At 63.5% G+C, this 54,216-nt stretch carries 60 protein-coding genes and 1 pseudogene (1 of these 61 only partly in view); 22 read left to right on the top strand and 39 right to left on the bottom strand.

Annotation, left to right across the window (positions count from 1 at the left end; genetic code table 11):
* Positions 1 to 567 precede the first annotated feature (567 nt).
* On the top strand, positions 568 to 969 hold the full coding sequence (locus tag NHG85_RS08555) for a hypothetical protein (RefSeq protein WP_253331523.1): 402 nt from the start codon (positions 568 to 570) through the stop codon (positions 967 to 969).
* Between the two features lie 163 nt (positions 970 to 1,132).
* Here the strand turns inward: NHG85_RS08555 and NHG85_RS08560 are convergent, their stop codons facing one another.
* Positions 1,133 to 1,783, bottom strand: coding sequence for a hypothetical protein (locus NHG85_RS08560; protein ID WP_099278621.1), 651 nt, complete (start codon positions 1,781 to 1,783; stop codon positions 1,133 to 1,135).
* 309 nt (positions 1,784 to 2,092) lie between these two features.
* On the opposite strand from NHG85_RS08560, the gene NHG85_RS08565 reads away from it, so the two are divergent.
* The 3 genes from NHG85_RS08565 (at position 2,093) to NHG85_RS08575 (ending at position 3,957) form a co-directional block, all read left to right on the top strand.
* Positions 2,093 to 2,881 carry a phospholipase D-like domain-containing protein gene (locus tag NHG85_RS08565; protein WP_099278620.1) on the top strand — a complete coding sequence of 263 codons (789 nt, stop codon included), beginning with the start codon at positions 2,093 to 2,095 and terminating at the stop codon, positions 2,879 to 2,881.
* A 117-nt stretch (positions 2,882 to 2,998) separates the two neighbouring features.
* Positions 2,999 to 3,553: a hypothetical protein gene (locus NHG85_RS08570; RefSeq protein ID WP_099278619.1), complete on the top strand. Its 555-nt coding sequence runs from the start codon at positions 2,999 to 3,001 to the stop codon at positions 3,551 to 3,553.
* Positions 3,550 to 3,957 carry a hypothetical protein gene (locus NHG85_RS08575; protein WP_099278618.1) on the top strand — a complete coding sequence of 136 codons (408 nt, stop codon included), beginning with the start codon at positions 3,550 to 3,552 and terminating at the stop codon, positions 3,955 to 3,957. The genes NHG85_RS08570 and NHG85_RS08575 overlap by 4 nt, the downstream gene beginning before the upstream one ends.
* Positions 3,958 to 3,979: 22 nt before the next feature.
* Here the strand turns inward: NHG85_RS08575 and NHG85_RS08580 are convergent, their stop codons facing one another.
* Positions 3,980 to 4,333, bottom strand: coding sequence for a helix-turn-helix domain-containing protein (locus NHG85_RS08580; RefSeq protein WP_256500257.1), 354 nt, complete (start codon positions 4,331 to 4,333; stop codon positions 3,980 to 3,982).
* A 233-nt stretch (positions 4,334 to 4,566) separates the two neighbouring features.
* On the opposite strand from NHG85_RS08580, the gene NHG85_RS08585 reads away from it, so the two are divergent.
* The 4 genes from NHG85_RS08585 to NHG85_RS08600 all read left to right on the top strand — a co-directional run bounded on the left by NHG85_RS08585 (position 4,567) and on the right by NHG85_RS08600 (position 5,844).
* Entirely contained in the window at positions 4,567 to 4,812 is a 246-nt protein-coding gene (locus NHG85_RS08585; RefSeq protein WP_099278628.1) for a ribbon-helix-helix domain-containing protein, read from the top strand.
* Positions 4,809 to 5,144, top strand: coding sequence for a type II toxin-antitoxin system RelE/ParE family toxin (locus tag NHG85_RS08590; protein WP_099278616.1), 336 nt, complete (start codon positions 4,809 to 4,811; stop codon positions 5,142 to 5,144). The genes NHG85_RS08585 and NHG85_RS08590 overlap by 4 nt, the downstream gene beginning before the upstream one ends.
* Before the next feature lie 137 nt (positions 5,145 to 5,281).
* Positions 5,282 to 5,491, top strand: a complete 210-nt coding sequence (locus NHG85_RS08595; RefSeq protein ID WP_099278615.1) for a hypothetical protein — start codon at positions 5,282 to 5,284, stop codon at positions 5,489 to 5,491.
* Positions 5,491 to 5,844 carry a hypothetical protein gene (locus NHG85_RS08600; RefSeq protein ID WP_253331527.1) on the top strand — a complete coding sequence of 118 codons (354 nt, stop codon included), beginning with the start codon at positions 5,491 to 5,493 and terminating at the stop codon, positions 5,842 to 5,844. The genes NHG85_RS08595 and NHG85_RS08600 overlap by 1 nt, the downstream gene beginning before the upstream one ends.
* A 319-nt stretch (positions 5,845 to 6,163) precedes the next feature.
* Here the strand turns inward: NHG85_RS08600 and NHG85_RS08605 are convergent, their stop codons facing one another.
* Genes NHG85_RS08605 through NHG85_RS08620 form a run of 4 tightly spaced genes read right to left on the bottom strand, consistent with a single transcriptional unit; the run spans position 6,164 to position 11,613 of the window.
* A complete protein-coding gene (locus NHG85_RS08605) occupies positions 6,164 to 7,159 on the bottom strand; it encodes an ABC transporter ATP-binding protein (RefSeq protein ID WP_253331529.1) in 996 nt (331 codons plus the stop codon).
* Positions 7,156 to 9,042, bottom strand: a complete 1,887-nt coding sequence (locus NHG85_RS08610) for a dipeptide/oligopeptide/nickel ABC transporter permease/ATP-binding protein (protein WP_253331531.1) — start codon at positions 9,040 to 9,042, stop codon at positions 7,156 to 7,158. The genes NHG85_RS08605 and NHG85_RS08610 overlap by 4 nt, the downstream gene beginning before the upstream one ends.
* Positions 9,039 to 9,986: an ABC transporter permease gene (locus tag NHG85_RS08615; RefSeq protein WP_253331533.1), complete on the bottom strand. Its 948-nt coding sequence runs from the start codon at positions 9,984 to 9,986 to the stop codon at positions 9,039 to 9,041. Before NHG85_RS08615 ends, NHG85_RS08610 begins: the two co-directional genes overlap by 4 nt.
* Positions 9,987 to 10,041: 55 nt before the next feature.
* Complete coding sequence (locus tag NHG85_RS08620; RefSeq protein WP_253331535.1) at positions 10,042 to 11,613, bottom strand: ABC transporter substrate-binding protein; 1,572 nt, start codon at positions 11,611 to 11,613, stop codon at positions 10,042 to 10,044.
* 101 nt (positions 11,614 to 11,714) lie between these two features.
* Here NHG85_RS08620 and NHG85_RS08625 point away from each other — a divergent pair, with 101 nt between their 5' ends.
* Positions 11,715 to 12,404 (top strand): DUF1028 domain-containing protein, encoded by a 690-nt coding sequence (locus tag NHG85_RS08625; RefSeq protein WP_099278345.1) that lies wholly within the window; start codon positions 11,715 to 11,717, stop codon positions 12,402 to 12,404.
* Here the strand turns inward: NHG85_RS08625 and NHG85_RS08630 are convergent, their stop codons facing one another.
* On the bottom strand, positions 12,405 to 13,118 hold the full coding sequence (locus NHG85_RS08630; protein WP_099278373.1) for a FadR/GntR family transcriptional regulator: 714 nt from the start codon (positions 13,116 to 13,118) through the stop codon (positions 12,405 to 12,407).
* 122 nt (positions 13,119 to 13,240) lie between these two features.
* Here NHG85_RS08630 and NHG85_RS08635 point away from each other — a divergent pair, with 122 nt between their 5' ends.
* Positions 13,241 to 14,497, top strand: coding sequence for a M20 family metallo-hydrolase (locus NHG85_RS08635; protein ID WP_099278346.1), 1,257 nt, complete (start codon positions 13,241 to 13,243; stop codon positions 14,495 to 14,497).
* Positions 14,498 to 14,535: 38 nt separating this feature from the next.
* Here the strand turns inward: NHG85_RS08635 and NHG85_RS08640 are convergent, their stop codons facing one another.
* From NHG85_RS08640 to NHG85_RS08650, 3 genes are all read right to left on the bottom strand, one after another.
* Positions 14,536 to 15,045: a hypothetical protein gene (locus tag NHG85_RS08640; protein WP_099278347.1), complete on the bottom strand. Its 510-nt coding sequence runs from the start codon at positions 15,043 to 15,045 to the stop codon at positions 14,536 to 14,538.
* A 129-nt stretch (positions 15,046 to 15,174) separates the two neighbouring features.
* A complete protein-coding gene (locus NHG85_RS08645; protein ID WP_253331537.1) occupies positions 15,175 to 15,414 on the bottom strand; it encodes a type 1 periplasmic-binding domain-containing protein in 240 nt (79 codons plus the stop codon).
* 96 nt (positions 15,415 to 15,510) lie between these two features.
* Positions 15,511 to 16,800, bottom strand: coding sequence for a hypothetical protein (locus NHG85_RS08650; RefSeq protein WP_253331539.1), 1,290 nt, complete (start codon positions 16,798 to 16,800; stop codon positions 15,511 to 15,513).
* A 233-nt stretch (positions 16,801 to 17,033) separates the two neighbouring features.
* Between NHG85_RS08650 and NHG85_RS08655 the strand changes: the two genes are divergently transcribed.
* From NHG85_RS08655 to NHG85_RS08670, 4 genes are all read left to right on the top strand, one after another.
* Positions 17,034 to 17,423: an antitoxin Xre/MbcA/ParS toxin-binding domain-containing protein gene (locus NHG85_RS08655; RefSeq protein ID WP_253331541.1), complete on the top strand. Its 390-nt coding sequence runs from the start codon at positions 17,034 to 17,036 to the stop codon at positions 17,421 to 17,423.
* Between the two features lie 426 nt (positions 17,424 to 17,849).
* Positions 17,850 to 18,323, top strand: coding sequence for a helix-turn-helix transcriptional regulator (locus tag NHG85_RS08660; RefSeq protein WP_099278350.1), 474 nt, complete (start codon positions 17,850 to 17,852; stop codon positions 18,321 to 18,323).
* 202 nt (positions 18,324 to 18,525) lie between these two features.
* On the top strand, positions 18,526 to 20,361 hold the full coding sequence (locus tag NHG85_RS08665; RefSeq protein ID WP_099278351.1) for a site-specific integrase: 1,836 nt from the start codon (positions 18,526 to 18,528) through the stop codon (positions 20,359 to 20,361).
* Positions 20,354 to 22,081: a hypothetical protein gene (locus NHG85_RS08670; RefSeq protein WP_099278352.1), complete on the top strand. Its 1,728-nt coding sequence runs from the start codon at positions 20,354 to 20,356 to the stop codon at positions 22,079 to 22,081. The genes NHG85_RS08665 and NHG85_RS08670 overlap by 8 nt, the downstream gene beginning before the upstream one ends.
* Positions 22,082 to 22,378: 297 nt before the next feature.
* On the opposite strand, the gene NHG85_RS08675 is transcribed toward NHG85_RS08670, so the two are convergent.
* Together NHG85_RS08675 and NHG85_RS08680 are read right to left on the bottom strand one after the other, a co-directional pair.
* Positions 22,379 to 22,837 (bottom strand): hypothetical protein, encoded by a 459-nt coding sequence (locus tag NHG85_RS08675; protein WP_162620573.1) that lies wholly within the window; start codon positions 22,835 to 22,837, stop codon positions 22,379 to 22,381.
* 201 nt (positions 22,838 to 23,038) lie between these two features.
* Positions 23,039 to 24,046 (bottom strand): class I SAM-dependent methyltransferase, encoded by a 1,008-nt coding sequence (locus tag NHG85_RS08680; RefSeq protein ID WP_253331543.1) that lies wholly within the window; start codon positions 24,044 to 24,046, stop codon positions 23,039 to 23,041.
* A 279-nt stretch (positions 24,047 to 24,325) separates the two neighbouring features.
* Between NHG85_RS08680 and NHG85_RS08685 the strand changes: the two genes are divergently transcribed.
* From NHG85_RS08685 to NHG85_RS08710, 6 genes are all read left to right on the top strand, one after another.
* Entirely contained in the window at positions 24,326 to 24,886 is a 561-nt protein-coding gene (locus tag NHG85_RS08685) for a hypothetical protein (protein ID WP_253331545.1), read from the top strand.
* Positions 24,887 to 25,130: 244 nt separating this feature from the next.
* Positions 25,131 to 25,499, top strand: coding sequence for a hypothetical protein (locus NHG85_RS08690; RefSeq protein WP_099278356.1), 369 nt, complete (start codon positions 25,131 to 25,133; stop codon positions 25,497 to 25,499).
* Between the two features lie 28 nt (positions 25,500 to 25,527).
* Positions 25,528 to 25,917, top strand: coding sequence for a hypothetical protein (locus NHG85_RS08695; protein WP_162620575.1), 390 nt, complete (start codon positions 25,528 to 25,530; stop codon positions 25,915 to 25,917).
* 883 nt (positions 25,918 to 26,800) lie between these two features.
* Complete coding sequence (locus NHG85_RS08700; RefSeq protein ID WP_162620576.1) at positions 26,801 to 27,895, top strand: helix-turn-helix domain-containing protein; 1,095 nt, start codon at positions 26,801 to 26,803, stop codon at positions 27,893 to 27,895.
* Entirely contained in the window at positions 27,895 to 29,292 is a 1,398-nt protein-coding gene (locus NHG85_RS08705) for an AAA family ATPase (protein ID WP_216823315.1), read from the top strand. The genes NHG85_RS08700 and NHG85_RS08705 overlap by 1 nt, the downstream gene beginning before the upstream one ends.
* 14 nt (positions 29,293 to 29,306) lie before the next feature.
* Positions 29,307 to 30,314: a ParB N-terminal domain-containing protein gene (locus tag NHG85_RS08710; RefSeq protein WP_253331546.1), complete on the top strand. Its 1,008-nt coding sequence runs from the start codon at positions 29,307 to 29,309 to the stop codon at positions 30,312 to 30,314.
* A gap of 166 nt (positions 30,315 to 30,480) precedes the next feature.
* On the opposite strand, the gene NHG85_RS08715 is transcribed toward NHG85_RS08710, so the two are convergent.
* The 16 genes from NHG85_RS08715 to NHG85_RS08790 all read right to left on the bottom strand — a co-directional run bounded on the left by NHG85_RS08715 (position 30,481) and on the right by NHG85_RS08790 (position 42,973).
* The gene (locus NHG85_RS08715) at positions 30,481 to 30,756 is read right to left on the bottom strand and encodes a hypothetical protein (protein ID WP_253331548.1); all 276 of its coding nucleotides are present in this window, start codon (positions 30,754 to 30,756) and stop codon (positions 30,481 to 30,483) included.
* 281 nt (positions 30,757 to 31,037) lie between these two features.
* On the bottom strand, positions 31,038 to 32,057 hold the full coding sequence (locus tag NHG85_RS08720; RefSeq protein ID WP_253331550.1) for an IS110 family RNA-guided transposase: 1,020 nt from the start codon (positions 32,055 to 32,057) through the stop codon (positions 31,038 to 31,040).
* A gap of 190 nt (positions 32,058 to 32,247) precedes the next feature.
* Positions 32,248 to 32,454: a hypothetical protein gene (locus tag NHG85_RS08725; protein WP_099278363.1), complete on the bottom strand. Its 207-nt coding sequence runs from the start codon at positions 32,452 to 32,454 to the stop codon at positions 32,248 to 32,250.
* Positions 32,455 to 34,230: 1,776 nt separating this feature from the next.
* Positions 34,231 to 36,573, bottom strand: coding sequence for a heavy metal translocating P-type ATPase (locus NHG85_RS08735; protein ID WP_253331552.1), 2,343 nt, complete (start codon positions 36,571 to 36,573; stop codon positions 34,231 to 34,233).
* Between the two features lie 171 nt (positions 36,574 to 36,744).
* A complete protein-coding gene (locus tag NHG85_RS08740; protein ID WP_253331554.1) occupies positions 36,745 to 37,470 on the bottom strand; it encodes a cytochrome c biogenesis CcdA family protein in 726 nt (241 codons plus the stop codon).
* Positions 37,463 to 37,957, bottom strand: coding sequence for a hypothetical protein (locus tag NHG85_RS08745; protein ID WP_253331556.1), 495 nt, complete (start codon positions 37,955 to 37,957; stop codon positions 37,463 to 37,465). Before NHG85_RS08745 ends, NHG85_RS08740 begins: the two co-directional genes overlap by 8 nt.
* Positions 37,954 to 38,544, bottom strand: coding sequence for a thioredoxin domain-containing protein (locus tag NHG85_RS08750; protein WP_253331558.1), 591 nt, complete (start codon positions 38,542 to 38,544; stop codon positions 37,954 to 37,956). Before NHG85_RS08750 ends, NHG85_RS08745 begins: the two co-directional genes overlap by 4 nt.
* Positions 38,545 to 38,567: 23 nt before the next feature.
* Positions 38,568 to 39,209 carry an SCO family protein gene (locus tag NHG85_RS08755; protein WP_253331560.1) on the bottom strand — a complete coding sequence of 214 codons (642 nt, stop codon included), beginning with the start codon at positions 39,207 to 39,209 and terminating at the stop codon, positions 38,568 to 38,570.
* Positions 39,210 to 39,262: 53 nt separating this feature from the next.
* A complete protein-coding gene (locus NHG85_RS08760; RefSeq protein WP_253331562.1) occupies positions 39,263 to 39,574 on the bottom strand; it encodes a hypothetical protein in 312 nt (103 codons plus the stop codon).
* 23 nt (positions 39,575 to 39,597) lie between these two features.
* A complete protein-coding gene (locus NHG85_RS08765) occupies positions 39,598 to 39,873 on the bottom strand; it encodes a hypothetical protein (RefSeq protein ID WP_253331564.1) in 276 nt (91 codons plus the stop codon).
* Complete coding sequence (locus tag NHG85_RS08770; protein ID WP_370363002.1) at positions 39,870 to 40,397, bottom strand: DsbE family thiol:disulfide interchange protein; 528 nt, start codon at positions 40,395 to 40,397, stop codon at positions 39,870 to 39,872. Before NHG85_RS08770 ends, NHG85_RS08765 begins: the two co-directional genes overlap by 4 nt.
* Positions 40,398 to 40,444: 47 nt before the next feature.
* Entirely contained in the window at positions 40,445 to 40,951 is a 507-nt protein-coding gene (locus NHG85_RS08775; protein WP_253331567.1) for a c-type cytochrome, read from the bottom strand.
* A complete protein-coding gene (locus NHG85_RS19700; protein ID WP_256500261.1) occupies positions 40,948 to 41,076 on the bottom strand; it encodes a hypothetical protein in 129 nt (42 codons plus the stop codon). Before NHG85_RS19700 ends, NHG85_RS08775 begins: the two co-directional genes overlap by 4 nt.
* A gap of 16 nt (positions 41,077 to 41,092) precedes the next feature.
* A complete protein-coding gene (locus NHG85_RS08780) occupies positions 41,093 to 41,584 on the bottom strand; it encodes a DUF411 domain-containing protein (RefSeq protein WP_253331568.1) in 492 nt (163 codons plus the stop codon).
* A 1-nt stretch (position 41,585) separates the two neighbouring features.
* Positions 41,586 to 42,533: a beta propeller repeat protein gene (locus NHG85_RS08785; protein ID WP_253331569.1), complete on the bottom strand. Its 948-nt coding sequence runs from the start codon at positions 42,531 to 42,533 to the stop codon at positions 41,586 to 41,588.
* Positions 42,534 to 42,631: 98 nt separating this feature from the next.
* Positions 42,632 to 42,973: a hypothetical protein gene (locus tag NHG85_RS08790; RefSeq protein ID WP_253331570.1), complete on the bottom strand. Its 342-nt coding sequence runs from the start codon at positions 42,971 to 42,973 to the stop codon at positions 42,632 to 42,634.
* A 160-nt stretch (positions 42,974 to 43,133) separates the two neighbouring features.
* Between NHG85_RS08790 and NHG85_RS08795 the strand changes: the two genes are divergently transcribed.
* The gene (locus NHG85_RS08795; protein WP_253331571.1) at positions 43,134 to 43,568 is read left to right on the top strand and encodes a CBS domain-containing protein; all 435 of its coding nucleotides are present in this window, start codon (positions 43,134 to 43,136) and stop codon (positions 43,566 to 43,568) included.
* A gap of 266 nt (positions 43,569 to 43,834) precedes the next feature.
* Positions 43,835 to 46,387 carry an NAD-dependent epimerase/dehydratase family protein gene (locus NHG85_RS08800; RefSeq protein ID WP_253331572.1) on the top strand — a complete coding sequence of 851 codons (2,553 nt, stop codon included), beginning with the start codon at positions 43,835 to 43,837 and terminating at the stop codon, positions 46,385 to 46,387.
* Positions 46,388 to 46,605: 218 nt separating this feature from the next.
* Here NHG85_RS08800 and NHG85_RS08805 read toward each other — a convergent pair whose 3' ends face one another.
* The 11 genes and pseudogenes from NHG85_RS08805 to NHG85_RS08860 all read right to left on the bottom strand — a co-directional run.
* Complete coding sequence (locus NHG85_RS08805) at positions 46,606 to 47,616, bottom strand: sodium:calcium antiporter (RefSeq protein ID WP_256500263.1); 1,011 nt, start codon at positions 47,614 to 47,616, stop codon at positions 46,606 to 46,608.
* A pseudogene (locus NHG85_RS08810) lies at positions 47,613 to 47,891 on the bottom strand (hypothetical protein); the annotation flags it as partial. The pseudogene NHG85_RS08810 and the gene NHG85_RS08805, both read right to left, overlap by 4 nt.
* A 217-nt stretch (positions 47,892 to 48,108) precedes the next feature.
* Positions 48,109 to 48,426, bottom strand: a complete 318-nt coding sequence (locus NHG85_RS08815) for a penicillin acylase family protein (RefSeq protein WP_253331575.1) — start codon at positions 48,424 to 48,426, stop codon at positions 48,109 to 48,111.
* A 24-nt stretch (positions 48,427 to 48,450) separates the two neighbouring features.
* Positions 48,451 to 48,618: a hypothetical protein gene (locus NHG85_RS08820; RefSeq protein ID WP_253331577.1), complete on the bottom strand. Its 168-nt coding sequence runs from the start codon at positions 48,616 to 48,618 to the stop codon at positions 48,451 to 48,453.
* Positions 48,618 to 50,189, bottom strand: coding sequence for an apolipoprotein N-acyltransferase (gene lnt / locus NHG85_RS08825; RefSeq protein ID WP_253331578.1), 1,572 nt, complete (start codon positions 50,187 to 50,189; stop codon positions 48,618 to 48,620). Before lnt ends, NHG85_RS08820 begins: the two co-directional genes overlap by 1 nt.
* A complete protein-coding gene (gene lspA / locus NHG85_RS08830; RefSeq protein WP_432644201.1) occupies positions 50,186 to 50,659 on the bottom strand; it encodes a signal peptidase II in 474 nt (157 codons plus the stop codon). The genes lnt and lspA overlap by 4 nt, the downstream gene beginning before the upstream one ends.
* A gap of 4 nt (positions 50,660 to 50,663) precedes the next feature.
* The gene (locus tag NHG85_RS08835) at positions 50,664 to 51,446 is read right to left on the bottom strand and encodes a ZIP family metal transporter (protein ID WP_253331581.1); all 783 of its coding nucleotides are present in this window, start codon (positions 51,444 to 51,446) and stop codon (positions 50,664 to 50,666) included.
* 22 nt (positions 51,447 to 51,468) lie between these two features.
* Positions 51,469 to 51,927 carry a DUF411 domain-containing protein gene (locus tag NHG85_RS08840; RefSeq protein ID WP_099278720.1) on the bottom strand — a complete coding sequence of 153 codons (459 nt, stop codon included), beginning with the start codon at positions 51,925 to 51,927 and terminating at the stop codon, positions 51,469 to 51,471.
* A gap of 1,094 nt (positions 51,928 to 53,021) precedes the next feature.
* Positions 53,022 to 53,648: an SCO family protein gene (locus tag NHG85_RS08850; protein WP_253331582.1), complete on the bottom strand. Its 627-nt coding sequence runs from the start codon at positions 53,646 to 53,648 to the stop codon at positions 53,022 to 53,024.
* A complete protein-coding gene (locus NHG85_RS08855; RefSeq protein WP_253331583.1) occupies positions 53,648 to 54,115 on the bottom strand; it encodes a copper chaperone PCu(A)C in 468 nt (155 codons plus the stop codon). Before NHG85_RS08855 ends, NHG85_RS08850 begins: the two co-directional genes overlap by 1 nt.
* A gap of 28 nt (positions 54,116 to 54,143) precedes the next feature.
* A protein-coding gene (locus tag NHG85_RS08860; protein ID WP_253331584.1) for a DsbA family protein crosses the window boundary here: on the bottom strand, positions 54,144 to 54,216 show its end. Its footprint extends 587 nt past the window's final position; only the last 73 of its 660 coding nucleotides appear in the window; its start codon lies off the right edge, out of view; it ends in the stop codon at positions 54,144 to 54,146.

Consider the following 54,216-nt stretch of genomic DNA (forward strand, 5'->3'; position numbering starts at 1 on the left):
CCGCCTTGAGGCGCCCGATCGGTTTCCAGTCGCCTTCGAGAAAGCTCGCGGCACGGTGGATCCCGAAATCGACCTCGGACTTTGATACGGGCTGGGAAAACAGGATGGGCGTGAGCCCCAGGACGGCAGTGAGAAAGTCGATCAGGATAGCAACAAGGTGACCTGACTGCGGAGGGCCTGAACGTCCTCCTGTTCCTCCGCCCTCTCTCTGGAGGGAGGGGAAGACGGGAGAACCTTCACCGCTGAATTGCTTCGCAAAGTTCGACGGGGTTGTGCCGATGGGCCCGACGATCCCGCGGCAGTCCGGTCGGAATGCACGAAACGCGCTCGCGGCGATCTCCTGACTGAGCGCATGTGCGATTGCTTCGCCACTCGAGAAATGCCCCCAATTTCATGATGCACATTCATAGTCCGCTGTTTGTCTCGGGCCTGTCCTGATGAAGGCCCGAGACAAACAGCGGACTATGTTCTGCTTCTATCGGTTTGATCCGCTGAAGAGCCGCACGCGGTTGCAAGGCTGTCGACCTCGGGACCTTCGATCTTTTCCATAAGACAAGGACGTGACTGATGACGACATCCAACTCCCTCGAAGACCTCGCCTTTCATGCCATCCGCAGCGGTCGCGTCTTCGCGCGCCTCTGGCACGGCGCAGGGATCGAAGCCCACAGGGTTACACGCCCCTCCTGGACCGCCACGTTCAACCAGCTCGAGGAGGGTCAGTTGATCAAGGGGCCTGACCTCGACGGCGTGGCGGTCATGGGCGACGCGCTGCGTCGCGCGCTCAACATCGAACGCCCGGGCTATGGTGACCGCGCGATGCAGGAGGATACGCGGTATGATGACCTGGTGTGGGAGCCGCGCCTCAACGAACTGCGTCGCGTGGCAGAAGCCTACAAGCACTTTCGTGACTGTCAGGAACGCTATGCCGACCGCCTGACGGCCGAACGCGAGGCTGCTCGCGCGTTCTGACCCTACTCGGCCGGCCTCTCATCGGAAAGACCAGCGGCACCTGCGGCCGCCATCAGTGATGATCTCGTAGTCAGACATAAGCACCTGCTTAGGCGTATGCCTAAGCCTCCATGGTTATGCCTGAGCGCTTCCGCAAACGCGCGGGTGTATGACTTTTTTCCGGCTATGTCGGGAGGTTCCGGCTATCGCCCCCAAACCCTCCGAAAATGGCTTTTTTTGCCGGATCGACCGCGGCGGGGGTGTTTTCGGCCATGGTTGGATCGGCCGCGTCTGAGGTGCCCTCATCATCAACACTCGAACTCTCGACGCTCGTTGTTGTCGCCCAGCTGGGCGGCTTGGGGAGTTCGAGGCAGATCCTCTCCCGGACCCAGAGCCGGACCTCGAGCGCTCGGAAGTGGCGGGTGCGCGGTCCCATGTCGATTATCGGGAACGGCAGGGTCTCGCGACCCTCGCGCAGAACCTTCGACAATGTGTTGTGTTTCCGGCCCCGCTTTTCGGACATGGCGGCGAAGTCGATCAGCGGCATGCGGAACTCGGCCTCGAGGTCCTCGATCCCGCACAGGATCACCGAGCCTGAATACTTGGCCTTCAGGTCCTGCAGGTGCTGGGCCAGCTGGACGCCCTCGGTCGCGTGGATGGCGCGCCAGATATTGACCCACGGATAGAGCCTGCCTTCGGGCTCGAGGCCGAAGGCAGGCTCTATCCGTGGGGCATGCTTGGGATCGATCTGGAGATGCCAAGCCAGCTGCTCGGTGGTCAGCGGGGCGCCTCTGCGGAGCGCGGCATTGAGTTCATCGATATCCGCGGTGGTCATGGTCGTCTCCTGCGTGTGGACAGGAGATGAGTCCGGTGGTCCGGACCGAGAAAGATTCTGGTTCGATAGTCGGATATTCGGCCGGCAGGCGGATCGCGGACAGGCGCAGCACCTCTCAAATGATAGTTTAACATCTATCATTTAGAGCCGGTATAGTGCACAGAATACCGGCTATATACCGCTTGGCATGCTGCATCAGAAGACCGTCCTGTGCCGGATGGGATCAATCGACACAGAAGCCGGCACAGCTGCCTTGACCGAGCGGTATCGTCAAAAGATGATAGCTAATGACCTATCAAAGTAAGAGCTATGGCCCTGAGCAACGAAGCGGCATACGCGTATCGAGTGATGGTCCAGGCGGAGCAGGCTTGGGCAGCGGCGTTCCGCGACGCGGAGCTCTACGAGTTGGCCCCCCCGAGGAAGCACTACGGAGAGACGCTGCCTTGTCGTCGCCGTGTCATCCTGGCACGCAACTCCGAGATCCCGGACATGGGGGATATGCTGCAGGCGCGGGAGTATTACGCCGACGTTACGGGTGTCATCGAGGATGGCAAGCCGAGGACATCGGGCCGGGGATCGCGCGCCGTAAGTCCTGTGATGCGGTATGCGCCCGGTGCGCTTGGTCACCGGGCGCCATTGCTCCAGGATGACGATGTCATGTGCCATCCTGTCTCGGATATCGTCCATACGGAGACCGATGCATACCGCGGCGGGCCGATCACGGTCGACAAACTCCTCGACATGATCGGCGGCAAGGAGCCCAGGCAAACGATCGAGATCGACGGAAAAACCCATTGGCTGCACCGCGACGAGACTGGGCGTGCCGTTGGCCCGGAGGGCCTGATCTTCCGCGCTCGCAGTGGGGTCGCGCATCGCCTCCGGCTGCTGGATGCCTCTGGTTATCGGCGCCAGGTGCGCGTGGCGACGATCCTTGTCGTCGGGGCTCCGGCCGGCGTGCACGTGACTACTGAGGCGCCGCGCCCGCGGCGCTCCAAATACGCGGTCGAGTATCGCGAGGTGGGGCAGGTGGCAGCCGTGGGCCTGGGGAGTGCCGGGGTCGAGGACGAGCACGTGCTGACCGCATACCTGCCCAGATGACGCGCGGCAGAGGCACACATCGAGATATCTGATAGATAATAAACTATCATACCCAGATCGGATTTCTGGTAGCGCTGATCGAACCGACTTGGTTCATACCAATAAGGAGCCAAGAATTTGACGAAACTGACCGAGACTGCCCGAACCACCCTGCGCCCCGCCGATGCCGGTCGCCTCGCCGACGCCGTGCGAGCGACGATCCAGGCGCTGATCCGTCACGGCCACGACGAGCATGCTGCCAGGGTGCAACTCTCCATGTCCGAGTTCCTGCGCGGTAGCGCGGTGGTGCACATCGAGACCCTGCGCCACTGGGAAGACGTATTCGAGATGGCGGGGGACCTGCTGGCTGCCCACGACGACGACCTCGCGCATTGCACCGCCTATCAGGCCGAGTATCTGATCCACTGCGAGATACAGGCCTACGAGCGGGACGTTCGCTACCTGCAGGTTTCGGCCACGGCGATGACCTACGACAACCTCAGCGCCCGTCTCGATGACGCCTACGAGATCCTGGTGGCGGTGCCGACCGCGGCAAACCCCGTGCTCGAGGCTCGAATCCAGCACGTTGCGGAGCTGCTGAGCGAACTGACCTACGACACCGACCCTGAGCATCTCGCCGAGGCTGGCATCGCCCCTGACACACGCGTCGCGGCCTTAGGGGTGGAGGCATGACGGTGGCGCCAGGTAAAAATGACTTTCACCTCGACGATGGCCGATCGCTGGCGATCGAGATCGGTGTGCCTGATGGCGTTTACCAGTTCGCGCGCGAGACGGCCGAGATGTGGCTCCCGGCCGAGATGATGGAGATAGCCGAGGGGCGGGTTACAGTCGTCGCTACACCCGCGCACCTCGCGGACGAGGCGATGCGCGAGCGGGTCATCTCGCTCGTCGCCAACACGCCGGGGCTCGCTGACGTGGTTGCGGATACCGTGGCGGCCCGAGGTATTGATCCGCGCCGATCCCGGATCTCGCTGACGATCCGGCGTAACGACGCTGCTTCAAGGAGCCACGGGAACCCGTGGAGGGGCGCGGAGCGGATGCGCGCTCTACTCGCGGAGAGCTCCGCCATCGGGTGACGGTGTTGCTCGTGCGTCAGGGCTACAAATCGATGTCGGGATCAACCGTGCCGCGGGCTTTTCTGAAGGACGTTGGGAAGTCGTCATCATCCTCCGTGAAGATGCCTTCGATCGACAAGGGTGGGCCACCCAACGGGTGGCCGCGCTGTGTCAGCACGCAATCGAGATCCAAGGCCGCGAGCAGCTCGAAGATGGTCGATGCGGTCGGCTTCGTCGTGCCGGTTTCGATCATCGAGATGTGGTGCGCTCGAATACCGGACAGGGCTCCCAGCTCGGCTTGCGTCATTCCCTTGGCCTTGCGGACCGTTCGCAGAGCCTGGCCCAGTTCAGTAGGAGAACGGACTGGCTGAGGACGGGAGTGGTAAGATTCAGGCATCTCGAGGCGTCCTTATACAAGAGACTGTATAATCCCTGAATATACATAGAAGTGTAAACCGGCGCGCCTCCGGGACCCTGTAGAGGCTCTACGCTCGCCCTATGCTATGATGGGGAATGTCAGCAAATCGTGTTGGTGGTCATCAGAAATCAGCGCGACCCCTCGCTTGGGACATTGGCGATCAAGGCCTGACTCGCATTGACAAAAATTGCCATAGTGCTCATCTTATGAGGATGGCCACTATGAACATCTCATTGCCCGATGACATGCGCTCCGCAGTGGACGCTCAGACGGTAGCGCGCGGCTACGGCACATCCAGTGAGTATGTGCGTGATCTAATCCGCCGGGATCTGGACCGGCAGGCGCTGCGAGCTCTGCTCGATGAGGGGCGCGCAAGCGCGCAAGGCGAGCCCATCACCGAGAAGACTTTCAAGGCCCTCAGGGCCAGGGCATCTCTGGCGGCCGGCGAGACAGCTTGACGGATCATGCTAAGCCAGTCGTCCCACGACTGGCCGCCAGTCACGATATCGAAGCAGCAGTCGACTACCTCGCCCGCGAGGCGGGTTACGAAACGGCCATGCGCTTCATCGATGCCTTCGAGGCGGCCTGCCTGCACATCTCGACGCACCCAGCATCCGGATCACCTCGGTTCGGCTGGGATCTCGGTCGGCCCGGTCTGAGGGTGTGGCCAGTGAAGGGCTTCGGCTACTTGGCATTCTACAGCGAGGAAGACGACGTCGTGGATCTCTGGCGCGTGCTGCACGGCGCGCGCGACATACCGGCCTCGCTGCGCGACGTCATTCCGGAATGACGATACTTGCACTCTGTGGACAGCCGTTGCCGCTATCTGATGAGTGCCGCCTCCTCAGGTCATCGAAAGCCATGTCTTAACAACACGATTTGCTGACATTCCCCTATGATGCGAGACATTCTACGCAGGAGCTTGCGATGACCACATTCGAAATCATCCTGTCGATCGCTTCGGTTGTCGTGGCGATCGGCGTAAGCCTCTACATGCGACATCTCGGCAATACTGCTGGACGGGATCGGCCCTATGACCCCGAGCGCCTGCGTCGCTTCATCGAGAACGCGCCCTACGAGAATCTCGACAAGGTCATGAAGCCGGGTTGGCGCGATGACGAGAAGCAGCAGTCATGATGACCGCGCAGGACCTGATACGGCCTGACGGGACCGTCGCGCTTGATGCGCTTCTCGCTGGTCTTGGTCTGACCGAGGCTGAGCTCGCACTCGCTCTCGGCATGTCCCAGAATTCTCTGGCCACCCCGCCGCGATCGATAGCGCTGGCATCGCAGCGCAAGCTCAGGGACTTCGTCGAGATCCTCATGACTGTCGTGCCTTGGGCAGGCTCGCTCCCCCAAGCGTTCGACTGGTTTTCCACCCAGCCCCTGGCCTCCTTCGGGAACCGGACCGCGGCGGACCTGGTGCGCAAGGGGCGCGCCGAGGCAGTGAAATCCCACATCTCCCGGATTGCCATCGGTGAATACGCCTGACGGCATCGAGCCGGCTGGCGCGACGACGAGAAAGCGTGACGCGGCCTAAGCCGGGCAGGATCTGAGGTCGCCCAGCAGCCGGGCCGCAATTCTCCGCGTGCGCTTGTCGAGATCCAGCCTATCTGCAGCCAACATCAGCTCATTGAGGGTCGTGAAGCTGTCATCGCTCCCGCTCTTGACCGCGGCTGTCCAGAGCTTGCGCACGGTCGCGCGGGACTCGCGGCGCGTGCTGGCCGCGCGGCCTTGGGCCGCGGTGGCAGTTCAACTTTATCCCGCTTCGAGTGGGACTACATCTCTGTTATCGTCAGGATACTGATCCTTAGCGACGCTCGATAGCTGAGGGATGTATGTCCTCGTCACTGCTGAGCGGATGAAAGCAAGCGACCTCTCCCCCATCGAGGGCCGGCTCCAATGGGGGAATCTCTTGCCGGCATCGCTCCGTCGCACGCGGACAGCGTGCGGCGAAGGCGCATCCCTTCGGCGGATCGAGAGGGTCCGGGAGTTCGCTCCCTCTTGCCTCCGGTGCCTCGAGCGGACGCCCCACCACCGGCGCGCTGTCGGCCAACAGCTTGGTGTAGGGATGTTGCGGCGCCCGGAAGATCCGTTCGGCCGGCCCGATCTCGACCAAGGCCCCGAAGTAGAGGACGGCCACTCGGTCTGAAACGGCCTCGACCACCGCGAGATCGTGGCTGATGAACAGGTAGGTCAGCCCCAGGCGTTTGCGCAGATCCGCCAACAGGTTCAGCACCTGGGCCTGGACGCTGACATCGAGGGCCGAGACCGGCTCATCGAGGATCAGAATGCGCGCGTCCGCAGCCAGGGCCCTGGCGATGCCGATCCGCTGCGCCTGGCCGCCCGAGAATTCATGCGGGTAGCGGTCGAGGAATTCTGGTCGCAGGTTCACACTGTCGAATATCTCGGCAATGCGCTTCTCGCGGGCGACCTTGCCCATGCCGTGCAGCTTCTTGAGCGGAAGCTCCAAGATCTGACGGATCGTCTTGCGAGGATTGAGCGAGGAGATCGGGTCCTGGAAGACATATTGAATGCGACGGCCGAAGTCGGTCGGATCCGCGGTGTCGAGCGCGGCTCCTTCGATCTCGATCGTGCCAGTGCTCGGCGCGACAAGGCCAACGAGCATTCGTGCGAGCGTGGTCTTCCCGCAGCCTGACTCCCCCACGATCCCGAGGGTCTCTCCTTGCTCCACGCTGAGCGAGATTGGCTGAACTGCGCGCACTCCGGCGCGCGGCCCACCGAAGAGGCCCCCGCGCAAGGGGAACGTCTTGGAGAGATTTTCCAGTCGCAGGGCCTTGGTCATTCGGCGGCCTCCCTGGCAGGGGCTTCTTCGGGGAAGAGACAGCGCACAGCCCGATCGCCTTCCTGGGCGAGCGGGATATGTCCCTCGCGGCACGCGCTGCGTGCCTTGTTGCACCGCTCCGCGAAGGCACACCCCTCTGGCAGGCGGTCGACGGCAGGGGGGAGACCCGGGATCGCCTCGAGCCTGCGGCGGCCGCCTCCCAGCTCAGGCACGCAGGCGATGAGCCGGGCGGTGTAGGGATGGCGCGGCGCGGCGAGAACCGCCTTCGTCGGGCCCTCCTCGACTACCTTCCCGGCATACATCACCGCCACCCGGTCGCAGAGCTGCGCCACGACGCCGAAATCATGGGTGATGAAGATGATGGCGAGATCGCGCGAGCGCCGGAGGTCGTCGAGCAGCGACAGGATCTGTGCCTGCACCGTCACGTCGAGCGCGGTGGTCGGCTCGTCAGCGATGATCACCTCGGGGTCATTGGCCAGCGCCATGGCGATTCCGACGCGCTGGCGCATGCCGCCTGACATCTCGTGCGGGTAGTCGGAAATCCGGCGCTCGGGATTGGGTATTCGAACATCACGAAGCAGCTCGACCGCCTTGCCGCGGGCCTCTTCGGTTCCGATTTTCTGGTGCGCTTTTATCGCCTCGACCAGCTGGTCGCCGACGCGATAAAGGGGATGCAGTGTCGCAAGCGGGTCTTGGAAGATATAGGCGATCTCCCGGCCGCGCACGGCGCGCAGGCGTTCATAGGGCGCCCCAATGAGGTCGTCGCCGCGATATCTTACGGCGCCACCGGTGATGACGCCCGGCGGCGACGCAACGAGCCCAGTGACCGACAGGGCGGTGACCGATTTGCCGGACCCGCTCTCGCCGATGATGCCGATGCATTCGCCCGGTTTGACTGACAGGCTGACGCCGCCCACGGCGCGCAGCTTCCGGGGCCCGACATGGAATTCCGTCTCGAGCCCTTCGACCGTGAGGATGCCCTCGAGGTTCGGCTCCGGAGCTGGGGCCTGACGGCGCACTCGGGTCGCGGCCATCGGCCGTGACAGCGCGCCGGATTTGAGCCGCGGATCGAGCGCGTCGCGGATGCCGTCGCCCAGAAGGTTGATCGACATCACGATGATCAGGATCATCACCCCGGGCACGACCGAAGTGTGCGGGTGGCTGATCAGCGCGGCGCGCGCTTCACCCAACATCGAACCGAGATCCGCCTGGGGTGGCTGGCTTCCCAACCCGAGGAAGGAGAGACCCGCCGTCTCCAGAATCATCCAGCCGATCGTGGTCGACATCGCGATGACGATGACCGGCAGCACGTTTGGCAGGATCTCGGTGAGGATGATTTGCGGCCGCGACAGGCCCGATAGGCGCGCCGCGTCGACAAACTCCTTGTGCGCGAGACCGACGGTGATGCCGCGGATGTTACGGGCGAAGAACGGCACGTTGACTGCTGCAACGGCGATCAGCGCGTTGAGAAGACCCGGGCCGAGGGCCGCAACGATGGCCAGCGCCAGAAGGATGTAGGGAAAGGCCATCAGCATGTCGACGCCGCGCATGATGACGTTGTCGAGCCGTCCGCCGTAGAAGCCGGCGATGACGCCGATCGCGGCGCCGATGGTCGCGGCGATAGCTGCCGCGGCGAAGCCGACCGCCAGCGAGAGACGAGTGCCCCAGAGCAGGCGGGACAGCAGATCGCGGCCCAGATGGTCGGTGCCAAGCAGAGCGCCCTCTGAGAGCGGCGGGAGATACCGGTTCGCGGTGTTGGTCACATCAGGATCGGTCAGCGGCAGGATCGGTGCTGCGAGGACCAGAAGCACGACGAGGCACAAGACGATGCCACCTACCAGCGCCAGCCGGTTGCGCGAGAAAAGGAAGAACGCGCCGGTCATGTTCTGATCCTTGGATCGAGCAGGCTCTGCGCCACGTCCACTATTATGTTGAAGAACACGTAGCAGGCGGCGACGACGATCACGCCTCCTTGCACGAGCAGAATGTCGCGGCGCAGGATCGCGTCGACCAGCATCCTTCCGATGCCGGGCCATTGGAATACGATCTCGATATAGACAGCGCCGGACAGCACGAAGCCGGCCTGAATGCCCAGCACGGGCAGGATCGACACCATCGCGGCCCGAAGCGCATGGCGCCAGATGACCGATCGTTCGTGCACGCCCTTGGCCCGGGCGGTGCGGATGAAGTCCTGCCGAAGCACCTCGAGCAACGCGGAACGGGACAGTCGCGCGATCACGCCGGTCGCCACGACCGCGAGCGCGATCGCCGGCATCGCCAGATGCGAGATCAGCGCAGCCGCGTCACGAGCCCCGTAGATCGGCCACATGCCCGAGACCGGAAACCAGCGCAGCCGGACCGCGAACAGCAGGATCATCATCATGCCCAGAAAAAAGGACGGAATGGAGATGCCCAAGAGCACCGTGAAGGTGATCGCCTTGTCGGCCCAGCCATACTGGTTGGCCGCCGAGATCGTGCCGGCGATCACGCCGAGAAGGGAGCACAGGACAAAAGCGGTTCCGGCCAGGATCAGGGTTGCACCGAAGCGTTCGAGCACCTCGTCCAACACGGGCCGGTTCAGGGCGAAGCTCTGCCCGAAATCGCCCTGGAGCATATTGCCGAGCCAAATCAGATATTGGCGCCAAAGCGGTGCGTCGAGGCCGAGCTCGCGGTTGATGCGGGCCACGTTCTCGGGCGTGGCGTAGCTGCCCAGGATCGCAGTCGCCGGATCTCCCGGGATGAGTGCCATGATCAGAAAGACGATGACCGTGATGCCGAGTAGCACCGGCACCGCCGAGAGCAGTCGTCTGAGGATGTATCCGCCCATGCGCGGTCTCTCCCGTCTCGGAGAGCGGGGGCCGGGGCGCGGCCCCCGCGCGTGATCAGTTCTTGGCGACGTCGTCGAGCAGCAGGAAGAACGACGGCTGGAGGTCGAAGTTCTCGACCCGGTCGTTGGTCACCGCGTTCTGCTTCCAGTTGGCCACGAAGACCCAGGGCGCGTCCTCGTGCACGATTTCCTGCATCTCTTTGTAGAGGCGCGCGCGTTCCTCTTGGTCGGTAGCGCGGCGGGCCTGTTCGAGAAGCTCGTCCACCTTCGGGTTGGAGTAGTAGCCCGAGTTGAAACCTCCCTGATCGGGAAAGGCCTCGCTGCGCAGAGCCAGGAAGGGCAGGGTGTCGGGATCGTTCGTCATCCAGGCCATCTCGGCCATGTCGGCCTTGCCCTCGAGCCCCGGGTTCACTTCGCCCAAGAAGGTGTTCCATTCGTAGGTTTCGATCGTCACATCAAAGCCCACCGCCTCCAGATCGGCTTGGATCGCGGTGCCCATCGCCACAGGGTCGAGCATGCCGGAGCCCCCCTCGGTGACGTAGAAGGTCAGCTCGGCGCCTTCGGCACCCGCTTCGGCGATCAGCTCGCGCGCCTTTTCCGGATCGTAGGGGTAGGGCTCGAGATCCTCGTTATAGGCCCAGGCGAAGGCGGGCGGGGTTGGTCCGGCGGCGACTTCGGCGGTGCCCTCGAGCACCTCGTTCACGATCGCTTCCTTGTCGATCGCGTAGTTCGCCGCCTGGCGCACCAGCTTGTCCGCGAAGGGGCCTTCCTTGGCGTTGAGGATCAGGAACCACAGGTGCGGGCCAGCCTGCTCGTGCAGCTGGTAGCTCTCGCCCTCGAACTGCGACAGCGCCACGGGCGGGACCTCCACCATCAGGTCGATGCCGCCGGCCAGCATTTCTGCCGTGCGGGTGCTTGCATCGGTGATGGGGCGAAACACGACGGCTTCGAGCTGCGGTGCACCATCCCAGTAGTCGGGGTTGGCCTCAACGACGACCGCCTCGTTGGGCCGCCATTCCGCGAACTTGAACGGGCCCGTGCCCGACGGGTTGCGACCGAATTCCGAGCCATGCTCCTCGACCGCGGCGGGCGAGACGATCAGACCGGTGGGGTAGGCGAGGTTGGACAGGAAAGGCGCGTAGGGCTCGTTCAGAACGAACTTCACCGTCGTCGGATCAACGACCTCGACCTCCTCGATCGCGGAGAAGAAGAAGGAGAGCGGGAACGGGCCGGTATCGTAATAGGGATGACTCTCGTCGAGCATTCGGTCGAAGTTGAACTTCACCGCCTCGGCGTCGAATGAGCTGCCGTCATGGAAGGTGACGCCTTCGCGCAGCGTGAATGTGTATTCGGTGCCGTCCTCCGAAATCTCCCAATCGGTCGCCAGCGCCGGCTCGACTTCCAGAGTGCCGTCTTTGTAGCGCACGAGCCCGTCATAGACGTTCATCAGGATGCGGAAGTCATTCACCGCGGTCACAGCAGCGGGGTCGAGGGCCTTGGGCTCCGCAATCTGGCCGACAACGAGGACACCCGGCGGGGTCTGGGCGAAGGCCGGCGCACCCAGGGCCATGGTGAGGGCGGTGCCAGCAGCAAGCAGGCTTCGGCGGGTCAGATGTCCAATCGACATGGGTTACCTCTCCTGTTCGGTTCGATCTTATTTTTCATGATAAATTGCATCAGGGCAAATTTTCATTATAAATTCAAGCGCGCTGGCACGGAGATGATGGGATGACGATTTCAATCCTCGCATATGACGCGGAAACAGGCACTTACGGTGCAGCGGCTACTACGGGCAGCCTGTGCGTAGGGGGGTGGGTGCTGCGCGGGGATGCCGAATCAGGGCTCTCGGCCTCGCAGGGGTCTTTGCCGAGCACCCTTTGGGGCACGCAAGTGCTGGAGCGCATGCGGGCTGGCCAGTCGGCTGCCGAGGCGGTGTTCGAGGTCGCCGATGCCGATGCAGGACGGGCTCATCGCCAGCTGGCGGCTCTCGACCCGGATGGGGGAACAGGACACTTCACGGGGGCTTCGAGCATTCCGGCGGCTGGTGCGCGGCAAGCGCCCTCGGTCGTGGTGACGGGCAACCTGCTCTCTGGCGACGACGTGATCGAGGCCTGCCTGCAGGGTTACCTCGAGGCGCGCGGAAACATGGCCGAGCGGCTCATCGCAGCGCTCGAGGCGGCCGCCATGGCAGGGGGCGACAGCAGGGGGCTTCTGTCTGCTGCACTGCTCGTCGTGTCGCGCAGCGACCCCCCGCTCAGCCTCCGGATCGACTACTCCGAGACACCGTTACAGGATCTTTCGGACCTGCATCGCCGGGCCACCAGCGGGGCCTACAGCGAATGGGCGCGTCTCGTGCCGACGCTGGACGAGCCCGAACGGGCCGAGCCTTTCAGCGAAACCGTGACCCCTGCTGGCTGATCAGTGGGCCATGAAGCGCTTCATGACGACGGCCTGCTGATCTTCCATCATCCGCCAGGCCATTTCCATGTGCGATCGCATGATGGAGCGGGCCTCCTGAGCATCCCCCCGTTCCAACGCATCGAGCAGGTCGAGCTGATGCTGTCGACCCGTCCGCCAGAGTTCCACGTTGGGTGCGGCGTAGAGCTGCTTGTAGACGGTGAGGTCCGCGAGGATCTGCGACATGAAACCGATGATGAAGCCCAGCAGCGCATTGTCGGCGAAGCTCGCGAGCTTGGCGTGAAACCGAAGCGACGCGACATGCTGGGCGCGCTCCTCTTCGGGGTCACCGGCCGGCTCGGCGTAGTCGTCGATGATCGATCGCAGATCGGCGAGCTGATCGACCGACAGGCGCCCGGCCAGCGATGCCGCAACTTCTGGTTCGAGAGCGACCCGGAGCTGGTAGATGTCGGCAATCGAGATGTCTCGAAAGTAGAAGTAGTTCGCGAGCAAGGCGTGCGCGCGCTCGGTGGAGACCTCGCCGACGAAACTTCCACCGCCGGGCCCGGTCTTGGTTTCGACCAGGCCCTGTGCCTGCAGCAGGCGCATGGCCTCGCGGATCGTGCCCTTGGACATGCCAAAACGTTCGATCAGATCGGTCTCGCCGGGCAGGCGGTCACCCGGCTGCAGGCCTTGCTCGACCACCCATTCCTTGATGGCCTCGGCCACGCGGATGGGACGGGAACGCCTACGGCCCTTCTCGGCGGGAGTGACGCTTGTTCTCGCCATCGCACAACTCTTTCGACTTCCGAAGGCATCCATAAAGCAAATTTATCATGATAAATACAAGGGGAAGTATGACCTACGGGGAGTTGGCAGCGGCAAGGTTGCTGGAAATCGCCGAGATGTCCGAAGCGGGACCGGGAGTCACTCGTCTGCCTTGGACCCCGGAACATCGTCGAGCCCTCGATACCATATCGGCATGGATGAGGGATGCCGGACTGGACGTCAGCCTCGATGCGGCGGGCACGCTCGTTGGGCGAACGCCCGGTATGGTCGGCAAGCCGGCACTGTTGCTCGGCTCCCATCAGGACAGCGTGCGCTCGGGCGGTCGCTTCGATGGGATCATGGGAGTTGCCGTGGCCTGCCTTGCCGTCCGTCGGCTTCGCGAGGAAGGCGTGCGGTTGCCGTTCGCGGTCGAGGTTCTGGCCTTCGCGGACGAGGAAGGGGTGCGTTTTCCGACGGCCCTGATCGGCCCGCGTGCCTTGGCGGGGCGTTTCGACCCGGCCGTCCTGGACATGAAGGACGCCCAAGGGGCGAGCATGCGCCAAGCGATGCAGGAGTTCGGTCTGGATCCGGAGGGGATTCCTGCGCTGGTGCGTAAGAAGGACGAGGTGATCGGGTATCTGGAGGCCCACATAGAGCAAGGGCCTGTGCTGGAGACCGAAGGCCGGTCACTCGGTGTCGTGACCGCGATTTGCGGCATATCCCGCTACGCGGTCACCTTCGAAGGTGAGACTGGTCACGCAGGGACGGTTCCCATGGCGGGCCGGCGTGATGCGCTGGTGGCTGCTTCCCGCTTTGTGGCGGCCGTATCGGAGGCGGCGACTGCGATCGAAGATTGCCGCGCCACAGTCGGCCAGATCGATGTGAAACCCGGTGTCGTCAACGCCATCCCATCCGAGGTCAGTCTGACATTGGAGCTTCGAGCGCCGTCGGACGAGATACGGCGGGACTTCCGGTCGCAAGCCATGCGGCGGGTTCAGGAGATCGCTACGCAAGTCGGGGTGGCTGTGCGGATTGAGCAAACTTACGAACAGCCCGCCGTTGCCTGTGACCCGGGTATGAGAGAGGCGCTGTCTCAAGCAATGACCGCCTCGAACTTGCCTGTCGTCGCCATGCCTTCAGGCGCAACTCATGATGCATCGGCGATGGCGGATCTCTGCCCAGCCGGAATGCTCTTCGTCAGGTGCAAGGGCGGTATCAGTCACCGACCGGACGAATACGCTGACGCAGACGATATGGACGATGCGATCCGGGTTCTCGCGGAAGCCGTGAAGAGCATCGGCTCTCAGGAAGTGCTTGCATCAAAGGTGGATAGGAGGGCTGAATGAGCAGAGTTCGACTCCACCTGGCAGGCACATTTGCCGGCTCAGCGGTCAGCTTCGAGTTGCTTGCAGGCCGTGACCGCCCGTTCGCTGAGAGATCGCCGTAAGGCGGGCTCCAGAAGCAGCGGAAGCTGCTCTTCGAAAAGCTCCCCGACGGCACCCATCAAGCCGGGCATGTCGATCTCAACCACGGCGTTGTTGATCGTCACAGAAGTCTCGCCGACGATGCAGGTGGAGAGATCGATGACTACTTCCGCATCGATCGCTGCGCTCACGAAGCCAGGAGCCACTGCGCCTGCCGAAGACTCGCACGCAAGGCTTCCAATAAGGTTCGACGTCATGATGTCACCTTCGATGACTACCGACGCCCTCTCTACGCTGATCGAGCGCAGTTGGTCCACACCGACCGCCATTCCCATCAGATCCGTCGAAGCGCTCGCGCACGGGTTCGCGTCAATGATCAGGCTCTCGATCGCGGTTGGGGTAGCGTCCTGTTGAGCTGCACCCGAGGTGACGATGAAGAGGCCAAAAAGGGCAAGGCAGTAGGGGCGCATGATAATCTCCTGCGTGGTCGCGAGGACTTTAGCACATTGCTTATGATCGCAGCCCAAGCCCCACCTCCACAAAGCTTGCGCTAAGATGGCAATCTGTTCTCGTCGTGCCGAGCCGTCATATCATTCTGATCAGGTTCCGTCTCGAGCGCGAAGGATGCAGGGCACGTAGGCGATTTCGGGAAGCCCAGCGGGCGCATCGATGCGCGCAAAGGCGGTAGCAACCAACCCTGTCACGTCCTGCTGCACCATACCGATGTTGTCCGCGAGTTGCGCGGCGAACGGATCCCAGTCGAAACAACCAAATGGCACGTCGCGGCGCTCCGTGCGAAGCCACCGAACGACGCCTTCGAGCGAGATCTTAGAATTCACCAAAAGCGCAGGCGGAGACTCGATTGAAGCTGAAGTGATCACCAGCCCGCGCGCTGGATTGCAAAGTCGGCCTCGGCCCGGTTGCAAAACGCGAAGTCAGGATGCCGCGTTTCCAGTACAGGCTGCGGCCGGGGCTCGGCGGGACGCTCCCAGATCTGGGTCGCGCAGCTCCGTTCGCGCAGCAGGCCGCTGGATCCCGCCACCTGCACCGTGGCGTCGATGTCCTCGACAAGGCGGAAGGCCGGATCGAGCCGGTTCTGCACGCTCGTCTTGCGGAAGCTGAGCGGCACCGTGATCGTGATGGTCTGTGCCTCCACCGCGGCCGCATTGAAACGCGCAACGGCCTCCCGCGATGTCGTCAATGACCACCCGATCGGACAGCGCGGCGGCGTCGACTTTGGGCATTTTGCGCTCCCCCGGAGCCGCAGTCGCACCGGGCGTTGCCTGCTGCGCGGCCCTGTCAACCTTCTCGACCGACAGTTTTTCAGGGGCGGCGCGCACCTCCTGTGCGATCTGCCGCAGCATCGACACTGCGGTGCCAACAGTTGCGGTCCGGGCTTCCTCGGCCTGGGCTGCCTCGTAGAGCGCAACGACCTCGCTCATGTTGATCGAGCCACCACCGGCGCCGTTGCGGGCATGCTTCGACATGTCGAGCCGCGCGAAGCGCTCCTTCAGCTCTTCCGGACTGCAGCCGGTGGCCCGCAGGAAAATGTTGGACTGTGGGCTCCACTGCGCCCCGAGGGGCTTCAGCTGACCGGCATGCGCGCCCACGCGCCGGATCACGAGGTCCGCTTCGGTCTGGCTGCAGCGCTCGAAATGCGGATGCGTGGTCTCGAGCGTGTGCAGCTGACGCGGCGCCGAGCGACGCTCCCAGATCTGCAGCACGCAGGGCACGTGAACGGTCTTGCCTTCGTAGATGAAGGCATCCTGTGGCACCTCCTCCTCGTGCACGAGGTGCAGGCGTTTGTCGACGCGGTTCTGCTGCGTTTTCTTGCAAAACGTCGCTGGCAGAATGAACGCGATCACATCAGCAAAGCCGGCGGCGTGGTTGAGGAAGGCGAGTGCCGCCTTCTCGCCGAAGGGCGGATTGCCGATGACGAGGCAACGATCGGCGGATACCGCGGGCGTCCAGTTGAGGAAGTCGGCCTTGATGATGCCCGGCGCCTTCGGGTCGAGGTCGAGCGCGATGCAGTCGGGTCCGAGAGGGCGCGAAAAGGCGCCGCTACCGGCGGAGGGCTCGATGACGGTATCGAAGGGGTTGGCGACGTAGCGCGCCCGGACCTGTTTCACATAGTCCGCCGCAATCTGCGCGTTGGTGTAATACTGGCTGAACTCAGCGGCGGTGGAAACGTGGCGGGTGCTGGCGGGTTTGGTGTTGGTGGTCATGGATCAGGTCCCTCGTTGTGTGCGAGGGGGAAATTGATCCGAAAACCCAAACCCAGAAGCGGGTTTGGTTAAAATTATGTAATAAGATTCAATGCTTTGAAGTGAGGCTAAGATTTTTTTGCAGTCGCAGCCTGTGCCGCATGGCCTGTCGGCCTGACGGAGCCATGCTCAGCCGAGACGCGGAGGTATCAGCTGATTTCTCCAGCTGGCTGCGCATGCCGCAAAACGGGCCTATGCTTCTCGGCATGGCTGACCCGCTCCCTCCGTTCCCAACCGCGCAGGATCTGATACGACCCGATGGCAAGGTTGTCATCGATGACCTTCTCGAAGTGCTCCGCCTGAGCAGGGCCGAACTCGCGCTCGCTCTCGACCTGCCGGAGGAAGCGCTGAGCGAGCGTTCACGGCTGGAAACGCCGGAAACGCAGCGCAGGCTCAGGGATCTGATTGAAGTCCTCGTGCAGGTCGTCCCATGGACCGGCTCATTTTCTGAAGCCTATGCCTGGGTTTCGACACGGCCCCTCCCGTCCTTCGGTGGCCGAACCGCGGCGGACCTGCTGCGGGAGGATCGCGTCGAAACGGTAGCGTCCTACGTCTTCCGGGTTGCTCAGGGGGGCTACGCGTGAGGTGGTCCGGACGGACAAGCAGGCGGCGCCACCGGCATGGTGGGCCGTTGAGGTAACTTCGGTCTGCAACAACGATAGAAGATCTGCTGGAAGATGTCGGCCTTCCGACAGACCATCTCGACGCTAAGCTTGTCATCCACCTGCTGTAAAATGAAGGCGGTCTGCTGTTCGCGGAACAGAGACGCTCGCATCGGTCTACCTCCCGTTGTCGGCTCGGCAGTTACGAACCTTTTCCAGATCCGGCGATCCAGCTTCCCGGAAGCAGGTCTATTATCATGCACCAAGATTGAAAACGGATCACTCCACTGGGGCAGGCCATCCATCGATTCATAACGTGGCACATCTCCAGCGAGCACGAGCCGCATTTGATTCAATTGTCTCCATTCTTTTCTGCAGAAGCCGGCCTGACCCTAATTCCCCCGGGCCATGCTCGACAGACCTCTCACCCGCGCCGATCTCATCACCTTCTTCGCCCTGGAGTCGAAGCGCTCCTCCGGCCATTCCCCGGATCCCCGGCGGCTGGCCCGCGTGCTGAAGGCTCTCGGGATCTCCCTGCGCGGTGGCACGACGCGCTGGCCGGTGGTCTGGCGAGCGCTCGGACTATCCGAAGTGCAGGATCGCGCACACCACGCCGCGCTGACCGAGCCGCTTCTTACCGCACAGGCCGTGGCCGAGCGGGTTGGCGTCGCGGACCCGTCCATCATCTACCGCTGGGAGAAGGGTCAGGTGCCGAAGGGTGCCGGACCCTTCCCATGCGCGATCGACCTGTCCGGTGGGCGCAAGGATGCCCGCGCCAAGCGCTGGCGCCGCGCCGAAGTGCTGGCCTGGCACATGGACCAGCCCCAGCCCCGCTACGCCAAGCCCGCCCCGGTCTTTGGTGCGATCCGGCCCGCCCCATGACCCATGCGATGCACCGCATTCCCCGCGCCTCGGACACACCGATCCACGCCTTGGCGACCGGACCTACTCCCAAGCGACCGGGACACAGACGCCCGGCCGGTTTCACGGGCGGCAACCTCGAAGGCGTCTGTGTCCCAAGCGCGCTTTGGCGACCGAAACCGCGTCCAAGCGACCCAAACCAACAAGAAGAAAGGATCCCCTCATGCTCGATCTGACCGGCCATACCGTCCCCGCCAAACGGCACATCACACAGGCCCACGCCCCCGCAGTGACCGGGCCGACCCTGGCTGACCTGCATGCCCACGTGGCGGCTCGGACGGATCTCTCGGACACGACCCGCAGCCGCTATCTCACCGCGATCGACAACGTGAGCAAGCGTCTGAACACGCCGCTGGAGATGATCCCTGCCGATCTCACACTGGTCATGGACCGGTTTCCTCTGACCGGCTTCGATCCCGCGCCTTGGTCGAGCGACGCCGCCTACCTGCTGTTCCGGCGCCGGCTTCAGGCGGCGCTGCGGGAATTCCTCGGCGTGCACGCGGAGCGCGCCCGGTTGCGCGCGATGAAGGACGATTGGACGCAGCTCTGCGCCGCCATCAAGCCGTTGACGGAAGGTCGGGTGGGGCAGGGCGTGCAATGGCATCCGATGAAGCTCTCTGCCTTGAGAACCTTTGCGCTGGTGGCCCGAGCCTATGGCTGGCAGCCACGCGACCTCGGACTGCCGGAGGCACAGCGGCTCGACGCGGACTTCAGCGGCAACAAGCGCGAGGCAAACCGCCGGTCGCTCGCCCGGCTCGACGAGTTGCGGCAGTTTCCCGAGCTGCTGGCATGGCTGCCGCCGCAGCCGATCGGGTTCACCGCCGGGGCGCGCGTGCCGCAACTGCAGGCGCTCGAGCCGCAATGGGAGGCGCAGGTCGAACGCTGGATCGCGGCGGTGACGCAAACCGGCTGGGACCCGGTCGAGCAGTCATTCACCGACGAGCACAAGGGCCATGCACATGTCATGCGCAGTGCCTTCCGGACTGCGTTGAGGATCGCCCGTGACCTGGGGCGCCTCGCCCCCGGCACTCAGGATCTCCAACCGCTGCTGGCCGATGACGAGGCGCTCTGCGCCATCGCGGGGGAGATGTTCGCGCGGCGGCAGCAGTTGAGGCGCGACGGTCATCTCGAACCCCGCTCCGCCCGCAAATACCTCATGGCTCTGAACCAGGTGCGAGGGCATCTCGGCATCGATACCTCGCTTCTGGAGCAGGTGCTGGCCAACAATGCCGTCGCGCGGGCGGGTCGGAAAGCCGACAAGCGCATGACGCCGAAGAACCGCGCCTTTTGCGAGATGCTGGTGGACAAGGCCCCCATGCGCCGCCGGTTCCTCTCGTCGTTCCAGGTGCTGCGTCGGGAAGCCGAGATCCTGCTGGCACGCGCGGCGCAGGAGGAGCGCGCGCTCAGCGGTCATGAGCGGGCGCGGGTGCGGCTGCTCGGCGCCAGCGCCGGCTTCGCGGCCATCGAGATCGGCGGCGCACCGATCCGCGTCGACAACGCGATGCAACTGACCTGCATCGGCGACGATGCCCAGATCCGCATCCCGCAGACCGGCAAGAAGCCGATCAAGGTGATGATCCCGGCGGAGTTGACCAAGAACAAGGCGGAAATCGCGTTCCCGATCCGCGCCAACGTCCATGGTTATCACGACACCATACAGTGGTATGTCTCGGTGATCCGGCCGCTCTTTCCGCATGCCGCGACGAGCCCCTACCTGTTCCCCGCGGTGACGGTGCCGGGGGCGCCGCTCAACAGCGACTACTTCGGCGCCGAGTTTGCCGGGCTGATGCGCACGGTGGTGAACCTGCCGATGACGCCGCACCAGATGCGCCACGGCCAGACCTCGCTGCTGCTCGACAAGTATCCCAACGAGATCGAGGTGATCGCCAAGCGGATCGACGACAGGCCCGGAACGCTGCGGCAGTATTACGGCTGGCTCAGCGCCCTGAAGCTCGTCGAGCGCGGCCAGGACCTGCTGGTGGGGCTGATGCATGACTGACAAGGCCTATGACACCCGCAGCCGCGAGGAGATCCTCGCGGCGGAACATTTCGCACCGTTCCGGGACAGCCCCGGGCTCGACGGGATCGGTCTGCGCGCGCTTCGCACGCTCGACCGGTTCTTCGGCTTCGCCGAAGGGCAGGGGATCACCGTCCCGGGGGTGGCGGACTTCCTGTCTTTCGTCGCGGCGGACACATCGACTCGTAGGCTCGATGACCTGCGCACCGCCTTCGACAGGCTGCTGCCCGCTGGCACGCCGGTGCGCGAGGTGGTGCGCGAAGCAATCCGTCAGAAACGCCCCCGCAGTCGCAGCTGTGACCGGCGGGACCGGGAGACGCTGCGTGCCGATCCGCTGATGGCGCCCTACCGACATCTGCCGACCTTCGACGAGGTGCCGCTTGAAGACCTGCGCGTGCTGGCACGCTTTCTGACCTTCGCCGACGCGCGCGGCATTACCGTGCCGACGGAAGCCGACTATCTCGCCTTCGTCGCCGATACGGGCTCCAGCCGGCGGCTGCGCAGCCTGAAGGCGGCGCTCGATCGGCTGCTGCCAGGCAATCCGGCGGTGCATGTCGTGCTCGCCGCCGCGATCGCGCGCAAGAGCCCGAAGCGTCCCTCGGCCGCAGGTCGCAAGCCGCGTCCAGCAGCAATGCGGCGCGTGGCGTCAAGCGATCTGCCGGAGGCATGGCAGGTGCTGCTCGGCAAGATGCGCCTTGGCGCCCTGCCGATGCACCAAGCCGTGCCCGCCGCCTCGGTCATCGACAGCATGGAGGACACCCTGCGCGCATACGCCCGTGTGCAGTGCGAGGCAGGCGCGGAAGTGGCGATGACCATCGAGGGCGTTCGTAGGTTCGAAGCGTCCCGCGCCGCCGATGCCGCCGCCCGCGCGGCGCCCACCTATCAGGCGCAGGGCAACCGCCCCGCCACGCGGCACACGGCCGTGATGCGGCTGCGGCAGTTCGGCGAAGCCCTCGGCCTCGATCCACTCCTGCTGGTGGCCCTGCGTCACCATGAGAACAGCCTGCGCCGCGAGCTCGATACGGTGGTGCCGCTGAAGTTCGGTCGCCTCGACGAGCTGCCGGATCTCTCCGCTACCTGGAGCCTCGCCACCGATCTGCTGGAACAGAGCCGACAGGCTCCACGCCGCCAGACGGCGCTATGTCTACTGAACGCGGCGGCGATCATTGCGATCTGGACGCTGCTGCCGCTGCGCCTGCGGGACGGGCAGCTGCTCTGGGGCCGCGATATTCGCTTTGATGGCACCCGTTACCGTGTCGATATCGAGACCGCAAAGGAGGAAGAGCCGTTGCAGGGCGCGCTGCACCCGGTGCTGACACCCTTCCTCGATACGCTGGTGCTGCGCGGGATGGAGCCTCTCTGGCTCGAGGAGATGCGACGCCGCGGCATGGCGGATACGCTGCCTCTTTTTCGCGGCGTGGACGGGCGACAGCTGGCGGCGAGTTATCCCTCGACCGTCTGGCGCAAACATATCGGCACCGGCGCGCATATCTCCCGGGCCCGTGTGCATTCCGAACTGGGCCAGCTCGGTCCGGAAGGCGTCGAGATGGCTCTGGCGCTCTCGGCGCAGCGCGATCCCCGTTCTGCACAGTTCTACCAAGGCAGGGCCGTGCAGGCGGCGCAGCGACGACAGGGACAGGACATGGTGGATGGCTTGCTGGCGGAGTGCCTCGATCCGGATCCTTCCGGCGAGGCGCGGTGACTTGCATTGCGCCCACGCCGGTCGATCAATGTGGCGGAGGAGGTCCTTCCCCGCGGCATCAACAGGCCCTGGTGCTTCTCGAGAAATCGTCGCCAATGAGATGCGCCCGTCGCCTGCCCAGACAGACGACCGAGCAGGACGCGCCTCAATAGCAGTCGAACCAGCGCATGGCAGTGGCAATCACGTTCTCATAATCGCTGGCGAAAGCCTCCTTCATGAACTGCGCGAGTTCGTGCCGGCTGGATCGGGGCATGTGACGGTTCCTCTCAGGAGTCCCCCGCACGGCCCCGCAGCCGGTCAGGCGCTGCTCTCCGGTGAAGCGGTCACGGTTGCGTATTTTTGCACCCAGTAGCGATGATCGGCGAGACAGAAGCCATCGTTGCCTGGCCTGGATTCCCATCCCAGCTGCGGCAGGGCATCCCTGATGTCGTCCTCGATTTCGACCCAGATCTCGCGGCTGACCGCCATGTCGAGCTCCTGGCTCTCGATTTCTTCCTCGCGGCTTTCCAAGGCGATCCGTCCGGGTCCGCTGAGCGCGCCGGTTTCGTCGAAGGGCAGCAGGAAGGAGAGTGAGTGGTTCTTGTCAGAGTCGCTGATCTCGAATACGCCATGCTCGCCCGGACGAGGCGATCGCTTGATGTCCTGGAAGCTGCCGAACTGCTCCCACACCTCCCAGATCGGATCGAAGCGCACTACATCTTCCAGCGACTCCACGTCGAAGCCGAAGTTGTCGAGAAATTCCAAGTCTGTCGTCATGTCAGTCTTTCCATATTGTTTGAGTTGGGGATCTGGGAGCCATGGCAGGCTCAATGCCCTTGGTTTGAATCCCGGCCGGTATAGGTCTGGGGGCCCTGACCGGAGGGGCATCAAGATGCTCCATCCGGTCGCCTGGGACTGCGTTCCGAGCGGCAGGAGGTGCGAGAACCACCGGGCGAAAGGCCTCCGGAGGTCGCGCCCTCAGTGTGTGCCCATCTCCGGAAGCCGGACCAGGAATTCGTCGCGACGAAGCGGGCCCGCCGCCCTGGTCCCGAAATCCCAATCGGCCTCGCCATCGACGAACTGCATGAAGAGCCGCATTCCTGGAGAGGGCAGATCGAACATGGCAGGGCGGGTCGAGGTCGGCATCGCACTTGCGGTTGCCTCCTCGGCGATGGCCGGAGCCTTGCCCGTGGCCACGCGTGCGGCCTCGTAGAGGGCCACGAGGTCTCCCTTGGAGACCGACGGAATACCGGCGACTTGGTAGCGCAGGAGATCGAAGTCGATGGTGGCAAGGCAAGCACGCAGCTCGTCCGCGCAGCCGTCTGTGGCCTTCAAGTAGTAGTGCGAGCTGGCACTGCCCGCCTCAGCGACCGGCTTGATCCTGCCCGCATTGGCTCCGACACGCTGCACCGCAAGGTCGGCATCCGAGCGACCGCTGAACACGAAGTCGGGGTGGGACTTCGGCTGCATGATCTTGGGCCGCGGCGTGACACAACGCTGCCATACCTGGAAAACGCAGGGCACGTTGCGCTCCTTGCCAACCTCGCCGGTGATCAGGCCGACGATGTCCTCGTCGTGGATCAGCTGAAACATCGGATCGAGCCGGTTCTGCTGGCTCGCCTTGCGGACACTGCGCGGCAGCAGGAGGGCGATGGTATCGGCATATCCAGCCGCAGCATTGAAGAAGTCCACGGCAGACTTGCCATTCCTGCCGAACGCCGCGGCACCGACTACAAGGACGCGATCGTAGTTGCAGTCAGGCGTCCAGGTCGCGAAATCTGCAACGCAGAGGCCGGCTGGACGCGGAGCGATATCCAGAGCCACTCGATTGCGCAGGCTGGTCGACAGCGCGCCGGGTCCTGCGGCGGGATCGATGATCGTGTCGAACGCCTCCAGCGGACAGATCGCCTCGAGTTGGCGCAGGCAACCCTCTGCGATGCTAACGGTGGTGTCGAAGAAGGGGCGGGTGGTGGTGGGGGTGGTCATGCTGTGTCTCCGGTTACGATGACCGGGAAATTGGTCTCCTTCCGAAATTGCAAAACCCGCAGGTGAAGGTTTGAATCTTAACAAAACAGACACTTAGGAGGATCAGTGCATTTTTCTGAAAGATCTTTTTAGCCGAACAGCAGATTGTTGGGAGTGGCGGGGAGGCGCGCAAGGTCACTGATGTCCGGTCGGGCGCGACGGGTGCCGCCCGACCGGACATCAGTGCTCTCGCGAGCCAGCGGGACGGGCGGAGATGAATTCTCCGAAGGATTTTGCCCCATGCATTCCCCACAACCTGCCTGTCAGACATCTCATCCCGACTGGAGATCGAGGCTCTGCGCCGGCGACATCGTCGCCTACCGTTTCCCGCATGAACGCGACGGTGATGAGCCACCGAAGGTGCGCCCTACGCTCGTGCTCGCCATCCATGTCGAGAACGGTCAGCGCATTGCGACGCTCGCCTATGGCACCTCGAGCGGCCGGCCCCGCGCGCCCCGCCGGCTGGTGCCGGTGACTGACCCGGACGAGCTGGCCTGCGCGTCGCTGCGCAAGCCGACCGTCTTCGATGCGGCGCGGCGGCTGCGCGTGCCGCTCGACGACCCTGCGTTTGAGCCCCACCCCGTTCTCAACACGGCCGTCATCGGACAGCTTACCGGGGCCGCCGCGGCACGGCTCGCGCTTGTCCAGAGGCAGGTCACGCGCGGATCTGATCGGCGGCTGCCTTGGGGCCGGGCGCGACCCTCCTGCACGCCGGCCCCCATCAAGCATCGCCGCAACCGGCCCCTGCTGTCCTGCAAGCCGCCCGACCGGCGGGACATCAACACCCAGTCGGGAGGGTAGCGCCGCGTCCGTCGCGCAACCGCGGTCGCCCAACACCCGTCCCCCGAACAAGGGGCAGCTTCGGCTATCGGCTTCTGCGGGAGCTCACCGGGGTGAGAGCCCCCGCAGCATCCGATGCGTCCCAAGTCATCCGGAAAAGGGCCTCGAGACCTCCACCGCCAATCCGTTGCTGCCCCCCCATTTGGACGGGCCACCTTGTCGCCCGCGGCGTGCCGCCGGGCCTCATATCTCAAGGAAAGATTTCATGTTCGACACGCCCATCCCCCCTTCCGCTCTGCACCGGTTCGCCCGGCAATACGACGTCGCGCTCCAGAACGCGGCCTGGTGCCTCGGCGGTCAACCGTGGCTTCTGCGTGCGCAGCGCCTGCTCGACGATCTCCGCCAACCGGTGCCGCTGACGCGCAGGACCGCGCGCGATGCGAAGGCCCTGCTCGGCCTGCTTCGCCTCGAGCATGTGCATAACGACAGCCGCATCGAAGCGGAATGCTTCGCGGCGATTGACCCGACTTCGCCCTATGTCGAGGATATCTGCCTGCTTTCCGAAGCCCTGAAGGACGCGCTCTGCGCGGCGCAGTCGCAGTCGCAGCAGGAGACGGAGGCCTGTCATGTGTGAGCGATGCCATGGGAGCGACAGCCTCGTCGTGCGGATCAACCATGCCCTGGATGCCGCAGAAGCCACCGAGGCCGCTCTTGCAAAGGCCGAGAAGGCGCAGGGCCTGTCGCTCTCGCAGCAGCGCCAAGCCGCGAAGCTGCGTAAGGAACTGGCGCAGACCACGATCTTCTCGACGCTCGACGTCGAAGCATTCCGTGCTTTCGCGGGCGACCTCGATGCAGCCATCCGCCAAGGCACGCGGAGCCATTTCATTTCCGATGAGCATGCAGCCTCGGGAGGTTACGAGCAGCAGGTCTCGAACGAGGCCGCGATGGCGCTGATCGCCCTGCAATCGGCGCTGAAGCTTCTCGTCGAACGGATCGGTGCGGTGCGCAACCGGCTGCGCGCTGAGCGGATCGCGAGCGAGCTTCGGGAGTGAGAGGGTGGGGGCTGGAGACAGCCCCGCCCCGGGGATCGTTAGTCCGAGCTGCGCAAATTACCGTGTGGCGAAGCCATTGAAGACCCTCCGTAAGATGCGGTGCATACACGAGCGCCACTTGGTGGGGACAGCTGATGACAAGCTTGTAGGTTCCAGCGCGAGGTGGGGTGAGCAGGAGAAGCGCCTTCAACAATTACCCGCGCAAAGTCAGAGCTGTTTATGTCATCGAAGCAAGGCGCTGAAAGCAGCTACCTCGTTGAAATGGGATTCGGGGAGTCGGCCCATAGGACCGTCGTGAAGCGCGCCGGTCGTCGCCTGAAGCGCGCTTTCTGAGCCAGCAAAACCACAACACGCACAAGATCCACCATCTCCTCGGACCAGTTCCGCATCTATACTGCAGATGCGATGCAATCTCCGGTATATCTATTATATAACAGTTACTTAACAGATTTCGCTCCACCGAGTGGTCTTAGCCCGTCGTATCGGCTCTCATTATATTATATTACGTTATATCAGTGGCTTGCCCTATGGTGTTGAGACCTCGGGCGCTCATCCCGCGGTTGTCTCACCGGCATCGCCGCCGACAAAAATGCTTGCTTTCCGCCACCCCTCATGTCGTTTTTGTGAAGAACCTCGCAAAGAACTGCGAGGAAGGGTCGCGCGAACACCAGTTCGGCGCGGCCTGAGCAGGAAAACAGCGGCAGGAGACGGGCGGCAAACCAGCGATTTTACTAATTGGGATCGGGCCCTAACCCCGAAAGTGAGAAGACCGACGAGTTGGCGCTCGTCGGTCTTCGATAGTGTAACTGCGCGGCTCCACAGCTATGACACCCAAGTTTTAAGGGAGGTGGGATGCTGCGCGCAAGTCAAAAGAGCAGTTTCCATGTCAGAAACCACAAGCTGCGGTGCATTTTGCATCGTTCCGCGAGACTTGATCGAGCGCGTTGCTCGGGCAGGCCTTGGCGCATGTCATCTCGGCCTCCTCACATTCTTGATCGACCGCGCCGACCGGCGCGGGATCTCTTTCTGGTCATTCAAAAAGATCGGCGAACGGCTTGGCTGTTCAAAAAGCACCGTTTCGCGAATGCTGTCTGATCTGCACCGAGAAGGTTTTGTCGACAAGAAGCCCCGCCCCCGCCGCGACAGGGCGAATAGCGTTCTCGAAATTCAGATTGCGGGTTACGCAGAGTTTCTCTCAAGCCGAGCAAAACGGGGCGAAGCCAAGAACCCTGCGGAAGCAGAGAACTTGGCCGAAACAACCGCAGCGACTGTCACCTGCTCTGACAAGGAAACGGATACGTCTGTAAAGCCGAGCACTTTCGCAGCATTGGGCGTCGCGCAGATGAAACGGGCCGTCTCGCGCACGCAACACCCCGTTGCAGAGGCGGGACGCCATGGGAACGAGAACCAAGTTAATAACACCCAAGAGAAAAATCACTCATCTTCTTTGCCAAAACGAGAGGGAACCAACGTCCCTCTTGTTCCGGGCTGGGACCAAGCAAAGGAGAGAGACTGGGTGAGATATTTCGGAATGAAGACTGGTCTGCATGACCGTCCTTCCGAGTTGCCGCCGATGGCGTTGCTCGATGCAGCTATTAAACATGACAGGCTCAAAGTCAGGCAGGAAGCGGCCCAAGTAGCCGATCGCAAGAGTGCTTGGAGGCAGATGCTTCGGTCAGTAGGCGTTACGCTCCCGGCCGAGCACGCGAATGAGCTTGCCAAGGCGACATCACTGCTTAATGAGGCGGCTCTGTCCGCCTTCCTCGAGGGCTATAAGCGCGACTGGCAGGCGCATTGGCGTCGTCCTCCAACGATCGAACAGGTCAAAGATCGCGTTGCAGGCATCAAGTATAGCCCTACGGATCGTGACCTCTGGGCGGCTCGCAATGAGATCAGAACGCGAGCAATGGTCGCCTCGCACATCAAGACAGAGCTGGCGATGGCCGAAGGCCACCGCGCAGAAAAGGAAATCGCATGATGGATGGATCAGACACGATGACGCGGCCTCCGCTCGCTAACTCGACCCACCGGTTTGCACGTATGCTGGCGGCGAGGCTCAACCAGCGCCCGAGCGGCCGGAGCCGTGAGCGGGATCTCGATCGCTCTGAGCGGATCTGGACCGTGTCCGAGTTTTGCAGGCTGTCCGGTGTGCCGAAGCGGGTCGTTGAGAAAGTGCTGGAGCATCCCGACGCACCGCAGCTCGAGAAACCGCATAGGGATCGCGTCATGGACACTCGTCAGTCCCTGCACTTGCGGGCCCTGATCCAGCTGATGCACCCCAAGGAATATCCCGGATTGATAAACTGGCGGGGTAAAGGCACCCAGCCTCCGGTGGTTGCGGCGGCAGCACTCAAGGGTGGAACGGGCAAGTCGACCCTCGCTTTACATTTGGCGATCGGGGCGGCTGTGAAGACCGGCCTGCGCGTCGGTCTGATCGACGCTGACGGTCAGAAGACAAGCACGATTTACCTGAGCTCGAGCCTTTCCGAGATCATGAACACCCAGGGTCAGACCTATCCCGATTTCATCGCGATTCCGCGCGAGGGAGATGTCACCAGATACGAGATCGACAGCCATCGACTGCACGGGTTCTGGCGCACGACGCCTTGGCCGGGCGTCAAGTTGATGCCCGGCGGCGGTCGGATCGGAATGGCTGACCAGCACATGACTGTCTACCAACTCAAGAACTTCGACGACGACCCGCGGCTTTGGATGAGGCAGACGCTTGAGCGCTGGATGAAGGCCAACCCGGTCAAAACAGAGGTCACTGATTGCTGGTCGAATGGCCGGTTTGATGCCCGCCTGTTCGATGCAGGCCTCGACGAGACACTCGACCTGATCATTATTGATTGCCCGCCTAACATTTCCCTGTCGGTGATCGGTGTGCTGCTGGCTGCCGATTCGTTCATTGTGCCGCAGACAGTTCGCAACGTCGATCTCGCAACGCTCAGCGCGTTCATGGCATCTGTGGATGAGGTCCATCGGTCAGTCGCAATGAGCGACGGGTTCGATGAGCTTTCCTACCAGGATACGCCAAGCTTCATGCTCCCGATGCTGGTCAACAGGTCGGCCGACATGGAGAGTATCTCGGAGCTTGTAGCCTATGCTCCCGATGTTGTTTGTCCGGTTTATTATCGCAAGTCCGACGCTGTGAGTAACCCGGCGGCGACGTATGAAGATTTCTTCAGCCACAAGCCCGACCGCAACCGTCGAGAGGGACACGCACGCTTCCTGAAAAATGTCCATGCGGTCAACGATGCGATCCTGCCCAAGGTTTGTCCGTGGGTTAGGCCAACTGGCGAGGCGAACGAATTCATCCAAGAGGAATATCTGGACGAGGAGACCGGTCAAAGCTTCGTCTCTGACTGGAATTGAGGAGATCTAAGACTATGAAAGCAAAGAAATTTTCTAACGTCATGGTTCCGGATATTCCCCCGATGGACGATAGGCTTGATGCCGAGATCCCGTCGGCTGAGCGCGTCGATACGATGGCGTCCTACGACGCGGCAAATCGCGCCGAGATCAGCTTGCGCGCCGCAAAGGAGATCCGTGGCCGCGCAAAGGATGATGTTTTGGAGGGGCGCCGACTTGTCGAAGTGTCACCCTATCAGCTCCACGACCCCGTCGGCACAGATCGCATAGATTTCGCTGCACAGGACGGCAAGTCAGCCGCCGAAGCGGATATCGAACAGCTGATGAAGTCCATCGAAAGAGATGGGCAGCAAAACCCCATCATCATCCGTCCCAAGGATCCCCGGTGGACGCCGCGTTCAGACGACCCTGCAAATGTGGAAGGTGTCGAGTTTGAGCTACTTGCTGGACGGCGGCGGACGCTCGCGATCCAGAAGTTGAATGCCGGGCGCAGCCCGTCGGAGCAGCTGACGGTCCGCGCGCGCATCAGCCACGTTACTCCGGATACTCCCGAGGGAGAGCGGAGGCTCCATGCACTCCACAATCGGTATCTGGAGAACGCCGCTCGTAAGGATTTGAGCGCCTTCCAGTCAGCAATCTCCGGCGGCGAACTCATCTGGGCCTACGTTGAGATGGGTCATTCGGCCGAGGAAACTGAGAGCTTGCTCAACATCAGCCACTCCACCCGCCAAATGTGGCAGAAGGCGTATCGGCAGCAGGAAGCAATTCGCGAGTTTTTCGGCTCCCGAGAGCCGTCGTTCGATGAGCTGAAGAAGTTCTGTAATGGATCCCTCGGTCAGCGCGGAGAACCTTTTCCAGCGTCTCCCGAGAAGGTCAAAGGTATACGGGGGAGCTACACGATCAAGCCTGCCCGGGGGCCGGGCCAAGTTGCGATGAGCCTGCGACTGACCCTGAATGAGGTCGAAGACGCTGAGCTGATCCAGAAGCTAAAAGAGGTGATCGACCAGGAGAAGGCTGCAGGCTGAGATCTTTCCTGATCATTGAGAGTGGGCGTCATCGCGGGTGGCGCCCTTCTTTATGCTCGGGTGAAAGCGACTTTCACCAGCCGTGATCGAGCTACGAGGTGAAAGTCACTTTCACCAGGTCCGAGGCGACCCCTTCCGTGCCCCGCTATGTAGCCTCTTGGAAAAGTCACCAACCTCGGCGGACATCCTTCTGGCCGCGGACCGGTTCGCTGAGATAGTTCTTGTTCAGAATGGTGCAGCTCATGATCTCACTGCGGGTGCTTGTCACAACTCTGCCAGTGTCGATGAGTTCAACGCTGATGACCTGATTCTCTGCGGACAGGCCGGTCTGCTCGGCCAGATCTCTGCCCGCTCCCTCGATGGCACGCTCGGCGTTATGGAAAAGTGAACTGATGCGGTGGATGCCCCCGCCCCTGGAGCCGGACGGCGTCTCGTATGCCATGACGTGTGTGGATGCCCCCTGTTTGGCAAGCTTGATCTTCGCGGGTGGGCGGGGTCTTCGATCGGACGTGTGTCAGGCTTCTGAGTGTGGCCTTCGATGACGCCACGGGCCGGTATGCTGTTCGGATGGCTGGGTTCACATCGGTTCAGAGAGCTGCAAGCGCTCGAGCCCCGGGTCTGAATGTCCCTGCCATGAACTTCGAAGTCCGTGTCGCCTACTCCTCGTCGATCGCTTGCCCCGGCCTTTCGGCCATGCCGTGCCGTTGCCCGGTCGGGCTTCGGTCAGGCCATTCTGTAATCCTCCCGCTTCGTGGTCACGGCCCAGATCATCCGCGCCATCTTGTTGGCCAGCGCGACGGCCGCGACCATCTTCGGCTTTCTGGCCACGAGGGCGGCGAGCCAACGGTTGGGGCTGCCGCCCTTCCTGACCACCCAGCGGATCACGCTCATCGCGCCGACGATGAGAAGTCGCCGGATGTCTGTCTGGCCCATCTTGCTGACCGATCCGAGCTTTGTCTTCCCGCCTGTCGATCTCTGTCGCGGCACGAGGCCCAGCCAGGCCGCGAAGTTGCGCCCGGTGTCGAAGGTGTCGAGATCTGGCGCAAAGGCCGCGACGGCGCCCGCGGTCACCGGCCCGATCCCAGGAATGGTGCACAGCCGGCGCAACTCCTCATCGGTCTTCGTCGCCGCCTCCAGTTCGGCCGCGAGCCGCTCGATCACCTCCGTGAGGTTCGCGATCTGCTCAAGGTAGACCGTCCCCATCTTGCGGACCGGATCGGGCAGGTCCGTGGTCTCGTCGTCGAGGGCGTTCTCCAGCAGCTTCAGGCTCGCCGGTCCCTTGGGCGCCACGAGGCCGAACTCCGCCAAATGCCCCCGCAACGCGTTGATAAACTGCGTGCGCTGCCGGACCAGACACTGGTGGGTGCGGAACGCGACCGCCCGAGCCTGCGTCTCTGCGCTTTTCACCGCCACAAACCGCATCGTCGGGCGCATGGCCGCCTCCGCGATGGCCTCCGCGTCAGCGTGATCGTTCTTCTGCCGCTTCACGAATGCCTTTACGTAAGCCGCCGGCACGATCCGAACCTCGTGGCCATGCGCTTGCGCGATCCGCCCCCAGTGATGCGAGGTCGCGCAGGCTTCCATCGCCACCACGCACACTGGCTGCTCGGCGAGCAGCGACGCCAGCCGCGTCCTCGACATGGCCCGGTTGGACAGGACCGCCCCGTCTGACCCAACGGCGCAGACTTGGAAGCTATCCTTCGCGAGGTCGATCGCCAGCATGCTGATCTTCGTCTTCGTCATCGGTGTGCCCTCCACATGGTTCTATAGAACCGTCATGGCATACGAGACGCCGTCCGGCTCCAGGGGCGGGGGCATCCACCGCATCAGTTCAGACAGGCAGGCAGACGATGGTCACACGCGAGGTGAAAGTAACTTTCACCTAACGCGCCTCCCCTACCCCACCACCGCCGGAGACTTTCGGTCCCGAGGTTCAGTCGAGGGAGAGCAGTTTGAGTCCGACAGCATCGACCAGCTGCATCATGGTGCTGTCCTCCTGCCAGAGGTTGTTGAGGGTCTCCGAGTGGCTCTGAGGTTCGACTTCGGGGTAAGCCTCTTCCAGGACCGCCTGCGCTGCACTCACGGTGGTCAGTTGCCCATCGGTGAATCTTTCGGTGGTCAATTGAGGCCAGGTCGTCATGGTGCCTCCTATCCACGGCTCAGTGCCAAAGTTGCTTAGAGGATAGTGCCGAACGAAGAAGCTACTGGGGTGAAAGTGACTTTCACCTCCCCTCCCCTGCTGACAGGTCCGTATCCGCACACCGCGTTCTTATAATGTTCTCGTCCATGCAGGCAACCGCTCTACAAAGAGCGACCATGGCCCCGCTCCTACCTCTGTGTAAGAATACATCTTCTCCCGGATGAGCAGCATGAAGTGGCTCTGTCTATGGGTCTCACTCCCCTACTGCGCCTCTTCGCTCTTGCCGGTCTCTTATTCTCCTTGGCGCTGTGTAGCAGCGAGGCAGACCCTGACTTCGCCTCTACTTCGGAATCGAGGTCGCCCCTGTTGAAAGCGACTTTCACCTCACCATCGTGCTTAGGTCGCCGTTACTGAAAGTGAGCTTCATCTCGAGCGTGAGCCGGAACCTACTGAAAGTCACTTTCAACAGCTGCCTGGAAGCCGTTGAGGGTGGATCCGTAAGATCGGGAAGGTTCTCCCCATGGCGGCGTCAGGCGCACGCCGAGCGGCCGTCGATGCGATGTCAGTTCCTCCAGCGAGGGTTGCGCCCGTGAGGATGCCGGCGGGCCCTGTGGCGCGGGTTGTTGCTCGGATGTCTCGTCGAACAGGAAATCCCGCTGGGGTGAAAGTGATTTTCACCTGCTGTGTCCGCACCCTACTGAAAGTGGCTTTCACTTCGGCCATAGATCTGGTCTCGGCCTCTGCTTCAATCTCAGTGGCTCTTTGAGATGGTTTCTGCTGAAAGTGACTTTCACCTGTCTTCACCAAGCGCCGGCGGGTGCCGTGACTTGGCGCTGATCAGATCCCCGTCGCTCACGCGGAGAAGATCGCGCGAGAGACCCCGGCATACAGAAAGAAAGAAACTTCGATCCAGCCAGACGGACAAACAGGCAGTCAGAAAGTCAGAATCGCCCGGCTCCTTCCGCCCGCGGTTAGGTCTTTCATCTCCAAGGTTGGTGAAAGTGAATCTTACTTCGACGCGCCCGGTGCCCACTGGGGCATCTTCCACGGACCGCGCTTGCCATCTACTGAAAGTGACTTTCACCAAGACGACGCGCTCGCCCTATCAGCCTATCTTTCTGTCTTAGGCGGGCAGGGGGGCTCGCAGGATCTCGTCCAGGATGGCGGGGCGACCCCTGACGTAGGAGAGGGCAGCTCGATCAACTTGGATGTCTTCAGGGCGAAGCGGGGAGGCGAGGCTTAGTCCGTCGAGGCTGCGAGCCCGGCCCAGTGCAACGTAAGTCTGCCCAACTTCGAATACACGGGACGTCAGGTCGATCCTGACATCGTCCAGACTCATGCCCTGGGCCTTGTGGATGGTTGCCGCGTATCCGTGAAGAAGAAGCAGCAGGGCGCTGACTCTGCCGGCCACGATTGGCTCAACGCGGCCGGTCTTCTGACTCCACGCGTGCCTTCTCTCCGTCCAGGTGGCTGGATAAACCCTTGTCCGGTGCTGCGAGCCGCTAAATAGCACCAGGGCGCCTCCACAGCCCGGCTGAGGGAGCTGGATGACTGTGCCAAGGGATCCGTTGGCGTATCTGCACATGGGATCGTTCTGCGTGGCGTAGACGCGAGATCCTTCGACCAGCACAAGGCGCTCGGCGAAGGGCAGGGCGTTCTTGTTGTGTTCTGATGTGAGGGGGCGTTGTTGACGTTGTTGCTGTCGACATGATCTGTCTCCCTGTCCCACTCAACCAGAAGTGGTGCGGCGGGTTCGGCGCCGCCCCGCACTTCGTGTCACCCGTCGAACCCCACCCGCGCGGCACGCAGCCTGAGCGCGTTGCCGATCACCGAGACCGAGGACAGGCTCATCGCGGCGGCCGCGATCACCGGCGACAGCAGCAGCCCGGTGAAGGGGTAGAGCAGGCCGGCCGCGACGGGCACGCCGAGGCCGTTGTAGAGGAAGGCGAAAGCGAGATTCTGCTTGATGTTGCGCACCGTGGCGCGGCTGAGCCGGCGCGCGGTGACCAGCGCCGTCAGGTCGCCGCGCACCAGCGTGACGCCGGCGCTCTCCACCGCGACATCAGCGCCGGTGCCCATGGCGATGCCTACATCCGCGGCGGCGAGCGCGGGCGCGTCGTTCACCCCGTCGCCGGCCATCGCCACGGTGCGGCCCTCCGATTGCAGCCTTCGGATCGCCGCCTGCTTGTCGGCGGGCAGCACCTCGGCGATCACCTCGTCGATGCCGAGATCCTCGGCCACGGCGCGGGCCGTCACCTCGTTGTCGCCGGTGAGCATGACGATGCGCAGCCCCTCGTCATGCAGCGCCGCGATGGCCTTGGGCGTCGTCTCCTTGATCCGGTCGGCCACGGCCACCAGCCCTGCGGCGCATCCGTCCACCGCCACGAGGATCGCGGTCTGCCCCTTGCGCCGCGCGGCATCGGCCCGCTCGGACAGGGCTGCGGTGTCGGCGCCCGCCTCGCGCATCATCGCGACGTTGCCGATGGCGGTGCTGCGGCCCGCGACCCGGCCCGAGATGCCCTTGCCGGTGATGCTGTCGAAGCTTTCGACCTCGGGCAGGGTGATGCCGCGCGCCGATGCGCCCTCGACGATGGCGCGCGCCAGCGGATGTTCGGACTGCGCCTCCAGCGCCGCGACGAGGCCCAGAAGCTCGTCCTCGGTCATGCCTTCGGCCAATACCTCGACCAGGGCGGGGCGTCCCTCGGTCAAGGTGCCGGTCTTGTCCACGACCAGCGTGTCGACGGCGGCGAACCGTTCGAGCGCGGCGGCGTTCTTGATCAGCACGCCGTGCCCCGCGCCCTTGCCGACGCCCACCATGATCGACATCGGTGTGGCGAGGCCGAGCGCACAAGGACAGGCGATGATCAGCACCGAAACTGCCGAAATGAGGCCGAGGGCCATCGCCGGGGCTGGACCGAACAAGCTCCAGACCACGAAAGCCAGCAAGGCGATCCCGACGACGAAGGGGACGAAGTAACCCGAGACCTTGTCGGCGAGCTTCTGGATCGGCGCCTGGCTGCGCTGCGCCTCGGCGACCATGGCGACGATGCGGTTGAGCATGGTGTCGGCGCCGACGCGCTGCGCCCCCATCACGAAGCTGCCGGTCTGGTTGATCGCGCCGCCGGTGACCGCGTCGCCCTCGGCCTTCTCGACCGGGATCGGCTCGCCGGTGAGCATGCTCTCGTCGATGGTCGAGCGTCCTTCCAGAACCACGCCGTCGACCGGCACGCTCTCGCCTGGCCGCACGCGCAGCCGGTCGCCCGAGCGGATCATGTCGAGCGGCACGTCGCGCTCGCCTCGGTCGTCGACAAGGCGCGCGGTCTTGGGCGCGAGATCGAGCAGCGCGCGGATTGCGCCCCCAGTGCGTTCGCGCGCGCGCAGTTCCAGCAGCTGGCCCAGTAGCACCAGCGTCACGATCACCGCCGCCGCTTCGAAATAGACGCCGACCTCGCCCTCATGGCCGCGGAACTGCGGCGGAAATATCTGTGGCACTACTGTGGCCACGACCGAGTAGACATAGGCCACGCCGACGCCGAGCGCGATCAGCGTGAACATGTTGAGGTTGCGGCTGCGGACCGAGGCCCAGCCCCGCTCGAAAAAGGGCAGGGCACACCACAGCACCACCGGTGTCGCGAGGATCAATTCAATCCAGTCGAGCATCGGCGCGGAGATGATGGCGAAAGCCTGCGGCGCGAAATGCCGGCCCATGGCGATAATTGCCAGCGGGATCGTCAAGGCTGAGCTCAGCACGAAGCGGCGGCGGAAGTCGATGTATTCCTCGCTCGGGCCTTCGGTCATCGGGATGCCCTTGGGCTCCAGCGCCATGCCGCAAATCGGGCAGGAGCCGGGGCCGACCTGCTCGATCTCCGGGTGCATCGGGCAGGTGTAGATCTCGTCCTCGCGCTCGGGCGGCGCGGCCTTCAGCGCGGGATCGAGAAAGACCTCGGGCCGGGTGTCGAACTTCTCTCGGCACTTGGCCGAGCAGAAATAGAAGGTCTCCCCCTCGTGGTCCGAGACATGCTTGGCGGTCTCGACATTGACCGACATGCCGCAGACCGGGTCGATCGCTGTTTGACCGCCGGGCAGATCGTGATGATGGGTATGGTGGCTCTGGCCCATGACATGCCTTTCAAATCCGAGAGCGGTGTCGTGTGGCTCCCGCGTTGCAAGAAGCCCTCGTGGGGCAAGATAAATTCGGCATTGTGCCGGATGCGTCGTCCACTGGACGCTCTGATCTCTCGATCTCGTCTCGGCTTGCGTTCGAAAGACAGACCGATTGCCAGCATGGTTCTATCCAATCCTTCCCAACACAGGCATGGTTTCGAGCAGCCAGTAAGACAGGTCGCTTAGCTGGCCTGTCATCATCGCCAGCCCCATCAGCACCATGACACCGCCCGCCACGCGGTGCAGGGCGCGCCCAATGCCGCGGATCACGCGCAAGCGCCGGGTGGCCGGCTGGATGAACGCCGCCACCATCAGGAAGGGCAATCCCAGCCCTGCCGAATAGACCGCGAGAAGCGTCATGCCGTCGCCGATGGTGGCCTGCGCGGCGCTTGCGGTCAGGATCGCGCCGAGGATGGGGCCGATGCAGGGGGTCCATCCGAAGCCGAAGGCAAGACCGAGGACATAGGAGGCTGTCGGCTGGCCGCCGGGGATGTCGAGGTTCAGCCGGAATTCGCGTTCGAGAGACCGCAGGCGCGCGGCCCCGAGCATGAAGAGCCCGAAGAGGATCACGATCGCGCCGCCAACCATGTTCAGTTCAAAGCGCCACCGCAACAGCGCCTGTCCGAGTGCCGTGGCCGAGGCTCCAAGGGCGATGAAGATCGTCGAGAAGCCCAGTACGAAGCAGAGGCTCAGCCCGATCGTCGCGGCGCGGCCCTCCGTGCTGCCCGGTGCCGTTCGTCCCGCGATGTAGGAGACATAGCCGGGCACCAGCGGCAGGACGCAGGGCGACAGGAAGGAGACGGTGCCGGCCAGCAGCGCGGCGAGAAGGCCGAGCGACTGGATGTCAGCCACGGGTGATCCCCCGCCAGGACAGCCGGGATGTGGCGCCGAGATAGGCGGCCAAGGGCACGACGAGCCATTGCAGGAACGGCGTCAGGCCCGCATCGATGACCGGGATCACCGGCATGATGTCCCGGTAGGCCCAGGCCTCGCGCACGGTGATGTTCAGCCATTCGCTGAAGATGGTGTAGCCGACGCCCATCACCACCGCGGCGAGCAGCACCGGAGCCCGGTTCTGACGGGGCCAATCCCCCGATCCCAGGGCGAAGAGCGCCAGAAGCAGCGAGCTGAAGGCGATGAAGAGATCGCCGCCCGTGCAATGCAGGATCGCGAAGGCAATCTCGCCTACCGAGCCCTCGATCCAGATCGTGTAAAGCGAGATATGCGCGATCTCCCACAGCAGATGGCCGATGAGGGAGAACAGAAAGTAGCGCCGCAGGACCGTCAGCCAGTCCGGGCGGGTCGCGGTGCGCGAAGGCGCAGGCGCGGCCGCGGTCATCGGAACCACCCCCTTACCCGGTCGAGCAGGCCCTCGGGTTCGGGATGCGGATGCGCGTTGGTGAGGCCATTGATATGCATGAGAAGGTTGAGCGGCGCGAAGCCGGCGCCGTGGAAGATGGCGACATGCCGCCCCTCCCGGTCGAAGAGGTGAACCATCGGGTTGTCTCCATTTCGTGCGGATCGGGAGGCGAGCTCTGCCTCGAGATCTTCGAGCGCACCATTTGGTGCCGCGACCGACCAATTCCCGGCGTCGACGGTATCGATACCGTCCGGTTCCTCGGCGATCGTGATGAAGCGGACCATCTCGCGCATCGGGCTCGCGTTGAGCGACGCCACCGTCTGCGCAAGCCGATCGTGCTGCGCCCGGCAGGGCTCGAGGCAGGGGCTCGAGCGGACGTGCACGGCCACGACCTGTCCCGCGAGGTCCGCGAGTTCGAACGGCTGGCCATCCGCGCCTATGAGGTCCACATCAGGCGCGGGGCCTGAGAGCGCCTCGAATGCGGGCTCTTTCAGGGCGGTGACCTCGTCGAGCCGTTCGCCCGGGTGATCGGCCAGTGCCGGGATACCGAGCAGGGCCATGGTCATGGCGGTGAGAGCGAGCCGCCGCATCAGCTTCGCCCCTCCGTCTCGATGCGCATCTCGATCTCCCGGGCCAGGTCCTCGGGGGGCTGGTCGCCTTCCAGGAAGACGGCCTCGAAGCGGCCGTCGGGCCGCATCAGGTAGATGTGCCCGGCATGCGCCATGCGGTATCCGTCGGCGGCCTCCGCATCCGGCAGCTGCTCGTGATAGACCTTGAAGGCATGGGCGGCCGCCGTGACCTGATCATTGCTGCCGGTCAGCCCGACAAGGTCGGGGTGAAAGTTCGCAACGTAGTCGGCCATGACCTCGGGCGTGTCGCGCTCGGGGTCCACCGTGATGAAAAGCGGTGCGACCCGGCCTGCGTCCTCGCCCAGAAGATCGAGCGCGGTGGCCATGTAGGCCAGCGTGGTTGGGCAGACATCGGGGCAGTTGGTGAAGCCGAAGAACACGAGCTGCCAGCGACCGGCGTAATCGGCCTCCGTCACCGGGCGCCCGGTGTGGTCGACCAGCTCGAAGTCGGAGCGGATGTCGGCCTCGCCGCTGTAGGCAACCTCCACGGGGGCGGAGGGACCGCGCAGGACGAAAAGTCCCGCGATGGTCAGGGCGAAGACGGCGGCTCCGCTCCAGAGGAGAAAGCGCAGCCGTCGGTAAAAGCTGTGGGAATTGGGCATCTGTCTGTCTTTCCGGTTGGCCCGCCCGGGCAAGGGCCCGGGCGGGCCTTCGTTCAGCCCTGATCGGCCTCGTCGTGATGTTCCTGCATGTGGGTGTTCATCGTTTCCATCATCTCCATGCAGGCCTGCATGTGCTTCATCATCATGGGCATCATGTTTTCCATGCCTTCCATGCCTTCCATGCCTTCCATGCCTTCCATGCCTTCCATGCCGTGCATGCCGGCCATGTCGCCGCCCATCATGTGGCCGCCTTCCTTCGTCGTCTCCTGGGTTTCCGCCGGGGCGGTCTCCTGGGCGTGGGCCAAGGGGGCGAGCGCGAGCAGGAAGAGGGCGACGGCGCCGCCGAGCTTGGTGGTGGTCTTCATGTTGAGTCCTTTCGGAATGGGTTTCAGTCGGTCGAAACGTCCGGCTTGGGTGTCGGATCGCTCTTGTTGGCGCAGGCGGACGAGCCCCCACGCATGCAAAGCCCCAACGCGCACATGACGGCGCAGGGGGCCAAACTCAGGATCAGGGGCGCGGCGCCGATGGCGGTGAGCCAGCCCCAGTTCAGGATCATGCCGGTGCCGATGAGGGCGAAGGCCAGCACCATCCAGCCACGCCGTCCGAACGCCGGGAAACGGCGGGCAGGGGCGGTCACGGTGGCGGATCTCGACAGCTCGCTCATGCCTCGCCCTCCGACTGGAGCCGTCGCACGACCGGCAGGATGTCCTGCTCGAGCGAGCGGCGGTCGAAGGGACCGACATGCTTGTAGGCGATCCGCCCCTGCTCATCGATGACGAAGGTTTCCGGCAGCCCGTAGACACCCCAGTCGATCGAGGTGCGTCCCGAGCGGTCGGCACCGATGCGGCTATAGGGGTCGCCCGTCTCGTCGAGGAAGGCGAGCGCCGCGTCCGGCGCATCCTTGTAGTTGATGCCGTGGATCGGAACCGTGCCCTGGGCGGCCAGCTCGACCAGAAGCGGCATCTCGACCCGGCAGGGCACGCACCACGAGGCCCAGACGTTGACGATCGACACCTCGCCTTGCAAATCGGACGAGGACAGGCCGTCATCGCGCCCGTCGATCGGCGGCAGGTCGAATTCGGGCACCGCGCGACCGATCAGGGCCGAGGGCAGTCGGTCGTCGGAGTTCATCAGGCCCCAGTAGAAAGCCGCCGCGAGCGCTGCGAACAGCGCCGCTGGGAGCAGCACCAAGGCCCGGCCTCGGGATCGCCTGCGCGGGGCCTGTTCCGCCGTGCTCATGGCTTGCCCTCGGCCCCGGCCGAGACCTCTGCCTGAAAGCCGCGCTCGCGCTCGGACCAGCTGGTCTTGATGTAGGCCAGAACCGCCTTGATCTCGTCGTCGCTCAGCAGGCCCGCGAAGGCCGGCATGTCGCTCTCGTAGCCGGGCACCACCGCGCCGACACCATGCTTGGTGATGGTGAAGAGATCGCGGTCGGCGTGGTGCCAGGTGTGGCCGCTGTCGCCATGCGGGGGGGCGGGCATGCGCCCGTCCTCGGTCCGACGGCGCCAGTCGGGCTGGCCCTCGAGCTGCGCGCCATGGCAGGCGGCGCAGCTCTCGGCATAGATCGCGCCGCCCTGTTCGACCATGTCCCGCGTGACAGGCTCTCCGAGGACGGCGAGCCCCGCGGTTTCCGCCGGTGCCGCTCCTTCCGGGTCCTCCTCTGTCAGCCCTTGGGCCACCGCCGCGATCGCGGCGGCGCCAAGAAGGCCCGAGGCGAGACCGATGGCCAGCCCGCGTCTCATCGCGCGCTCCTGAGGAACTTGACCAGCGCCATCAGGCTCAGCACGAGCAGGGTCAGCACCAGCAGCATGACGACCCCGCCCCCGGCCATCATGGCGCCCATCATCGGTCCGTTCATCATCGACATCATGACTTCCATGCACTCATTCATCGGAGAACACCGTCACTTCGTCGCCGGCGAAGGCGTAGGTCTTGAGCGTGCCGCTCTTGCCGCCCATGCCGGGGGCGTTCATCGGCATGCCGGGCAGGGTGATGCCGGTGATCTCGGGGCGCTCGGTGGTCAGCCGCGCCACGATTTCGGCCGGGACCAGCCCGCTGACATAGTAGCCGTCGACCTGCGCGAGATGGCAACCAAGCCCCTGCTCGGGCACCCCGGCCTCGATCGAGCGCTTGTCGAAGTCGCGGTCGTCGATCCGCGTCACATGGTAGCCGTTCTCCTCCATGTAGTCGGCATAGGCGTCGCAACAGCCGCAGCCCGGGTCGCGCCAGATCGTCATCTGCCGGTCGGCGGGGACGGTGGTCTCGGCGGGCGTGACCGCCGCGCTGTCGGTTTCGGCGGTGGTAAAGGTTGCGATGCCGATGGCAGAGACGGCGGCCAGCGCGAGAGCGGTGCCGGTGAGAAGCTTGCGGTTCATGTCAGCTATCCTTGGAAAGATCGAAAGGGGACCAGGTGGTGCCGCCGTCGCACGAGACGCGCAGGCCGGCGGCATCGGCGGAGATCACATGGAGCGGATCGGCGGGGTCGACGGCGACGGCGCTGATGGGGTCGGAGGCGCTCTGCTCCCAGTTCACCCCCGCATCCATCGACAGCCACAGCCCGGAGGGCAGCGCTGCGAGAAGGCGCTGTGGTGCGTCGGGGGCAAGGGCGAGGATCTCGACGGCCTCGCCTTCGGGCAGCGAAGCGGCGGTGACGGGCGTGTCGCCTGCCACGAGCGCGTCCAGCGCGTCGCCTGCGACCACGTCCTGCCAGCGGCAGAAGCAGTCCGGCACCCGCGTCAGGCCGGCCCGCGTCCCGGCATAGAGCCAGATGCCACCCATGCCGGTCTCGTGCGCCACGGAGACGAGGCTGAGCACGTCATGCTCCTCGCCGCCGAGATAGGGGCGGTCCATCACGAAGGCCCACGTCTCGCCGCCATCCTCGCTGCGCCAGAGCCCGTCGCCTTCGAGAGCGGCATAGATGGTGTCGGGCGCCTGCGCGGCCACAGCGACCGAAAGGATTGCCGCGCCGGGCAGCCCGGCATCGGCCTGTGCCCAGCTTTGGCCGCCGTCATCGCTGCGACGCAGGGCGCCGTCGCGCCATCCGGCGAGGATCGTGCCCGGGCGGTCGGGATGCGTGGCGATGGCGGAGAGGCCCGCCGGAGCGTCGAGCCGGGTCCACGCATCGCCCTCGTGGCGCAGTAGGCCGTCCGGCGTGGCGGCAAGGAGGGCAGTTCTGTCGAAAGCCAGGGCGGTGACGGCGTCCGGAGGGGCGCTCCGGGGGGCTGAGCGGGCGAGGCCCGGGGCGAGCATCGTCATGCCCATCGCGGCGAGGCCGGAGGACAGGACGCGACGGCGCGACAGCGCACGTGCGAAATGAGTGGTCATGGAGAATATCCCGAGAAGGAGAAGGTCGGTTCAGCGTCCGCCTGCCGAGATCGGGCGGGCATGACGAAACCGGGCCGTCACCTGCGCGGTGCGGCCGGTCAGCTCAGGATGGTGACTCGTGGTGGCGCGGGGTCGAAGCCCGGCTGGCGTGTTCGAACCGCCGCGTCCGCGGGCCAATCACGAGCGGTCGCGGCGAGAGCCTGCGGCAGCGCTGCCATGGACGTCTCCGGGGACAGCAGCGGCGCGGTGCAGTCGAGGTCGCAAACCACCTGTTCGCCCGCATCCGGCGCACAGGCTGGGCAGAGATCGTCCTGCTGTTCCACGGTGCTGGACGCCGCCATGTCGATCGACATTCGGGCGCCGGCAACGTCATGCACCAGCACGCCGACCAGAAGGGTCAGCGACAGGCAGAACGTGGCAAGGCGAACCCAGAGGCGCATGGCAACGATCTAAGAACGGACGCGCCGCCTGTCTACCGGGCGAAGGGGAAATTCGCTCACGAAACCGTCACCTTGCGGATCGCTGCCGAGGCGCGCGCGAAGCGGGAACGCGGCAATGGGGCTGCTCGTTTTCATCCCGCACTCAACAGAGGAGCGAAACATGCAAGTTCAGGACATCATGACCAGCAATCCCGTCTGTTGCGGCGGGAACACCACCATCCAGGAAGCCGCGAAGCTGATGGCCGAACGCTCCATCGGGGCGCTTCCGGTGCTCAACGACGCGGGCGAGCCGATGGGCATCGTGACGGATCGCGACATCTGCTGCGGCGCCGTTGCCGAAGGCAAGTCCGGCGATACGGCCGTCTCCGAGGTCATGTCGACGGATGTGCTGACCACCTCGCCCGAGGAGGACGTCTCCTCCTGCTGCAACAAGATGGAAGAGCGCCAGGTGCGCCGCGCCGTCGTGACCGACGGCGAGGGCAAGTGCTGCGGGATGGTGGCGCAGGCCGACGTGGCGCGTGAGGCGCAGGGCGCGGAAACCGCGGATCTCGTCCAGAAGGTCTCGCAACCGGAAGGCCGTTCGGGCTGCTGCTGACGAGAGGGGTGGAGCGCTGCGAGGCGCTCCGCCCTTTTTTCTGTCTCGGCGGCGATGTCTGGACCCATCGTCCATGCCGAAGGTTGAGGGACAGCAGGCCCTTACGAGTATCGGCGCGGCCACAGCACAGGAGACATAGATGATGGACGGCGGAATGATGGGCGGAGGAATGATGTTCGGCATGGGGATCTGGGGTCTCCTGATCCTCGTGCTGGTGATCCTCGCGATCGTGGCGCTGGTGAAGTATCTGCGCAAATAGGTGAGGAATGACGGAGACACCGGACAAGCCCGTCGTCCTCGTCACCGGCTCCAGCGGCTATCTTGGCGGAGCGGTCGTGCGACGCCTGCATCAGAGTTACCGCGTTGTCGGGCTTGACCGCCATTCGCCACCACACCCGCCTCACCAAGCGGAATGTGTCTGTTTCGATATTACCGATCAGGAAAGCGTAGACAAAGCTCTGGCGAGGGTGCGGCTTGCCTATGGCGATCGCATTGCCGCGTGTATTCATCTCGCGGCCTATTTCGATCTGACGGGTGAGGACAGCCCCGCATATGACGCCGTGACGGTGGAGGGGACGAAGCGGCTGCTGAAGGGATTGCAGGAGTTCCAGCTCGAGCAGTTCGTCTTTGCCTCCACCATGCTCGCGCATGCGCCGACTTCGCCGGGGCAGCCAATCGATGAAGACGCGCCGTTCGATGCGAAGCTTCCCTACCGTGCCTCGAAGGTGCGCACCGAGGCGATGTTGAGACAGGAGAGGGGCGAAGAAAAGCTCGTCCTGATGCGCCCTGCCGGCATCTACGACGACCAAGGGCATTCCACGTTCCTGGCTCACCAGATCGCGCGCATTTACGAGAAGCGCTTCAGCGGCAAAGTTTACCCGGGCGATCTCTCACGCGGACAGGCCTTTCTGCATCTCGAAGACCTGCTGGATGCGATCGAACGCATCGTGGATCGTCGGGTGGACCTCCCGGATGTGCTTCCGGTCCTGTTGGGCGAAGCCGAACCCATTCCCTTCGGAGAGTTGCAGCGCCTGATCGGGCACGAGTTGCATGGAGAGGATTGGATCACCTGGAACATCCCGCCGAAACTCGCCAAGATCGGCGCTTGGGGAGAGAACCGGATCTTCGGCGAGGACGCCTTTATCCGAGCTTGGATGGTGGACATATCCTCCGATCACTACGAGCTGGACCTTTCGACCGCCCGGGAGCAGTTGGGCTGGCAGCCGCAGCACGGCCTGCGGGAAGACATGCCGCGCATCCTGCGAAATCTGAAGGATGATCCCTATCACTGGTATTCGGAAAACGGGCTGAATGCCGCGCGGGTTTCCGCGACCAAGGTCGTGCAGGCGAATGCCGAGCAGCTCAGCGAGGACGACAGCCCCGCCGAAGCGGACTCGGCCGCGCGCGGGCACGACAACCACATGCGGATGATGCATTTCCAGATGCTCTGGGTGCATTGGCTGGTGGCCGGGCTGGGTCTTTGGTTGGCCACTGCGCCTTCTGTTTTCGGCACCTTCGACCAGACCGAGTTCAGCGCTGCCGTGCAGCGCGTCACCGAAGATCGTGGACTTTGGGCCGCGGCAACGCGCAGCTGGTTGACGGCCTGGAATGACGTTTTCACAGGACTGGTTATCACTGCCCTGGCGCTGATCTCGATGCGGCCTGGCAACGGTTGGGCGCAATGGGCCAACGCCGCGCTGGGGGTCTGGCTGTTGGCGGCGCCTTTGGTCTTCTGGACGCCGGACCCGGCGGTTTATGCGAACGACACGTTGATCGGCGCGCTCGTCATCGCGCTGACCATCCTGATCCCGATGATGCCCGGCATGTCGCGCGAGGGCATGATGGATGAAGGCGATATACCGCCGGGCTGGACCTACTGTCCGTCCACCTACGTGCAACGACTGCCGATCATCGCGCTCGGGGTAATAGGCTTTCTTCTGTCGCGCATCCTGTCTGCCTACCAGCTGGGTCATGTCGGCGGCATCTGGGAGCCATTCTTCTCCTCTCCCTCGGCTCTGAACGGCAGCGAATATATCGTCACCTCCGACGTCTCCAAGGCTTGGCCGGTGGCCGACGGAGGGCTGGGCGCCATGAGCTACATGTTCGAAATCCTGATGGGGGTGATGGGCAGTCGAAAGCGGTGGCGCACGATGCCATGGATGGTCGCGCTCTTCGGCATCGTCGTCGGTCCGTTGGGGATCGTGAGCATCTACTTCATCATCATTCAGCCGATCACGATTGGCACCTATTGCACGATCTGCCTGTTGGCGGCGGCGGCGATGCTGATCATGATCCCGTTCTCGCTCGACGAGGTCGTGGCAATGATCCAGTTCATGATCTGGAATACGCGGCGCGGCCGCCCCTTTGGGCGTGCCTTCTTCCAAGGCGATGCGTTGCCGGGGTCGACAAGCGGCGGTTCGATGAGCTTCGATGCCGTGCCTACGAAGCTGTTTCGGCAAAGCGCGCGCGGTGTCACCGTTCCATGGACCCTTGGCCTCAGCGCCGCCCTCGGCGCCTTCCTGATGCTGTCACGCGCCATCTTCGGCAACGAGATGCCCTTGGCGGGCAGTGATCATCTGGTAGGCGCGCTGGTCCTGACGACCGCCGTGATCGCGTGGGCCGAGGTCGCGCGACCGCTGCGTTTCCTCAATCTGGGCTTCGGACTGTGGCTCGTGATCGCGCCTTGGTTGCTGGGGGGCGGCACCGTCCCGGGAAGCCTCGTTGGCATCCTGGCCGGCTTGGCACTGATCGTTCTCAGCCTGCCTCGGGGCCGGCGTAGCGCGGAGCATTACGGCAGCTGGGACAGATACGTGGTCTGAAACTCGCGGCGATCCCTGCGCGCCGGACCGAGATGCGGTCCAGTTGACGAGGCAGATTTCTCAGCGCCTTGGGTCGGCGTTCAGTCTGTTGGCGGCCCTGTTCCGCGAGGCGGTCGCGCAGGAGTAGCCGGTAGTCAGTCCAGCAGGGCGTCCAGGACAGGGCACTCCGGGACCTCGGTTCCGCTGCATTGAGCGGGCGCGGTGCGACGATGAGAGCCTCACCCGCCCGTGCCGAAGGGCTGCACCCAGACCACCAGAAGGACAAGGTAGAGCGCGAAGACGACTGGCAGGGTGAGGACCTGCCAGAGCCGGAAGCCCTTGCGCCCCCACCAGATGAAGGCGGCGTAAAGCGCGGGCATCAGGGCCACGAAGCTCAGCGTGACCCAGAACAGCTGGAAATCATCGATCGTCATCCCGACGATCGTCAGCGGAATGAAGGCCAAGGTCATGGTCACGGCATGATCGCCGATGACGCTGGTCACGCCCGAAGTGACCTGGCCGCTGCGGGCGACATACCAGGTCGCGAAGATTTCCGGCAGTGCCGCCACGGGAGCGGTGATGAAGAGGCCGCCGATGATCTTGGACAGCCCGAACGCGGCCACGATCTTCTCGGTGGAGAAGACGGTGAAGTAGGCGCCAATGGCCAGGGACGCGACACCGGCCGCCGCCAGCCGCTTCTCCTTTGAACTCCACTCGACCTCTTCGCCGTCGCCGCGTCCGCGCAACAGAGCCTGCGTGACATAGGCAAGATAGCCCAGCAGCAGGAGCCAGCCGTCGAGGGGCTGGAGGCCACGCCAGGGCGCGGGCAGCGTCAGCAGGGCGAAGAGTGCGATGATCCCCAGATAGGGCAGGGCCTGCATCGTGACGGCCCGGCGATCCACCTCCAGGAGATGCGCCCGCCGATGCTCGGCGTGATTGTCATGCCCCTCGATGCGCTTCCTGCGCGTCGCGGCGTAGGCCGTCACCACCATCAGGGGAATGGCGAGCACGTTCGACCCCAGTAGCGCGCCCAGGCCGATATCGCCGACACCGCGCAGGGCGCTCGTGGTGTTGATGCCGACTTCCGGAGAGGCCGCGGCGAGGCCGACGAAAGCACCGCCGGCGGCCACCGAGAAGCCCCATTGCTTGCGCAGCTTCTTCAAAGGCTCCGCCAGATGCTCCGCGCCCCAATGCGCGGCCCAGACGGCAGCCAACAGCACCGGTATCCAGATCAGAAGACTGCCGCTCATACCATGTCCCGTGCTTCCCGGGAGGCAACGCCCTCGGGGCCGCGAGCGGTTCCGCCGGTTCTGGATGTCTCTCGATCAGGACGGTCTACAACGACGCTCTTCTTGTCCGGCCGGAAGAACAGCAGCCGAAGCGCATTCAGAGTCACGAGCACGGTCGCGCCCGTATCGGCGAGAATGGCGATCCACAGGCCGGTGATCCCGAGGACCGTGGTCACGAGAAAGACCAGCTTCAGGCCGAGAGCGATGATGATGTTCAGACGGATGTTTGCCATGGTGCCAATGCAGTCAGGCTGGACTTTGGCGAGGCGGTAAACAATTCAAGTGTCATCGGTCGCATGGGGCATCCACACATGACGGACGTGACCCCGTGATCATTCTCTCATCCGCGATCAATCGTTCGGGTGAGCCTCTGCCGCGCCCGCCTTCGAACACTAGCCCAAGCCGCGCGTTGACACCGGCGGAATATACTTCGAGTGCGTCGGATGGCGGAGATTAAATCTCGCCCATCTGCTCAAGTGGCAACAGGGCTTGTGCTGCGCGCCTTGTTTTCAACAACTGACCAAGCCTATCTTGCGTGTAAATGAAGCCGAGCGCGAAATAGGCTTCCGCAGCGGAGCCTGTGGAAATGTGCGGTATGGCTGAAGCATCCCGCAGGATATCGACCGGGCCTTCTATACCCTCAACGCTAAAGTCCTCCTCATACTTAGGAACGGAGGCGCGCAGCAGAAAGTAGGCGACACCGGAAACGACCAAGCCTGCTGCGCAAGCCGCCAAGAACGAGCGAAATAATATGTTGAACAGTCGTCTCAATTCGTTGCCGGTGCCAAAGTAATCTCAGGACGTGATGCGCAAGAGAATCACCGAGGTGAAAAAAGCGATTAGACCAAAAGCAATACCGAAGCTTGTCGCGTATTGAAGTATATCCAGGCGGTTCCCTTCCCGCCGTGGCGCCAGATAGCCATCCCAGAGCGCCCCTCCGACAAAGCCTGCGAGCACCAGCATCACGATTCCTCCGATCTTGAGTATTTTGTATTCGAACGTCGTTTGGTCAATCTGACGGCAAAGATCAGGGCCCAGGCCGCACAGATGAGCGCCAGCGATGTCCAATCGCCGAAACGTGCGTAAGGCGTGGGCGCTAGCGCTGTCGGCAGGTTGGCATCTATGACCCCTGTTTGCCCGGTGTCGAGGCGCGCGACGATCTCTCCGTTGGCGTCGATGATCGCGGATATCCCGGTGTTGGCCGCGCGGACCACGGGAAGACCTTCCTCAACCGCGCGCATGCGTGCGGATGCAAGGTGTTGCTCGGGCCCGATGCTGGTTCCGAACCAGGCATCATTTGTGGCGTTGAATATCCAATCGGGACGGAAAAGATCATCGACCACATGGCCCGGAAAAATGATCTCGTAACAGATTGCCACCGCGACCGGAGGAGCACCCGGGATCGCCAGCGTGCGTGGCTCTGGTCCTGGCGTGAAATCGCCCAAACCTTCGGTCAGCCGCTCGATCGGCAGCCAGCCTCTCAGGGGCACATATTCCCCGAACGGAACAAGATGATGTTTTGCATATCCCGTCAGAATTTCGCCGCTGCCGTCATAGGCCTGAACCGTGTTGAAATATCGGGTTCCCCCATCGCCCTCTAGGCGGTCAGGCACACCTGTCAAAAGGATCCTGCCGTCTAGCAAAACCGTGGATAACCGCGTGCGCGCCGCAGCGTCCTCGTCCAAAAAACCGGGAAAGGCCGTTTCCGGCCACAGCAGCAGATCAAAACGTCCGGGTGGCGCGGACAAGCGCAGGTATTTTTCCAACGTGCTTTCTCGGCTGCCCGGCGCCCACTTCTCGACTTGAGGCACATTGCCTTGCACAACGCGCAAAGCAATGTCCGTCGGCGGCACGTCCTGCCTCAATCGAAGCACACCGCCACCCCCGAGACCTGTCACCGCAACGCCGAAGAGTGCGAGAACGAACGCGCGTTTTTTTGGCGCGTCCACAAGCAAAACACCCGGCAATATGCCGATGAAGACTGTGAGAAAGCTCAGACCGTAGCTTCCGACCCAAGCAGCGGGTTGGCGCAAGGCGGCATGATCGAGAAGGGCATAAGCGGCAAGGTTCCAGGGAAACCCCGTCAGGACATGACCACGCAGCCATTCTGCGGCAACCCAGCAGGTTGCAAGCAGAAGGCCTGCCGAAATGCCGCTTACAGCACGGCGCTGCATGATGGCGGCAAATAACATCGCCGCAATAGCCGGGAAAATGGCCAATCCGGCGGACAGTCCCGCGACTGCGGGGATCGCCAGGGCGCCGAAACGCTCGGAATCGACGTAAAAGCTCTCGGCGATCCAAGAAATTCCAAACCCGAATTGGCCCATTCCGAAGACCCAGCCGATGAAGAAGGCAGGCGTTGTCGAAACCTGCCGGAGCACGAGAAAGAGTGCTGAGAAGGCGACCGGAACAACGATGAGCCATGAGAACGGTGGAAGGGTCAGAACCGTCAGACCGCCCGCCGCAAAGCTAATCCCGGACCGCAGGGGAATGTTACGGCCCCGACCAGTCAGTGATGGCAAGCCCGTAATCATGGGCCATTCTGAAACTTGGCGCTCAACCAAAGCGCTATCAGCAGCAGGCCCACGCCGCCGACCACGAAAACATCCGCCATGTTGAAGGCGGGCCAATGCGTGGATCTGACGTAGAAATCGAGGAAGTCCGTCACACCCCGAAACCGGATGCGGTCCATAACGTTGCCGAGCGCGCCACCGATAATCGCACCATAGGCGATAGCCTCAACCGGGTTGGCAGTGCGCACCCACATGACCGTCAACCAGCCGCAGATAGCGAGGGCCAACGCCGCAAGGCTCCACCATGGCGCTCCACCAAATAGTCCGAATGTCACGCCATCGTTGCGCAGGTAGATGAGATTGAATCCGGGAAAGACCGGAATTCCGGCGCTCAAATCCGCCGCATTGGCGACGACAATTGCTTTTGCCACCTGATCGACAATAAAAGCAGTTCCAGCCGCAATGAAACCTGGGAAAAGGGACTGTTTCATCTCATCATCCCAGCCATACATCGAGGAACAACATGATCACGAGGCCGACCGCAAGACCGAAAGTCGCCCTGTTTTGATGGCCGGAACGGTGGGTCTCCGGAATGATTTCGTGACTGATGACGTAGAGCATCGCCCCGGCAGCGAAGGCGAGGCCCCAAGGCAACAGCGGCTGCGAGATGCTGATGATGCCAGCGCCAAGAAGCCCGCCTACCGGCTCGACAAGACCTGTCAGTGCGGCAATCCCCCACGCGCGGCGCCTAGAATATCCTTCACCAAGCAATGAGACCGCTACGGCGAGACCCTCGGGAGCGTTTTGTAGCCCTATGCCGATCGCAAGCGGCAAGCCGCCAGAGAAACCGTCAGCGCCGAACCCGACACCAACGGCAAGACCTTCGGGAAAATTGTGGATCGTGATCGCGAAAATGAAGAGCCAGACACGGCGCAGCGAAGCAGCGTCGGGACCTTCCCGCCCCGTCTTGAAATGTTCATGCGGCAGCCTTTCGTTCATCAGAGCGACCGCGCCCATGCCAAGCAGGATCGCAACACAAACGATGGCCGCGGGGAGTGCACCGTTGTCGAACTGTCCTTCGGCTGCGTCGAGAGCCGGGATGATCAGCGAGAAGAACGAGGCTGCGAGCATGACACCTGCGGCGAAGCCAAGCAGAAGATCGCGCGTGGCTCGGGAGGGGATGCGCCCAAAGAGAACGGGGACCGCCCCGACGGCTGTCAGCGATCCGGCGGCCAGGCTTCCAAGAAAGCCGAGGGCTATTGGGAAGGAACTTTCCATGCGCTGAGGTCTCGTCGATACGTCAGTCAGAGGCCGAGTAACTGCTAAAGACCTCGGTCGACCCGTCGCCGCGGATCAGGAACACGTCATAGGCCTCGCGATCGTCTTCCGGTCCCATGCCGGGCGAGCCATAGGGCATCCCTGGCACCGCCAGCCCCACTGCATCCGGGCGCTCGTCCAACAGGCGCTGGATGTCGGACGCCGGTACGTGGCCTTCGATCACGTAACCGTCGACCAAAGCCGTATGGCAGGACACCATGCGCTGCGGCACGCCATTGTCGACTTTGAAACGTACGAGAAGTCCCCCGAACATGTCCTCGCCCTTCGGCGCAAAGCCGTTTTCCTCAAGGTGCTTCATCCAGGACAGGCAACACCCGCAGCCGCTGGTTTTGCGGACATCGATCGGGATCGCCTCGGCGAAAGCTTGTGCCGCAGGCAGCAAAGCGAACGCGACCGCAAGGGCGGGAGCTAGTCGTTTCATAGAATAAAGCCTTTCGAGTTGTTGTTTGCACAAGTTCGCTGGTGAGACGTTCAGCCAAGAGCGGGCGCGCCTCACTCGGTCGCTCAAGTGCGGTCGTGTCGTCTGTCTCACGCTCGGCCGCCTCTGTAACCCGGTCGCCTGAAAGCGGGTCGGTGGGACGACCGTCCATGAACACTTCATAAGGCAGGTTGGGCCGGTTGCAGTTGCGGTCGCATCAACGCGACCGATCACATGGCCGGCCATCACGCGCTGCCCTTGTTCGTGATCGTCCGGCACCTCGCAGGGATGGGCAGGGCTTGTAAGCGCGTCGAAGCCATGCGCCATCCCAACCACCCGACCATACCCACCGCGACGGCCGATGAAGCGTTCCTGTCTTGCGCCTCGTGCCAAAGGAACCGCAGCAACTCGCCGCCGGAGAGTTCGCTTCGAAAATCCTCGTACCGCCCAGCATTCGCGCCAAGTCGCCCGAGAAGCGTGCAGGGGGGCTTGCCTTGTCAAGCGTATCGAGAGCAGAACTTTCGATCACTGCCTCGCTTGCGAAAATTACCATCTCGGGGTCTGGCCCCAATACGCCGATGACAAGATCCCTACCCAGGATCGTTTCGATCTGCACCCCGTCGTCGACGGCCAGTTCCACGCGCCTTGGGTTCCCCTCCGCTTTTGAGATCACGGCGACCGCATGCCATGGGCGCAGTCGGCGGGGATCATATTCCACACCAAGTGCCAGGGCGATCTCTGCGCGGGCAGGTGCAGGAATGCCAGCGTCCGCTAGGACCACATCCAGTATCTCGCCCGACGCGATCTCATGCGTCCAAACGATTAAAGGCAGCTCTATCTCGGGCAACGAGGTTTCGGCGAAGGCAGGCTGCAATAGAGTGATAGGTCGAATTGGGCACCCCCCATCGGCTTGTGGTGCTTTAGGCAGCGTCACAACGTGGTCGACAAGTTGCGGTACCGAGAGCGGATCGGGGGTCCAAAGCGTTGTTTCGGCAATTGCTGGGGCATCGGTTCTTTCGACAGAACTCCAGAGATGGCGATGGTAGTCACCGAACATGCGCCTGCGACCGCCACGGTCCTCAAAACAGCTCGCTTCTTCATGTTGCCCCCTCTACGTCCTCTGGCAGTGCGCGCCGGATCTTCGGCACTGCGAATTCTCGTGGCTCGTGATAGTCGATCATGGTGACGTGCTCACCCTCGGCATCGAACAGGAACACGCTTGCCGTATGGTTCATTGTGTAACCCCCGCCCTTGGTTGGGACGCGCTCGTATAAGGCACGAAATCCTTCTGCAGCGCGGGCAATTTGGTCTTCCGGCCCCGTCCAGCCGCGGATGGCCGGATGAAAATAGCCGACGTATTCGGCCATGGCCTCGACCGTGTCCCGCTCCGGATCGACCGTGATGAAGGCCACGTTCATCTGCGCGGCCGCGTCTCCGAGATCGTCAAGCCAGCCGGAGATATCCGACAGAGTCGTTGGGCAGACGTCTGGACAGTAGGTGAACCCGAAGAACACCATGGTCGGGCGGCCGATCAGGGTGTCTGGGCCCACTTCATTGCCTTCATGATCGGTCAGACGGAAGTCCATTGCCGACAGGGCTAGGGGCCGTTGGCCAGCTGGTTTCGAGGCACCGGGTCCGTCCACGCGCCACCATCCGACACCAAGCATCAGTCCGAGAGCGCCTGCACCCGCTGCACCGTATCGAAGCAAATGCCGACGCTGCATCAGCCCTCCGGCCCGCGCGCGGCAATGTCCAGGATCGGGACGTCGACAGTCACTTCGTCGCCGTCCGAGAAGGTCAGTGTCAGCGGGAAAGTCTCGCCTTCGGTCATCGGGTTGTGCAAGTTCATCAGCATGACGTGTAGCCCGCCTGGCTCCAATGCTAGGCTTTCGCCCGCTTCAATCGTGATCTCTCCAGCAGGCGTCATTGAACTTACGCCATCGGCATTGCTTTTCGTCTCATGGATTTCGGGCATCATGGCCAAAGGTGTTGTAAGCCCGGTCAACGTGACCGCGTCTTCCCCCGTGTTGCGCACGATCATATAGGCGGCACCCGGACGGCTCGCGCCGATGGAGGCGCGGGACCACGCGTTCTCGACATTCACATCTTCCGAGCCGGAAATTGCCGGGGCCGACAAGCCCGCGAGCACAAAAATAACGGCCAATCCTTTGACGTATGGTCGCTTTTTCATGACAATTCTTCCTGTATCTGTCCGCGCATCAACTTTGGCTGGCCGCAACTTCCGCAGCCACCAGTCGCCGCAGTTCGGCCTCACCGAACGGGTCTAGCGGC

This window comes from Limimaricola litoreus (assembly GCF_024159025.1).
Taxonomy (GTDB): Bacteria; Pseudomonadota; Alphaproteobacteria; order Rhodobacterales; family Rhodobacteraceae; genus Limimaricola; species Limimaricola litoreus.

What these genes read in the sequence shown, in the direction of transcription:
- NHG85_RS08555 (WP_253331523.1), top strand. Translation starts at nt 568, where the DNA reads ATGACGACATCCAACTCCCTCGAAGACCTCGCCTTTCATGCCATCCGC.
- NHG85_RS08560 (WP_099278621.1), bottom strand. Translation starts at nt 1,783, where the DNA reads ATGACCACCGCGGATATCGATGAACTCAATGCCGCGCTCCGCAGAGGC.
- NHG85_RS08565 (WP_099278620.1), top strand. Translation starts at nt 2,093, where the DNA reads ATGGCCCTGAGCAACGAAGCGGCATACGCGTATCGAGTGATGGTCCAG.
- NHG85_RS08575 (WP_099278618.1), top strand. Translation starts at nt 3,550, where the DNA reads ATGACGGTGGCGCCAGGTAAAAATGACTTTCACCTCGACGATGGCCGA.
- NHG85_RS08580 (WP_256500257.1), bottom strand. Translation starts at nt 4,333, where the DNA reads ATGCCTGAATCTTACCACTCCCGTCCTCAGCCAGTCCGTTCTCCTACT.
- NHG85_RS08585 (WP_099278628.1), top strand. Translation starts at nt 4,567, where the DNA reads ATGGCCACTATGAACATCTCATTGCCCGATGACATGCGCTCCGCAGTG.
- NHG85_RS08595 (WP_099278615.1), top strand. Translation starts at nt 5,282, where the DNA reads ATGACCACATTCGAAATCATCCTGTCGATCGCTTCGGTTGTCGTGGCG.
- NHG85_RS08600 (WP_253331527.1), top strand. Translation starts at nt 5,491, where the DNA reads ATGACCGCGCAGGACCTGATACGGCCTGACGGGACCGTCGCGCTTGAT.
- NHG85_RS08605 (WP_253331529.1), bottom strand. Translation starts at nt 7,159, where the DNA reads ATGACCAAGGCCCTGCGACTGGAAAATCTCTCCAAGACGTTCCCCTTG.
- NHG85_RS08610 (WP_253331531.1), bottom strand. Translation starts at nt 9,042, where the DNA reads ATGACCGGCGCGTTCTTCCTTTTCTCGCGCAACCGGCTGGCGCTGGTA.
- NHG85_RS08615 (WP_253331533.1), bottom strand. Translation starts at nt 9,986, where the DNA reads ATGGGCGGATACATCCTCAGACGACTGCTCTCGGCGGTGCCGGTGCTA.
- NHG85_RS08620 (WP_253331535.1), bottom strand. Translation starts at nt 11,613, where the DNA reads ATGTCGATTGGACATCTGACCCGCCGAAGCCTGCTTGCTGCTGGCACC.
- NHG85_RS08625 (WP_099278345.1), top strand. Translation starts at nt 11,715, where the DNA reads ATGACGATTTCAATCCTCGCATATGACGCGGAAACAGGCACTTACGGT.
- NHG85_RS08635 (WP_099278346.1), top strand. Translation starts at nt 13,241, where the DNA reads ATGACCTACGGGGAGTTGGCAGCGGCAAGGTTGCTGGAAATCGCCGAG.
- NHG85_RS08640 (WP_099278347.1), bottom strand. Translation starts at nt 15,045, where the DNA reads ATGCGCCCCTACTGCCTTGCCCTTTTTGGCCTCTTCATCGTCACCTCG.
- NHG85_RS08650 (WP_253331539.1), bottom strand. Translation starts at nt 16,800, where the DNA reads ATGACCACCAACACCAAACCCGCCAGCACCCGCCACGTTTCCACCGCC.
- NHG85_RS08655 (WP_253331541.1), top strand. Translation starts at nt 17,034, where the DNA reads ATGCTTCTCGGCATGGCTGACCCGCTCCCTCCGTTCCCAACCGCGCAG.
- NHG85_RS08660 (WP_099278350.1), top strand. Translation starts at nt 17,850, where the DNA reads ATGCTCGACAGACCTCTCACCCGCGCCGATCTCATCACCTTCTTCGCC.
- NHG85_RS08665 (WP_099278351.1), top strand. Translation starts at nt 18,526, where the DNA reads ATGCTCGATCTGACCGGCCATACCGTCCCCGCCAAACGGCACATCACA.
- NHG85_RS08670 (WP_099278352.1), top strand. Translation starts at nt 20,354, where the DNA reads ATGACTGACAAGGCCTATGACACCCGCAGCCGCGAGGAGATCCTCGCG.
- NHG85_RS08675 (WP_162620573.1), bottom strand. Translation starts at nt 22,837, where the DNA reads ATGACGACAGACTTGGAATTTCTCGACAACTTCGGCTTCGACGTGGAG.
- NHG85_RS08680 (WP_253331543.1), bottom strand. Translation starts at nt 24,046, where the DNA reads ATGACCACCCCCACCACCACCCGCCCCTTCTTCGACACCACCGTTAGC.
- NHG85_RS08685 (WP_253331545.1), top strand. Translation starts at nt 24,326, where the DNA reads ATGCATTCCCCACAACCTGCCTGTCAGACATCTCATCCCGACTGGAGA.
- NHG85_RS08690 (WP_099278356.1), top strand. Translation starts at nt 25,131, where the DNA reads ATGTTCGACACGCCCATCCCCCCTTCCGCTCTGCACCGGTTCGCCCGG.
- NHG85_RS08700 (WP_162620576.1), top strand. Translation starts at nt 26,801, where the DNA reads ATGTCAGAAACCACAAGCTGCGGTGCATTTTGCATCGTTCCGCGAGAC.
- NHG85_RS08705 (WP_216823315.1), top strand. Translation starts at nt 27,895, where the DNA reads ATGGATGGATCAGACACGATGACGCGGCCTCCGCTCGCTAACTCGACC.
- NHG85_RS08710 (WP_253331546.1), top strand. Translation starts at nt 29,307, where the DNA reads ATGAAAGCAAAGAAATTTTCTAACGTCATGGTTCCGGATATTCCCCCG.
- NHG85_RS08715 (WP_253331548.1), bottom strand. Translation starts at nt 30,756, where the DNA reads ATGGCATACGAGACGCCGTCCGGCTCCAGGGGCGGGGGCATCCACCGC.
- NHG85_RS08720 (WP_253331550.1), bottom strand. Translation starts at nt 32,057, where the DNA reads ATGACGAAGACGAAGATCAGCATGCTGGCGATCGACCTCGCGAAGGAT.
- NHG85_RS08725 (WP_099278363.1), bottom strand. Translation starts at nt 32,454, where the DNA reads ATGACGACCTGGCCTCAATTGACCACCGAAAGATTCACCGATGGGCAA.
- NHG85_RS08735 (WP_253331552.1), bottom strand. Translation starts at nt 36,573, where the DNA reads ATGGGCCAGAGCCACCATACCCATCATCACGATCTGCCCGGCGGTCAA.
- NHG85_RS08745 (WP_253331556.1), bottom strand. Translation starts at nt 37,957, where the DNA reads ATGACCGCGGCCGCGCCTGCGCCTTCGCGCACCGCGACCCGCCCGGAC.
- NHG85_RS08750 (WP_253331558.1), bottom strand. Translation starts at nt 38,544, where the DNA reads ATGACCATGGCCCTGCTCGGTATCCCGGCACTGGCCGATCACCCGGGC.
- NHG85_RS08755 (WP_253331560.1), bottom strand. Translation starts at nt 39,209, where the DNA reads ATGCCCAATTCCCACAGCTTTTACCGACGGCTGCGCTTTCTCCTCTGG.
- NHG85_RS08760 (WP_253331562.1), bottom strand. Translation starts at nt 39,574, where the DNA reads ATGAAGACCACCACCAAGCTCGGCGGCGCCGTCGCCCTCTTCCTGCTC.
- NHG85_RS08765 (WP_253331564.1), bottom strand. Translation starts at nt 39,873, where the DNA reads ATGAGCGAGCTGTCGAGATCCGCCACCGTGACCGCCCCTGCCCGCCGT.
- NHG85_RS08775 (WP_253331567.1), bottom strand. Translation starts at nt 40,951, where the DNA reads ATGAGACGCGGGCTGGCCATCGGTCTCGCCTCGGGCCTTCTTGGCGCC.
- NHG85_RS19700 (WP_256500261.1), bottom strand. Translation starts at nt 41,076, where the DNA reads ATGTCGATGATGAACGGACCGATGATGGGCGCCATGATGGCCGGGGGC.
- NHG85_RS08780 (WP_253331568.1), bottom strand. Translation starts at nt 41,584, where the DNA reads ATGAACCGCAAGCTTCTCACCGGCACCGCTCTCGCGCTGGCCGCCGTC.
- NHG85_RS08785 (WP_253331569.1), bottom strand. Translation starts at nt 42,533, where the DNA reads ATGACCACTCATTTCGCACGTGCGCTGTCGCGCCGTCGCGTCCTGTCC.
- NHG85_RS08790 (WP_253331570.1), bottom strand. Translation starts at nt 42,973, where the DNA reads ATGCGCCTCTGGGTTCGCCTTGCCACGTTCTGCCTGTCGCTGACCCTT.
- NHG85_RS08795 (WP_253331571.1), top strand. Translation starts at nt 43,134, where the DNA reads ATGCAAGTTCAGGACATCATGACCAGCAATCCCGTCTGTTGCGGCGGG.
- NHG85_RS08800 (WP_253331572.1), top strand. Translation starts at nt 43,835, where the DNA reads ATGACGGAGACACCGGACAAGCCCGTCGTCCTCGTCACCGGCTCCAGC.
- NHG85_RS08805 (WP_256500263.1), bottom strand. Translation starts at nt 47,616, where the DNA reads ATGAGCGGCAGTCTTCTGATCTGGATACCGGTGCTGTTGGCTGCCGTC.
- NHG85_RS08820 (WP_253331577.1), bottom strand. Translation starts at nt 48,618, where the DNA reads ATGCTGGTGCTCGCAGGCTTTGTCGGAGGGGCGCTCTGGGATGGCTAT.
- lnt (WP_253331578.1), bottom strand. Translation starts at nt 50,189, where the DNA reads ATGATTACGGGCTTGCCATCACTGACTGGTCGGGGCCGTAACATTCCC.
- lspA (WP_432644201.1), bottom strand. Translation starts at nt 50,659, where the DNA reads ATGAAACAGTCCCTTTTCCCAGGTTTCATTGCGGCTGGAACTGCTTTT.
- NHG85_RS08835 (WP_253331581.1), bottom strand. Translation starts at nt 51,446, where the DNA reads ATGGAAAGTTCCTTCCCAATAGCCCTCGGCTTTCTTGGAAGCCTGGCC.
- NHG85_RS08840 (WP_099278720.1), bottom strand. Translation starts at nt 51,927, where the DNA reads ATGAAACGACTAGCTCCCGCCCTTGCGGTCGCGTTCGCTTTGCTGCCT.
- NHG85_RS08850 (WP_253331582.1), bottom strand. Translation starts at nt 53,648, where the DNA reads ATGCAGCGTCGGCATTTGCTTCGATACGGTGCAGCGGGTGCAGGCGCT.
- NHG85_RS08855 (WP_253331583.1), bottom strand. Translation starts at nt 54,115, where the DNA reads ATGAAAAAGCGACCATACGTCAAAGGATTGGCCGTTATTTTTGTGCTC.